The 55,617-nt window shown below is 64.6% G+C and carries 57 protein-coding genes and 1 riboswitch (2 of these 58 cut by a window edge); of the genes, 31 read left to right on the plus strand and 26 right to left on the minus strand.

The features are described from left to right. Both FNA67_RS11945 and FNA67_RS11950 read left to right on the plus strand, forming a co-directional pair. A protein-coding gene (locus FNA67_RS11945) for a helix-turn-helix transcriptional regulator (protein WP_147656170.1) crosses the window boundary here: on the plus strand, positions 1–309 show its end. 375 nt of this gene lie to the left of the window's left edge; the window shows 309 of its 684 coding nt (coding positions 376–684); the start codon falls outside the window, past its left edge; its stop codon occupies positions 307–309. A 75-nt stretch (positions 310–384) separates the two neighbouring features. Further along, on the plus strand, positions 385–753 hold the full coding sequence (locus FNA67_RS11950; RefSeq protein ID WP_147656171.1) for a VOC family protein: 369 nt from the start codon (positions 385–387) through the stop codon (positions 751–753). A 6-nt stretch (positions 754–759) separates the two neighbouring features. On the opposite strand, the gene FNA67_RS11955 is transcribed toward FNA67_RS11950, so the two are convergent. Next, the gene (locus FNA67_RS11955; RefSeq protein WP_147656172.1) at positions 760–1,911 is read right to left on the minus strand and encodes a pyridoxal phosphate-dependent aminotransferase; all 1,152 of its coding nucleotides are present in this window, start codon (positions 1,909–1,911) and stop codon (positions 760–762) included. A gap of 190 nt (positions 1,912–2,101) precedes the next feature. Between FNA67_RS11955 and FNA67_RS11960 the strand changes: the two genes are divergently transcribed. The 5 genes from FNA67_RS11960 to aat all read left to right on the plus strand — a co-directional run bounded on the left by FNA67_RS11960 (position 2,102) and on the right by aat (position 6,164). Beyond that, a complete protein-coding gene (locus FNA67_RS11960; RefSeq protein WP_147656173.1) occupies positions 2,102–2,959 on the plus strand; it encodes a DsbA family protein in 858 nt (285 codons plus the stop codon). An 84-nt stretch (positions 2,960–3,043) separates the two neighbouring features. Beyond that, positions 3,044–3,484: a type II 3-dehydroquinate dehydratase gene (gene aroQ / locus FNA67_RS11965; protein WP_049705388.1), complete on the plus strand. Its 441-nt coding sequence runs from the start codon at positions 3,044–3,046 to the stop codon at positions 3,482–3,484. Positions 3,485–3,509: 25 nt separating this feature from the next. Continuing rightward, entirely contained in the window at positions 3,510–4,007 is a 498-nt protein-coding gene (gene accB / locus FNA67_RS11970) for an acetyl-CoA carboxylase biotin carboxyl carrier protein (RefSeq protein ID WP_049705389.1), read from the plus strand. A gap of 19 nt (positions 4,008–4,026) precedes the next feature. Then, positions 4,027–5,367: an acetyl-CoA carboxylase biotin carboxylase subunit gene (gene accC / locus FNA67_RS11975; RefSeq protein ID WP_049705390.1), complete on the plus strand. Its 1,341-nt coding sequence runs from the start codon at positions 4,027–4,029 to the stop codon at positions 5,365–5,367. A gap of 155 nt (positions 5,368–5,522) precedes the next feature. After that, entirely contained in the window at positions 5,523–6,164 is a 642-nt protein-coding gene (aat, locus tag FNA67_RS11980; RefSeq protein ID WP_147656174.1) for a leucyl/phenylalanyl-tRNA--protein transferase, read from the plus strand. Here the strand turns inward: aat and FNA67_RS11985 are convergent. The 3 genes from FNA67_RS11985 to FNA67_RS11995 form a co-directional block, all read right to left on the minus strand. Beyond that, positions 6,161–6,655: a GyrI-like domain-containing protein gene (locus FNA67_RS11985; RefSeq protein WP_147656175.1), complete on the minus strand. Its 495-nt coding sequence runs from the start codon at positions 6,653–6,655 to the stop codon at positions 6,161–6,163. The two genes, aat and FNA67_RS11985, sit on opposite strands and share 4 nt — an antisense overlap. A gap of 11 nt (positions 6,656–6,666) precedes the next feature. Next, a complete protein-coding gene (locus FNA67_RS11990; RefSeq protein ID WP_280176960.1) occupies positions 6,667–7,008 on the minus strand; it encodes an SRPBCC family protein in 342 nt (113 codons plus the stop codon). A gap of 111 nt (positions 7,009–7,119) precedes the next feature. Then, positions 7,120–7,467, minus strand: coding sequence for an ArsR/SmtB family transcription factor (locus tag FNA67_RS11995; RefSeq protein WP_049705394.1), 348 nt, complete (start codon positions 7,465–7,467; stop codon positions 7,120–7,122). A gap of 131 nt (positions 7,468–7,598) precedes the next feature. Between FNA67_RS11995 and FNA67_RS12000 the strand changes: the two genes are divergently transcribed. Beyond that, complete coding sequence (locus tag FNA67_RS12000; protein ID WP_049705395.1) at positions 7,599–7,928, plus strand: hypothetical protein; 330 nt, start codon at positions 7,599–7,601, stop codon at positions 7,926–7,928. Here the strand turns inward: FNA67_RS12000 and FNA67_RS12005 are convergent. Together FNA67_RS12005 and FNA67_RS12010 are read right to left on the minus strand one after the other, a co-directional pair. Continuing rightward, entirely contained in the window at positions 7,925–8,320 is a 396-nt protein-coding gene (locus FNA67_RS12005; protein WP_049705396.1) for a DUF2155 domain-containing protein, read from the minus strand. The two genes, FNA67_RS12000 and FNA67_RS12005, sit on opposite strands and share 4 nt — an antisense overlap. A 19-nt stretch (positions 8,321–8,339) precedes the next feature. Beyond that, positions 8,340–8,723 (minus strand): NADH:ubiquinone oxidoreductase subunit NDUFA12, encoded by a 384-nt coding sequence (locus tag FNA67_RS12010; protein ID WP_049705397.1) that lies wholly within the window; start codon positions 8,721–8,723, stop codon positions 8,340–8,342. A gap of 668 nt (positions 8,724–9,391) precedes the next feature. Here FNA67_RS12010 and FNA67_RS12015 point away from each other — a divergent pair. Further along, positions 9,392–13,105, plus strand: coding sequence for a vitamin B12-dependent ribonucleotide reductase (locus FNA67_RS12015; RefSeq protein WP_147656177.1), 3,714 nt, complete (start codon positions 9,392–9,394; stop codon positions 13,103–13,105). A gap of 108 nt (positions 13,106–13,213) precedes the next feature. On the opposite strand, the gene FNA67_RS12020 is transcribed toward FNA67_RS12015, so the two are convergent. Beyond that, on the minus strand, positions 13,214–14,473 hold the full coding sequence (locus tag FNA67_RS12020) for a DUF2254 domain-containing protein (protein WP_147656178.1): 1,260 nt from the start codon (positions 14,471–14,473) through the stop codon (positions 13,214–13,216). A 250-nt stretch (positions 14,474–14,723) separates the two neighbouring features. Here FNA67_RS12020 and FNA67_RS12025 point away from each other — a divergent pair, with 250 nt between their 5' ends. From FNA67_RS12025 to nrdF, 5 genes are all read left to right on the plus strand, one after another. Then, positions 14,724–15,038 carry an I78 family peptidase inhibitor gene (locus tag FNA67_RS12025; RefSeq protein ID WP_049705401.1) on the plus strand — a complete coding sequence of 105 codons (315 nt, stop codon included), beginning with the start codon at positions 14,724–14,726 and terminating at the stop codon, positions 15,036–15,038. 196 nt (positions 15,039–15,234) lie between these two features. Further along, positions 15,235–15,450: riboswitch (cobalamin riboswitch) on the plus strand. Between the two features lie 94 nt (positions 15,451–15,544). Continuing rightward, positions 15,545–15,766, plus strand: coding sequence for a glutaredoxin-like protein NrdH (gene nrdH / locus FNA67_RS12030; RefSeq protein ID WP_147656180.1), 222 nt, complete (start codon positions 15,545–15,547; stop codon positions 15,764–15,766). Between the two features lie 30 nt (positions 15,767–15,796). Then, positions 15,797–16,201 (plus strand): class Ib ribonucleoside-diphosphate reductase assembly flavoprotein NrdI, encoded by a 405-nt coding sequence (gene nrdI / locus FNA67_RS12035; RefSeq protein WP_147656181.1) that lies wholly within the window; start codon positions 15,797–15,799, stop codon positions 16,199–16,201. Further along, positions 16,189–18,336, plus strand: coding sequence for a class 1b ribonucleoside-diphosphate reductase subunit alpha (gene nrdE, locus FNA67_RS12040; protein WP_174851679.1), 2,148 nt, complete (start codon positions 16,189–16,191; stop codon positions 18,334–18,336). The genes nrdI and nrdE overlap by 13 nt, the downstream gene beginning before the upstream one ends. Before the next feature lie 19 nt (positions 18,337–18,355). Then, complete coding sequence (gene nrdF / locus FNA67_RS12045) at positions 18,356–19,330, plus strand: class 1b ribonucleoside-diphosphate reductase subunit beta (RefSeq protein WP_147656183.1); 975 nt, start codon at positions 18,356–18,358, stop codon at positions 19,328–19,330. On the opposite strand, the gene FNA67_RS12050 is transcribed toward nrdF, so the two are convergent. Further along, entirely contained in the window at positions 19,327–19,878 is a 552-nt protein-coding gene (locus FNA67_RS12050) for a P-loop NTPase family protein (protein WP_147656184.1), read from the minus strand. The two genes, nrdF and FNA67_RS12050, sit on opposite strands and share 4 nt — an antisense overlap. Positions 19,879–20,052: 174 nt before the next feature. Between FNA67_RS12050 and FNA67_RS12055 the strand changes: the two genes are divergently transcribed. Both FNA67_RS12055 and FNA67_RS12060 read left to right on the plus strand, forming a co-directional pair. After that, positions 20,053–20,418: an ArsR/SmtB family transcription factor gene (locus FNA67_RS12055; protein WP_049705406.1), complete on the plus strand. Its 366-nt coding sequence runs from the start codon at positions 20,053–20,055 to the stop codon at positions 20,416–20,418. After that, entirely contained in the window at positions 20,396–20,908 is a 513-nt protein-coding gene (locus FNA67_RS12060) for an SRPBCC family protein (RefSeq protein ID WP_147656185.1), read from the plus strand. The genes FNA67_RS12055 and FNA67_RS12060 overlap by 23 nt, the downstream gene beginning before the upstream one ends. 28 nt (positions 20,909–20,936) lie before the next feature. On the opposite strand, the gene FNA67_RS12065 is transcribed toward FNA67_RS12060, so the two are convergent. After that, positions 20,937–22,067, minus strand: a complete 1,131-nt coding sequence (locus FNA67_RS12065; RefSeq protein ID WP_147656186.1) for a TIGR03032 family protein — start codon at positions 22,065–22,067, stop codon at positions 20,937–20,939. Between the two features lie 348 nt (positions 22,068–22,415). On the opposite strand from FNA67_RS12065, the gene FNA67_RS12070 reads away from it, so the two are divergent. Beyond that, positions 22,416–25,313: an autotransporter outer membrane beta-barrel domain-containing protein gene (locus FNA67_RS12070; protein ID WP_170267300.1), complete on the plus strand. Its 2,898-nt coding sequence runs from the start codon at positions 22,416–22,418 to the stop codon at positions 25,311–25,313. A gap of 13 nt (positions 25,314–25,326) precedes the next feature. Here the strand turns inward: FNA67_RS12070 and FNA67_RS12075 are convergent, their stop codons facing one another. The 16 genes from FNA67_RS12075 to FNA67_RS12150 form a co-directional block, all read right to left on the minus strand. After that, positions 25,327–25,698 (minus strand): VOC family protein, encoded by a 372-nt coding sequence (locus tag FNA67_RS12075; RefSeq protein ID WP_147656188.1) that lies wholly within the window; start codon positions 25,696–25,698, stop codon positions 25,327–25,329. 47 nt (positions 25,699–25,745) lie between these two features. Further along, positions 25,746–26,633: a MurR/RpiR family transcriptional regulator gene (locus tag FNA67_RS12080; protein WP_147656189.1), complete on the minus strand. Its 888-nt coding sequence runs from the start codon at positions 26,631–26,633 to the stop codon at positions 25,746–25,748. A 23-nt stretch (positions 26,634–26,656) separates the two neighbouring features. Further along, positions 26,657–27,694, minus strand: coding sequence for an ABC transporter ATP-binding protein (locus FNA67_RS12085; protein WP_147656190.1), 1,038 nt, complete (start codon positions 27,692–27,694; stop codon positions 26,657–26,659). Further along, entirely contained in the window at positions 27,691–28,440 is a 750-nt protein-coding gene (locus FNA67_RS12090; RefSeq protein ID WP_147656191.1) for a glycerophosphodiester phosphodiesterase family protein, read from the minus strand. Before FNA67_RS12090 ends, FNA67_RS12085 begins: the two co-directional genes overlap by 4 nt. 14 nt (positions 28,441–28,454) lie before the next feature. Further along, positions 28,455–29,264 (minus strand): carbohydrate ABC transporter permease, encoded by an 810-nt coding sequence (locus FNA67_RS12095; protein ID WP_147656192.1) that lies wholly within the window; start codon positions 29,262–29,264, stop codon positions 28,455–28,457. After that, on the minus strand, positions 29,254–30,123 hold the full coding sequence (locus FNA67_RS12100; protein ID WP_049705413.1) for a carbohydrate ABC transporter permease: 870 nt from the start codon (positions 30,121–30,123) through the stop codon (positions 29,254–29,256). Before FNA67_RS12100 ends, FNA67_RS12095 begins: the two co-directional genes overlap by 11 nt. A 61-nt stretch (positions 30,124–30,184) precedes the next feature. Next, positions 30,185–31,435, minus strand: a complete 1,251-nt coding sequence (locus tag FNA67_RS12105; RefSeq protein ID WP_147656193.1) for an ABC transporter substrate-binding protein — start codon at positions 31,433–31,435, stop codon at positions 30,185–30,187. A gap of 101 nt (positions 31,436–31,536) precedes the next feature. Continuing rightward, positions 31,537–33,474: an acetoacetate--CoA ligase gene (locus tag FNA67_RS12110; RefSeq protein ID WP_147656194.1), complete on the minus strand. Its 1,938-nt coding sequence runs from the start codon at positions 33,472–33,474 to the stop codon at positions 31,537–31,539. Further along, on the minus strand, positions 33,467–34,648 hold the full coding sequence (locus FNA67_RS12115; RefSeq protein WP_147656195.1) for an acetyl-CoA C-acetyltransferase: 1,182 nt from the start codon (positions 34,646–34,648) through the stop codon (positions 33,467–33,469). The genes FNA67_RS12110 and FNA67_RS12115 overlap by 8 nt, the downstream gene beginning before the upstream one ends. A 5-nt stretch (positions 34,649–34,653) precedes the next feature. Continuing rightward, on the minus strand, positions 34,654–35,631 hold the full coding sequence (locus FNA67_RS12120) for a branched-chain amino acid ABC transporter permease (protein ID WP_147658191.1): 978 nt from the start codon (positions 35,629–35,631) through the stop codon (positions 34,654–34,656). Continuing rightward, positions 35,631–36,515 carry a branched-chain amino acid ABC transporter permease gene (locus FNA67_RS12125; protein ID WP_147656196.1) on the minus strand — a complete coding sequence of 295 codons (885 nt, stop codon included), beginning with the start codon at positions 36,513–36,515 and terminating at the stop codon, positions 35,631–35,633. The genes FNA67_RS12120 and FNA67_RS12125 overlap by 1 nt, the downstream gene beginning before the upstream one ends. A 74-nt stretch (positions 36,516–36,589) precedes the next feature. Continuing rightward, a complete protein-coding gene (locus tag FNA67_RS12130) occupies positions 36,590–37,786 on the minus strand; it encodes an ABC transporter substrate-binding protein (protein ID WP_049705419.1) in 1,197 nt (398 codons plus the stop codon). A 45-nt stretch (positions 37,787–37,831) separates the two neighbouring features. Next, positions 37,832–38,572 carry an ABC transporter ATP-binding protein gene (locus FNA67_RS12135; protein ID WP_147656197.1) on the minus strand — a complete coding sequence of 247 codons (741 nt, stop codon included), beginning with the start codon at positions 38,570–38,572 and terminating at the stop codon, positions 37,832–37,834. Continuing rightward, positions 38,565–39,332, minus strand: a complete 768-nt coding sequence (locus tag FNA67_RS12140) for an ABC transporter ATP-binding protein (protein ID WP_147656198.1) — start codon at positions 39,330–39,332, stop codon at positions 38,565–38,567. Before FNA67_RS12140 ends, FNA67_RS12135 begins: the two co-directional genes overlap by 8 nt. Continuing rightward, positions 39,329–40,114, minus strand: coding sequence for a 3-hydroxybutyrate dehydrogenase (locus tag FNA67_RS12145; protein WP_147656199.1), 786 nt, complete (start codon positions 40,112–40,114; stop codon positions 39,329–39,331). Before FNA67_RS12145 ends, FNA67_RS12140 begins: the two co-directional genes overlap by 4 nt. 161 nt (positions 40,115–40,275) lie before the next feature. After that, a complete protein-coding gene (locus FNA67_RS12150) occupies positions 40,276–41,691 on the minus strand; it encodes a sigma-54 interaction domain-containing protein (protein WP_053167890.1) in 1,416 nt (471 codons plus the stop codon). Between the two features lie 203 nt (positions 41,692–41,894). Here FNA67_RS12150 and FNA67_RS12155 point away from each other — a divergent pair, with 203 nt between their 5' ends. The 6 genes from FNA67_RS12155 to FNA67_RS12180 all read left to right on the plus strand — a co-directional run bounded on the left by FNA67_RS12155 (position 41,895) and on the right by FNA67_RS12180 (position 47,464). After that, positions 41,895–43,073 (plus strand): low temperature requirement protein A, encoded by a 1,179-nt coding sequence (locus tag FNA67_RS12155; protein ID WP_147656201.1) that lies wholly within the window; start codon positions 41,895–41,897, stop codon positions 43,071–43,073. Continuing rightward, positions 43,073–43,735 carry a potassium channel family protein gene (locus tag FNA67_RS12160; RefSeq protein ID WP_145976742.1) on the plus strand — a complete coding sequence of 221 codons (663 nt, stop codon included), beginning with the start codon at positions 43,073–43,075 and terminating at the stop codon, positions 43,733–43,735. Before FNA67_RS12155 ends, FNA67_RS12160 begins: the two co-directional genes overlap by 1 nt. Positions 43,736–43,801: 66 nt before the next feature. Continuing rightward, positions 43,802–44,461, plus strand: a complete 660-nt coding sequence (locus tag FNA67_RS12165) for a TetR/AcrR family transcriptional regulator (RefSeq protein ID WP_244616337.1) — start codon at positions 43,802–43,804, stop codon at positions 44,459–44,461. Positions 44,462–44,506: 45 nt separating this feature from the next. Further along, on the plus strand, positions 44,507–45,361 hold the full coding sequence (locus tag FNA67_RS12170) for a metallophosphoesterase (RefSeq protein ID WP_147656202.1): 855 nt from the start codon (positions 44,507–44,509) through the stop codon (positions 45,359–45,361). 28 nt (positions 45,362–45,389) lie between these two features. Next, on the plus strand, positions 45,390–46,688 hold the full coding sequence (locus tag FNA67_RS12175; RefSeq protein ID WP_147656203.1) for an ABC transporter substrate-binding protein: 1,299 nt from the start codon (positions 45,390–45,392) through the stop codon (positions 46,686–46,688). A 56-nt stretch (positions 46,689–46,744) separates the two neighbouring features. Then, positions 46,745–47,464 (plus strand): tyrosine-protein phosphatase, encoded by a 720-nt coding sequence (locus FNA67_RS12180; protein ID WP_147656204.1) that lies wholly within the window; start codon positions 46,745–46,747, stop codon positions 47,462–47,464. 5 nt (positions 47,465–47,469) lie between these two features. Here FNA67_RS12180 and FNA67_RS12185 read toward each other — a convergent pair whose 3' ends face one another. Then, positions 47,470–48,039 (minus strand): TetR/AcrR family transcriptional regulator, encoded by a 570-nt coding sequence (locus FNA67_RS12185; RefSeq protein ID WP_147656205.1) that lies wholly within the window; start codon positions 48,037–48,039, stop codon positions 47,470–47,472. Between the two features lie 149 nt (positions 48,040–48,188). Between FNA67_RS12185 and FNA67_RS12190 the strand changes: the two genes are divergently transcribed. From FNA67_RS12190 to atpD, 8 genes are all read left to right on the plus strand, one after another. Then, positions 48,189–49,055 carry a metallophosphoesterase gene (locus FNA67_RS12190; RefSeq protein ID WP_147656206.1) on the plus strand — a complete coding sequence of 289 codons (867 nt, stop codon included), beginning with the start codon at positions 48,189–48,191 and terminating at the stop codon, positions 49,053–49,055. Between the two features lie 14 nt (positions 49,056–49,069). Further along, positions 49,070–50,359 (plus strand): ABC transporter substrate-binding protein, encoded by a 1,290-nt coding sequence (locus tag FNA67_RS12195; protein WP_147656207.1) that lies wholly within the window; start codon positions 49,070–49,072, stop codon positions 50,357–50,359. Between the two features lie 58 nt (positions 50,360–50,417). Next, positions 50,418–51,338 carry a carbohydrate ABC transporter permease gene (locus FNA67_RS12200; RefSeq protein WP_049705431.1) on the plus strand — a complete coding sequence of 307 codons (921 nt, stop codon included), beginning with the start codon at positions 50,418–50,420 and terminating at the stop codon, positions 51,336–51,338. Further along, positions 51,328–52,203, plus strand: coding sequence for a carbohydrate ABC transporter permease (locus FNA67_RS12205; RefSeq protein WP_053167893.1), 876 nt, complete (start codon positions 51,328–51,330; stop codon positions 52,201–52,203). Before FNA67_RS12200 ends, FNA67_RS12205 begins: the two co-directional genes overlap by 11 nt. Then, entirely contained in the window at positions 52,203–52,940 is a 738-nt protein-coding gene (locus FNA67_RS12210) for a tyrosine-protein phosphatase (protein WP_147656208.1), read from the plus strand. The genes FNA67_RS12205 and FNA67_RS12210 overlap by 1 nt, the downstream gene beginning before the upstream one ends. Continuing rightward, complete coding sequence (locus FNA67_RS12215) at positions 52,940–54,052, plus strand: ABC transporter ATP-binding protein (RefSeq protein ID WP_049705433.1); 1,113 nt, start codon at positions 52,940–52,942, stop codon at positions 54,050–54,052. Before FNA67_RS12210 ends, FNA67_RS12215 begins: the two co-directional genes overlap by 1 nt. A gap of 78 nt (positions 54,053–54,130) precedes the next feature. After that, complete coding sequence (locus FNA67_RS12220) at positions 54,131–55,246, plus strand: acetate/propionate family kinase (protein ID WP_049705434.1); 1,116 nt, start codon at positions 54,131–54,133, stop codon at positions 55,244–55,246. A gap of 117 nt (positions 55,247–55,363) precedes the next feature. Then, on the plus strand, positions 55,364–55,617 hold the 5' end (the start) of the coding sequence (atpD, locus tag FNA67_RS12225; protein ID WP_147656209.1) for a F0F1 ATP synthase subunit beta. Its footprint extends 1,153 nt past the window's final position; 254 of the gene's 1,407 nt are visible here — the first part of the coding sequence; the start codon lies at positions 55,364–55,366; its stop codon lies beyond the right edge, outside the window.

Here is a 55,617-nt window from a genome sequence, read left to right on the forward strand (position 1 = left end):
GTGGGACCGCGCACCCAGCCGGTCGACCTGGTCGATGCCCGCCTGATCCGCGACGCCATCCGCCAGGAACACAAGCTGGCCATCACCTATGGCGAGACGGCCCGCACCATCTGGCCCTTCGCCATAGGCTTCTTCGACCATGTACGGATCGTGGTGGCCTGGTGCGAGTTGCGAAACGACTTCCGCCACTTCCGCACCGACCGCATCACCGCCATCAAGGCGGTGGACGAGCGCTATCCGCGCCGACGCGCCGCGCTGCTCAAGGAATGGCGCCAGACCCAGGGCATCCCGCCTGATAGCGGTCCGTGACCGTGCCGCCACTGCCGGAAACTGTCAGCGCCCGCCCCTAGGCTTCTCCCATCAACACGATGACGGAGAGAACAGATGTCCACCCTCGACTACATCCTTCTGGCGGTAAAGGACCCGCGCGAAAGCGCCAAGGTCTATGACCGCATCCTAGGCGTCTCGCCCGTGGAGAACTCGGAGACGTTCGTTCTCTATGTGCTGGCCAACGGCTTCAAGGTCGGCCTCTGGCAGGCAACTGAAATGGAACCCGCCCCCAAGCCAGCCGGCGGCAGCGAGCTCTCGTTCTCGCTGGCGGATAAGGCTTCTGTCACAAAGACTTACGATGACTGGAAGACTCTCGGCCTCAAGATCGAACAGACCCCGACCGAGATGGATTTCGGCTTCACCTTCGTCGCCAGCGATGCCGACGGGCACCGCCTGCGGCCCTTCGCGCCGAACCCGCGCTGAACCAGCTCAGCGCCCGATGAGGAACATCTGCATCCGCGCCAATGCCTCTTCGATCGTCTGGCGCGAGCCGGCATAGGAGAAACGCACGAAGCGGTTGCCGTTGACGCGATCGAAGTCGATGCCCGGCGTGGCGGCCACGGCCGCCACGTTGAGCAGTTCCTTGCTGAACGCCAGGGAATCGTTGGTGAAGCGCCCCACGTCGGCATAGGCATAGAAGGCCCCTTCGGCCACCTGCCCCGTGCCGAGCCCGAGGCTCGCCAGCCCATCGTTGAGCAGATGCCGGTTGGCGGCATAACGCGCCTTCTGCTCTTCCGAATAGTCGCGCTCGCCAAGGGCGACCGTAGCCGCCACCTGGCTCAGGGTGGGAGCCGAGATGAAGAAGTTCTGCTGGAGCATTTCTGCGCGACGCACCAAATCGTCCGGCAGCACCATCCAGCCGACGCGCCAGCCGGTCATGCAATAGTATTTGGAGAAGCTGTTGATGACGATGGCGTCGCGCGTCAGCTCGAGCGCGCTGACCGAGGGGCCCCGATAATCGAGCCCGTGATAGATCTCGTCGGAAATGAAACGCACACCCAGCCGGGCGCAGGCGGCAACGATCTCTGCCAACCCGGCCCGATCGACCGCGGCGCCGGTGGGGTTTGCGGGGCTGGCAAAGAGCAGTCCCTCGAAGGGTTCGGCCGCATGCGCCGCTTCGATATCGGCGGCGGTCAGGCGCCAGCCCGAAGAGGCGCTCACCGGGATTTCGACGGCGCGGAAGCCGAGGCCATCGAGCGTATTGAGATAGGCCGGATAGCCCGGCCGCGTCACCGCGATCTTCGCCCCCGGACGGAAGGCGGCATGGAAAGCCAGGATGAAGCCGGCCGACGAGCCCATCGTTACCATGATGGATTGAGGATCAGCGCTAACCCCATGCTGGGACTCGTAATAGTGCACCAGCGCTTCGCGCAACTCGATCAATCCTTTGGAGGCCGTATAGCGTTGCGGCTGCGGCAAGGCGGCGCGCACGGCCTCGAGCACGCGGGGCGCCGGCGGCGCGGCGGGTTCGCCCACTTCGAGATGACACACGGTGCGCCCCTTGGCCTCGATCTCCTGGGCGAGGGTCACCATCTCCATGGCGTGGAAGGGCTTGAGGCCGATATCAGGTGCGGTGGTCATGGGCTTATCCGTTTGAGCCCCCGGTCTGCCTGAGGATTGCAGCCGGATCAAGCGTCCGGATCGCCGCGCGCCCACAACCGGACGGCTCAACAAGAGTTGATTGCTTCCGTGCGGGCGCGAATGCGCGCGGGTGCCCGCGCGTCGACAAACCTGCTATCTGTCGGCTCGCTTACGATTCACGGAGTTGTCCATGTCCCGCCTGACCATCGCTCTCGTTGCCCTAGCCGGCATTCTGGCAGGTGGACTGGCGGTGTCGCTTTACAAGCAACCCCAGGCGCTCGATACCGCCCAGGTGCGCTCGGTGGTCGAGGACGTGCTCAAGGAGCGCGCCGACGCCGCGCCGGTTCCGGTCGAGACGGCAGCGATCGACCAGGACAAGCTTAACCCGATGATCGAGAGCTACCTGCTCGGCAATCCGCGAATCCTCCAGCGCGTCTCGGAGGCATTGGACACCCAGCTCCGCGCCGAACAGCGCGACAAGGCCAAGAGCCTGATCGCCCAGATGAGCGACGCCATCTACAACGACCCGGACCACGTGGTCCTGGGCAACCCCAATGGCGACGTCACGCTGGTCGAGATGTTCGACTACAATTGCGGCTACTGCCGCAACGCCCTGCCCGACCTGGCGACGCTCCTGGCGGAAGATCCCAACCTCAAGGTGATCCTCAAGGAATTCCCCATCCTCTCCAAGGAATCGGTGGATGCGGCGCGCGTGGCGGTGCTGGTGGGCAAGGACAAGGACGTGGACTACTGGACTTTCCACCAGGCCCTCTTCACCTCGCGCGGCAAGGTGACCGCCGAAACGGCGCTCGACGAGGCGCAGAAGCTGGGCATGAGCAAGGTCGACCTCGCCCTCAAAATGGGCAGCGAGGAAGTGAGCACGGCCATCGAGAATACCTATCGGCTGGCCAAGGCGCTCAACATCACCGGCACCCCGACCTACATCATCGGCAACGAGCTGATCCCGGGCGCCATCGGGCTGGACGAGCTGCGCGGACGCATCTCCAACGTGCGCGCGTGCGGTGAGACGGTGTGCACGAGCGGCTGAAGCCCCTAGTGGCTTTGCGTTTTCCGTGCATTTCGTATAGTGCAGCTTGCGTCAGCACGGGCGACAAGGCAAAACCCGAAGATCATGGCCAAACGCATACTCGTCCTCAACGGGCCGAACCTTAATCTCCTGGGCACCCGTGAGCCGGGCACCTATGGTTCGCAGACCCTCGCCGATATCGAAAAGCTCTGCAAGGAAGACGCCAATTCCCTGGGGCTGAAGCTGGATTTCCGCCAGTCAAACCACGAGGGCGAACTGGTCAGCTGGATTCAGGACGCCCGCAAGACGGCCGACGGCATCGTCATCAATCCTGCCGCCTACTCGCACACCTCGGTGGCGATCCACGATGCGCTGCGCGCCGTGGGCCTGCCCACCATCGAGGTTCACTTAACCAACATCCACACGCGTGAGCCTTTTCGCCATCATTCGTACGTATCGTCTGTGGCATTAGGGGTCATCTGCGGTCTGGGTGCTGCCGGCTACCGGTATGCGCTCGCCGCGCTGGCCGAAAAGCTTTCAGATTAGCGCGTTGCCGAAGGAGAACAATAACATGACCAAGGCATCCCAGGTGGACCAGGATCTGATCCGCGCCATTGCCGAACTGCTCAACAAGGAAAATCTCGCCGAGATCGAGATCGAGCAGGACGATTTCCGCGTCCGCGTGACGCGCTCCTTCGCCAAGGAAGTGGTGCAGGTCGCCGCGCCCGCCTACGCCCAGGCCCCCGCCGCCGCTCCGGCGCCGCAGGCAGCCGTGCCCGCAGGCTCGGTCCCCGCAGCCTCGGCAGCCGCCGTGGTCGAGGACCTCGCCTCCAACCCGGGCACCCTCACCTCCCCGATGGTCGGCACCGCCTACCGTGCCCCCGAGCCCAGCGCAGCACCCTTCGTGGAAGTCGGCGCGCGCGTGACCGAGGGCCAGACGGTGGTCATCATCGAAGCGATGAAGACCATGAACCAGATCCCGGCGCACCGCTCCGGCACCGTGACGCGCATCTTGGTCGAAGACGCCCAGCCTGTCGAATATGGCCAGCCGCTGATCGTTATCGAATAAGGCGGAGGGGCTAGACGCAATGTTCTCCAAGGTCCTGATTGCCAATCGCGGCGAAATCGCCCTGCGCATCCTGCGCGCCTGCAAGGAACTGGGCATCCAGACTGTTGCGGTTCACTCGACCGCCGACGCCAATGCCATGCATGTGCGCCTGGCCGACGAAAGCGTCTGCATCGGCCCGCCCCCGGCCCGCGACAGCTACCTGAACATCCCCCAGATCATGGCCGCCTGCGAGATCACCGGCGCAGACGCCGTGCATCCGGGCTACGGCTTCCTCTCCGAGAACGCGCGCTTCGCCCAGATTCTCAACGAGCACAAGATCACCTTCATCGGCCCCTCGGCGCACCATATCGAGATCATGGGCGACAAGATCACCGCCAAGAAGACGGCGGTCGAACTGGGCATCCCGGTGGTCCCCGGCTCGGACGGCGAGATCAAGACCGAGGCCGAGGCCAAGGCTCTCGCCACCAAGATCGGCTACCCGGTCCTGATCAAGGCCACCGCCGGCGGCGGCGGACGCGGCATGAAGGTTGCCCATACCGAACTCGATATCGGCATAGCCCTCTCGACCGCCCGCTCGGAAGCCAAGGCCGCCTTCGGCAACGACTCGGTCTACATCGAAAAGTACCTGGGCAAGCCCCGCCACATCGAAGTGCAGGTGATGGGCGACGGCCAGGGCAACGCGGTGCACCTGGGCACGCGCGACTGCTCGCTGCAGCGCCGCCACCAGAAGGTCTGGGAAGAAGCCAGCGCCCCCACCGTTCCGCCCGAGAAGCGCGAGGAAATCGGCGAGATCTGCGCCGCCGCAATGCGCAAGCTCAAGTACTCGGGCGCCGGCACCATCGAGTTCCTCTACGAGAACGGCGAGTTCTATTTCATCGAAATGAACACGCGCCTGCAGGTGGAGCACCCGGTGACCGAACGCATCACCGGCATCGACATCGTCTATGAACAGATCCGCGTCGCGTCGGGCGAGAAGCTCTCGCTCAAGCAGAAGGACATCCAGTTCTACGGCCACGCCATCGAAGTGCGCATCAATGCGGAAGACCCGCAGACCTTCACGCCTTCGCCCGGCAAGATCAGCTTCTACCACCCTGCCGGCGGCGTCGGCGTGCGCGTGGATTCGGCCGTCTATCAGGGCTATTCGATCCCGCCCTACTACGACAGCCTGATCGGCAAGCTCATCGTCTATGGCCGCACGCGCCACGAATGCCTGCAGCGCCTGAGCCGCTCGATCGACGAGTTCGTGGTGGACGGCGTCAAGACCACGCTGCCGCTCTTCCAGCGCCTGATCCGCGAACCCGATATCATCGCGGGCAACTACGACATCCACTGGCTGGAAAACTATCTCGGCAAGAAGTGAGCCGGACGAAGTCCGCTTCCATTGCCCAACGTCTCTTCTTCCCCGGCCGCGCTGCCGGGGAAGTCGTTTGAGGCCCCTCGCGCGCCCATCACGAAGGCGCGCACGCGATGGGCATGGCGACCAGTTCTGCTAGACTGCAAGGGCGCGAGTCGACCATGTCCAAGAAACCCGACCCCTTCGATATCGAGCTGACCCCCGAACTGATCGTCCGGGCCTATCAGGCCGGCATCTTTCCCATGGCCGAGGATGCGGACGACCCGGACCTCTTCTGGGTCTCGCCCGAGATGCGTGGCATTATCCCGCTCGACGGATTCAAGATCTCAACAAGCCTGCGCAAGACGCTGAAAAAGCACCCGTTTCAGGTGAAGGTCGATACGGACCTCGAAGCGGTGTTCGACGGCTGCGCCGAGCCGGCGCCCGAGCGCGAGACCACCTGGATCAATTCCACCATCCGGCGCCTTTATGGCGAACTCTACCGCCGCGGGCTGGTCCACACCGTGGAAGTCTGGGACGGCAAGGAACTGGTGGGCGGGCTCTACGGGCTGGCGCTCGGCTCCGCCTTCTTCGGGGAATCGATGTTCCATCGCCGAACCGACGCAAGCAAGATCGCGCTGGCGCACCTGGTCGAACGCCTCACCGCGGGAGGCTTCCGGCTACTGGACACCCAGTTCCTCACCGCCCACCTGAAGTCGCTTGGGGGCATCGAGATCCCGCGCGAAATCTACGAACTACGCCTGGCCGATGCCCTCTCCCACGCCGGGGATTTCTACGCCTGGGACCGGCGCCCCCTCGATTAATCCGCGATGCGGATCACCACGTCGGTAAGCCATTTGCTCGAATCGGGCTCCTGGCCCGGATCGGTGCGATAGATTTCGAGCCGGCATCCGAAGCGATCGCCCTTTGGGGTTTCCTCCATGTCCCACCGGATGCCCTCCCGGCGCGCCCAATCGATGAGTGCCCCGTTGGCGTCGATCAGCTTGTCATAGCCACCCTGCCAGGTGATGGAGCCGAAACGGCCACCCGGCAGCACCCCCGCGATCACCCGGCCATCGCCCTCCACCGCGCTCGCCACCGGGGCGCCGAACTCGAGCTCGAGTTCGCCGTCCATGTCGATGAGATTGTACTTGATAATCGGCGCATCGGCGGGCGCGACGCCGTGGCGGGCCAACCAGGCGAAGAACTCAGGGTAGACCCGGTCGACGACCTGGCCGAAAGGCATGGTCACCGTCTCGCGAATGGCGAGATAGGGTTGTGGCGGGCGTTCGATGATCTTCGGTTCGCTGAGCATGCTCAGTATCCTCACTGTTGCGCCTGGGGCGTGGCAAGATAGGTATCGAGCATTTCGAACGTCGAACTCCAGCCGAAGCGGTGGCCGTCGCGCTCGGCGACGTTCAGGAACTCGCTCTGCCTGAATCGCATCTCGGTCTCCTCGCCAAGACCGATGAACTCGATTTCGACCAGCATGCTATGGCCGTCGGCATCGTTGATATAGGTGAAGCTCAGGCGCTCCGGCGGCGCAATCTCCTGGTAGGTGCCGTGGATCCAGTGGTCACGGCCCGGCCGCGACATGCAGAACCGCCAGTTGCCGCCGACACGAAAATCCATCTGGCAATGGGAGAGCCGAAACCCCTCAGGCCCCACCAGCGCACAGTATGCTCGGGCCGCGACCAGACCTTGAACAGCAGCTCGCGCGGAGCCGCGAAGACGCGCGTGATCTACAGGACCAGATCGTCATTTACGGCTTGCGCCGCCTCAGTTGATGCCGTCATCGGATTTTCCCTCCTGTATCTCTGCCAGATAGTCGTCCAGCCTGTCGAAGCTGCCTTCCCAGTACTTCCGGTAGGGCTCGATCCAGCCCGCGATGGCCTTGATGGGTTCGGGTGCGAGCCGGCATGGGCGCCATTGCGCCTCGCGGCCGCGGGTAATGAGCCCTGCCCGCTCCAAGACCTTGAGGTGCTTGGAAACCGCTGGCAGCGTCATCTGGAAGGGCTCGGCCAGTTCGAGCACGCTCGCCTGCCCGTGGGTCAGTCGCGCCAGGATGGCGCGTCGCGTCGGATCGGCCAGAGCCGAAAAGGCCAGATTGAGCTGTTCTTCGTGCATCGTTATTGCACCATTCGGTTAAATAACTCATCAGTTAAATACAGCTGGGGACCCGGTGGCGTCAAGCCATACCTCCTCTTGGATTTCGGGCCGCGATTTCCCATATCCAGTGCGCACAAAGGGAGGGGCCGTTGCCCGACAAGAAGTATATCCGCATCCAGCGCTTGTTCGACGAACTCGAGCGCAAGCTGCCATCGGGCGTAGGCCGGCCGGTCGGCTGGATTCGCCAGCCCAAGGCGCGCGCGGCGCGCATTCCGGTGGGCGTGCTGATGGTGCTGGGCGGGGTCTTCAGCTTCCTGCCCGTTCTCGGCATCTGGATGCTGCCGTTCGGCCTGCTGCTGTTGGCGGTGGATGTACCCCCGCTACAGGGCCCCGTGGGGAGCGCCGTGGTCAACGGCCGGCGAAAGTGGTCCGTCTGGCGGCGCGTCCGCGCCGCGCGCAAGGCGGCCAAACAGCCCTAGGGCTTGGGCGGCGGCACGTCCGAGCTCTGCTTGCAGTCGCTCAGCCACACGTCATAGACGGGATGATCCACCGCGTTGAGCGCGGGCGCATCGGCAAACATCCAGCCGGTGAAGATGCGCTTGACCGTGCCCTGCAGGCTCACCTGGTCAACTTCGACGAACACCGATGTCCGCTGGATCTCGGTCGAGGGCCTCGTGTAGCAGACGCGCGGCGTCACCTGCAGCGCGCCGAACTGCACGGTCTCGTTCATGTAGACGTCGAAAGTGGTGATCCGCGCCGTGATCTTGTCGAGCCCGGTAAAGGTCGCCACCGGGTTTGAAATGGTCGCTGCCAGCGCAGGCGCCGCGGACAAAGCCGCGAGCATGGCCAGCGCTGCCGCAAAGCGCTTCATGATCAGCCTGGGCGTGGACTTATTCGGGCGACCAGGCGTCGTAGTCGCCCGTAACACGCGGGCGTTCACCCTTGTTGAGCAGGCTCCCATCGGGGCGATAGGCTGCCGCGGTGCCGGTGAGGTTCGGCTGGGCCGGCTTTTCCCAGGGGCGAGCGTTGTAGTGCTCGGCGCTCGGCGGCGTATCGGTGCGGTGATGCATCCAGCCATGCCAGCCGGGCGGAATCGAAGAGGCGTCGGCATACCCGTTATAGGTCACCCAGCGGCGGTCGCGCTTCTTGTCCTCGTAGTAGCGATTCCCGAACTCATCGCTGCCCACGTATTTGAAGAACCGCTTCAAATACAGGCGCGTGCCCCAGGTTTGTCCCTGCCACCAGACGAAGATTTCCGAGAGAAGCGCTTTCATGCCCGAACCCGTTCGTGAAGTCGCCCTGCATTAGCACGGTGCTCCCCCCTCGCCTAGGCCCGGCTTGCTCAAATTCGCGCAGGGTTGGCCCCACCGTCGAACACCACATCTAGTGCCTGCCTGTTGGCAGAGCCCCTAAAATAATCGCCTTGACAGCCCCGAGCGATTCCCCGCCCCGCGCCGCCAGGGGTGAACCCGGCTTTCTCCATACGCAATTGTGGCTGAAAAGAGTCAGGCAAAAGGCCCACTTAGCCGCCGTTTCGGCCACGGGCTCGCAAATATGAACAGCGCAAACGAGGCCTCGGATGAGCCCGATCACGATGCGCTCGCGCCCTTGAGACTTATCCCCGCTGTTCACATATTATATACTAGATTTAGCGCTACACAGGCAAACCAGCACAAGGTGTAGACAAAGATGCGACCAAACGCAGTTGACGCGGATTTTGAATCGGCGCAGTTTTTTAAGGCTGAGCGGACGGAATTGAACGGCCCGCCGGCAACCGCCCGAAATCAAGGACCGGCATCGCGATCGGTTCACATTGCGGGCACGGGGCAAGGTTTTGGCGACCCGTTGCGGCGGATCGCGGTTGGACGCGTCAAAACAGGTTTGGGTTTGAAGCCGTTGGCAGGCTTACGGACAGTCGTGTCCGGTTACTACGGGGATTTTTATGCGCATTGAACGTCGGTTTACCAAGGCCAACCAGTCGGCCTACGAGGGTATCGAGTTCCGGAACGCGACCAGCGAGATCCGCAATCCCGATGGCTCTGTCGTCTTCAAGCTCGAGAACATCGCCATTCCCGCGGCCTGGAGCCAGGTCGCGTCCGACATCATCGCCCAGAAGTATTTCCGCAAGGCCGGCGTCGCCAAGGTCCTGAAGAAGGTCGAGGAGAACGCGGTTCCCTCCTGGCTCTGGCGCTCGATCCCCGACGAAGCCGCCCTCGCCGCCCTGCCCGAAAAGGAGCGCTATGGCTCCGAGCTCGACAGCCGCCAGGTCTTCGATCGCCTTGCCGGCACCTGGACCTACTGGGGCTGGAAGGGCAAGTATTTCGAAACCGAGGAAGACGCCCAGGCGTTCTTCGACGAGCTGCGCTACATGCTGGCGACCCAGAAGGTGGCGCCGAACTCCCCGCAATGGTTCAACACCGGCCTGCATTGGGCCTATGGCATCGACGGCCCCGGCCAGGGCCACTTCTATGTCGACCCCTTCACCCACAAGCTCGTGCAGTCCAAATCCGCCTACGAGCACCCGCAGCCCCATGCCTGCTTCATCCAGTCCGTCGATGACGACCTGGTCAACGAAGGCGGCATCATGGACCTCTGGGTCCGCGAGGCGCGCCTCTTCAAGTACGGCTCGGGCACCGGCTCCAACTTCTCGCGTCTGCGTGGCGAAGGCGAAAAGCTCTCGGGCGGCGGCAAGTCCTCGGGCCTGATGAGCTTCCTCAAGATCGGCGACCGCGCTGCAGGCGCCATCAAGTCGGGCGGCACCACCCGCCGCGCCGCCAAGATGGTCGTGGTCGACATCGACCACCCCGATATCGAGACCTACATCAACTGGAAGGTGAAGGAAGAGCAGAAGGTTGCCGCTCTCGTCACCGGCTCCAAGGTCGTCTCCAGGCACCTCAAGGCGATCCTCAAGGCCGCCGTCAACTGCGACGGCGCGGGCGACGATTGCTTTGACGTGACCAAGAACCCGGCGTTGAAGCGCGAAGTGCGCGCCGCCAAGAAGGCCCTGGTGCCGGAGAACTACATCTACCGCGTCATCCAGTTCGCCAAGCAGGGCTATACGGACATCGAATTCCCGATCTACGACACCGATTGGGACAGCGAGGCGTACCTGACCGTTTCCGGCCAGAACTCGAACAATTCCGTCCGCGTCACCGACGACTACCTCAAGGCCGTCGAGACCGATGGCGACTGGAACCTGATGGGCCGCATCACCGGCAAGGTCACCAAGACCCTCAAAGCCCGGGACCTGTGGGAATCCATCGGCTACGCCGCCTGGGCCTCGGCCGATCCGGGCATCCAGTACCACACCACCATCAACGATTGGCACACCAGCCCCGAGGCCGGCCCGATCATCGCGTCCAATCCGTGCTCGGAATATATGTTCCTGGACGACACGGCCTGTAACCTCGCCTCGATCAACCTGCTGCCCTACCGCAAGGCAGACGGCTCGTTCGACGTGGCCGCCTACGAGCACACCATTCGCCTGTGGACGATCGTGCTCGAAGTCTCGGTGATGATGGCCCAGTTCCCGTCCAAGGCCATTGCCGAGCGCTCCTTCAAGTACCGTACGCTGGGCCTGGGCTACGCCAATATCGGCGGCCTGCTGATGACCTCCGGCATTCCCTATGACTCGGTGGAAGGCCGCGCCTATGCCGGCGCCCTCACCGCCATCATGACCGGCGTCGCCTATGCCACCTCGGCCGAAATGGCCAAGGAACTGGGCGCGTTCGACGACTACAAGCGCAACGCCAAGCACATGCTGCGCGTCATCCGCAACCACCGCAACGCGGCCCTCGGCAATGCCGATGGCTACGAGAAGCTCTCGATCAACCCGGTGCCGCTCGACGTCGCCAACGTGCCCTATGCCGAACTCACCGAGCGCGCCAAGGTGGCTTGGGACAACGCTCTCGCCCTCGGCGAGAAGCACGGCTACCGCAATGCCCAGGTTTCGGTGATCGCCCCGACCGGCACCATCGGCCTGGTCATGGATTGCGACACCACCGGCATCGAGCCCGACTTCGCGCTGGTCAAGTTCAAGAAGCTCGCCGGCGGCGGCTACTTCAAGATCATCAACCGCGCCGTGCCCCCGGCCCTGCGCACGCTCGGCTACTCGGAAAGCCAGATCGCCGAGATCGAGGCCTATGCCGTCGGCCATGGCAACATCAACCAGGCCCCGGGCATCAACCCCGGCACCCTGCGCGCCAAGGGCTTTGACGACGCCAAGATCGAAGCGCTGAACAAAGCCCTGGCCTCGGCCTTCGACGTCAAGTTCGCCTTCAACAAGTGGACGCTGGGCGAGGACTTCCTCAAGTCACTCGGCATCACCGACGAGCAGCTCAACGACTTCACCTTCGAACTGCTGCCGGCGCTTGGCTTCTCCAAGAAGGACATCGAGGCGGCGAACCTGCACGTCTGCGGCGCGATGACCCTGGAAGGCGCTCCGCACCTCAAGGCCGAGCACCTGCCGGTGTTCGATTGCGCCAGCCCCTGCGGCAAGATCGGCAAGCGCTACCTCTCGATCGAGAGCCACATCCTGATGATGGCTGCCGCGCAGCCCTTCATCTCGGGCGCAATCTCCAAGACCATCAACATGCCCAACGACGCCACCGTCGAGGACTGCAAGGAAGCCTACATGCTCTCCTGGCGCCTGGCGCTCAAGGCCAACGCGCTCTATCGCGACGGCTCCAAGCTCAGCCAGCCGCTCAACGCCGCCCTCCTCGCCGATGACGACGAGGAAGAGGACGATGCGGTCGAGGCCCTGGTGGCCCAGAACGCGGCGGCCCGCGTGCCGGTGGTTGCCGAAAAGATCGTCGAGCGCATCATCGAGCGCACCGTGCGCGAGCGCGAGAAGATGCCCGACCGCCGCAAGGGTTACACCCAGAAGGCAGTCGTGGGCGGCCACAAGGTCTATGTCCGTACCGGCGAATACGACGACGGGCGCCTGGGCGAGATCTTCATCGACATGCACAAGGAAGGCGCCGCCTTCCGTGCGATGATGAACAACTTCGCCATCGCCATCTCTCTCGGCCTCCAGTACGGCGTGCCGCTGGACGAATACGTGGAAGCCTTCACCTTCACCCGGTTCGAGCCCGCCGGCATGGTCATGGGCAACGACCGCATCAAGAACGCCACCTCGATCCTGGATTACGTGTTCCGCGAACTCGCCGTCTCCTATCTCGACCGCGACGACCTGGCCCACGTTAACCCCGAGGGCCCGACCTCGCTCGGCAAGGGCGTAGCCGAGGAAAAGAGCGCCCGTGGCAACACGGCCGCGCCTGCCCCGGTGCCCGCCGAGCGCTTTGTATCCCGCGGCATGACCCGCGGCCGCGTGGCCAACTCCTCGCTGATGCTGGTGCCCACGGCCCAGGTTTCGGCAACGGCGGCTCCGGCCATGCAGACCTCCACGGTCACCGCGCTGCGCACGGCCACGGCCCTCAAGGCCGAGCCCGCCCTCGCCCCTGCGGCCTTCCCGGCCGCCGAGCTGAGCCCCATCCCGAGCCCCCCGCCCAGCAAGGACGCGGGCCTGCTCCGGGCCGAGGCCCAGATGAAGGGCTACACCGGCGACCAGTGCACCGAGTGCCACAACTTCACCATGGTGCGTAACGGCACGTGCCTGAAGTGCGACACCTGCGGCACGACCACGGGTTGCAGCTGAGGGTAGTTGGGGAACAACAACCAAAGCTAATAAGTCATGTTTGGGCGCTCGGCTGAAAAGCCGGGCGCCTTGCTGTTTTGTCTGGCTCTGGTCAAGCGCCTCGGTCGACTAGTGCCCGGTCTGCAGCACCATCTGGGCGGCCTGGCGCACGCGCACCTTGTCGGCTTCTATCGGCAAGGCCGATTCTGAACGCTCGAGTGCTTCGGCGGCATGCCGGAGGGCTTGGGGGCGGAGCCGGCCTTCTCCGAGCCGGGAAAGCGTCAGGAAGGCCTTTTGCAGGCGGAGCCCGATCTCGACTACGGGCGCGCCGTCCCGGGCGATGGGCATGAAGAGGTCGTCAAACAGGTCGGCCAGCGCCAAGGGTGGCACGTAGACCTCTGGGTAGTCGGCCTCGTCAAACTCGTCCGGCTCAGACCAGATGGACAATATGCGAACCGCTCGCCCGATGACGTCGATCGCCGTCCCGGGGTCGTTGATGCCGGGCGACAGGGCGCGTGACGCGATTTCGGCGAGGACCGATGCGCCAAACCGCGGGTCCTGGTCGAACGAGCGCGTATCGGCGATGGAAAAGCAGTCGCGAACGGCCTTCTCGACCGCTTCGCCCTCGACGCGGGAGGTCCAGGCCAGCGTCTGCGTAGGATCGACGAACTTGCCCGGAATCGCGTTGAGATAGATGGCGCCACCTTCATCGGGAATGAGCTCGGCAAGCGCTCCGATATCAACGTGCTGCACGTATCCGATCTTGCTGCTCGGCACGGCGCGAGCGTCTGGCGGCAGGCCCGCCGGATCGTCAAAGGGTCGCCCACCCATATATGGATTTTGATGTCGGGCCCGCATGGCCTTGGCCGCCGCTTGCTCAACGCTGTCGGTCGTTTCGGTAACCCGGCCGAGCCGGGCCAGGTGGTCAATCCAGCGCAACAAGGTGACCACGATCAGGATAATGACGATGATCGTTGCGGCGAACAGGACGACCCTGCCCTGGGCTCCATAGGCTCCGGTGCTCAATACGATTATGCCGACCAGACTGAACAGGAAGGAGCCGACGAACGTGGACAGCACGTTCTTGGTGGTCGAGTCCTCGATAACCAGCTTCGTGGCACGGGGCGTGACATTGGTCGTGGCCGCCGAATAGGCCGAGACCATGATGCTGAGCGAAAAGGTCGTAACGGTCAGCATGCTCGAGGCGATGATGCTCAGGATATGGTCGACCGCATTGGCACCCACCTTGGCCGGCAGGTCGCTCGGAATGTACGGGTCCAGTGCGATACCCAGGAGCGCGACCAGAACCGCAACGACCGAAAAAATGCTGGCGCGAAACCAGATGCGGCGTGTGACCTGGATGGTAAGCCAAAGCCAGCGGGACGTCATGGCATCGTCCCTGTGGGTTCGTCCGAGCCGCGTTGCTGACCAGCCATGTTCAATCTCCTGTCCTGGCATCGCGAGGGGCGATGATCGAGAGACTTAACAAATGACGGGAAGTAAGGATGCCTTTCTACCGGCTCCTGCCCTCGCCGCCTTGTTGTCTTTCGGGCGGCTCGACGCGCGGCACGGAAAGGTGTTCTTCTTGTTGTCGCAGAGAACCGTTGTGGTCGCGCTGCCCGAACGAGGAGATATGCCGATGTTCAAGAGCTTGCCTGCGGGAATTGCCATTCTGGCGACCATCATCGCCTGCACCGCCCCTGCCCGGGCAGACGGGCCGGCGACCGAACCGGCCACGCCCGATTGCGGGGCGGCAGCGCTCGAGGCGAGCATCGGCAAGGCGGTGGTCGGCACGACGGCCGAAGACGTGACGGTCGGCGGCGCGCCGGTGCAGTCCAAAGGCGTGGTGCGCGTCATCATGCCGGGCGACATGGTCACCCAGGACTTCAGCGAGGACCGACTCAACCTGGAAGTCGACGAAGCCGGAAACCTGGCTCGGGCGACCTGCGGCTGAACGCACGCAGCGGCCCTCCACGTGCAGCGGCGGCTGTGAAGGCCGATGCCTTCGGCCGCTGCGCGCCAGACTTCCGGACGAGACCGGAGGCCGTTTCCCGCCCTCGTGATTCCCACGCACCATCGCGGGGAAGTTTCAACCCGATTCATCGCCCCTCACCTACCCCATATCCATTGACGCCAAAGAAGATGCGCATACTATATGTAGCGTTCTAGGTTCTTCCGGTTACCAAAGCCGGGAGCTAAGACGGGAACTCGGTGCGCTCCCTATGGGAGCAATGCCGAGGCTGCCCCCGCAACTGTAAGCGGCGAGTATCTGTTCGTTTTCGGCCACTGGACCCACCGGTTCGGGAAGGCGGAACAGAAGACGCTGACCCGCGAGCCAGGAGACCTGCCTCGAACAAGTTACGTCCACCGGCGGGGTGCCGGAGGCGAGCGGGTGCGCATGGGTCTTCCATTCGGCCGCCGTCCTCTATCCCTGCCCAGCTAACAGATGCGAGGGATCAGATGACCATCACCGTTTACAGCAAGCCCGCCTGCGTTCAATGCACCGCCACTACCCGCGCGCTCGACCGCAAGGGTATCGACTATACGCTCGTCGACATCTCAGAAGACGCCGAAGCCTATGCGCGCGTCCAGGGCATGGGCTACCGCCAGATCCCGGTCGTCGTCGCCGGCGAGCAGCATTGGGCCGGCTTCCGTCCCGACATGATCGGCGCCCTCTCCTGACGCCCGGACCGACGCGGACGCCATGCGGCCATGGGCAACATCGTCTACTATTCGAGCAGCTCGGAAAACACGCACCGCTTCGTCCGGAAGCTGGGCTTTGAAAGCCTGCGCCTGCCGGTCGAGGCCGGCGGGGAGCCCCCCGTCATCGAAGCACCCTATGTGCTGGTCCTCCCCACCTATGGCGGCGGAGGGGGCAAGGGCGCGGTTCCCAAGCCGGTTATCCAGTTCCTCAACAATCCTGCCAACCGCAGCCTGATCCGCGGCGTGATCGCCGCGGGCAACACCAATTTCGGGCCGGCCTACGCGATCGCGGGCGATATCGTCTCGCGCAAATGCGCCGTGCCCCTCCTCTACCGGTTCGAACTTCTCGGGACCGCGGAGGACGTCGAAAATGTCAGACAAGGACTCGTACGGTTTTGGACATGCTCACACTAGAACGCCCCGCAAAGGCCCCGGACCAGACGCTGGATTTCCACGCGCTCAACGCGATGCTGAACCTCTACGACAGCGAGGGCCGCATCCAGTTCGACAAGGACCGCCTGGCGGCACGGCAGTATTTCCTGCAGCACGTGAACCAGAACACGGTCTTCTTCCATAACCTGCGCGAGAAGCTCGATTACCTCGTGACCGAGGGCTATTACGAGCAGGAAGTGCTCGACCAGTACGCGTTCAACTTCGTCCGCGACCTGGTCGACCACGCCTATGGCAAGAAGTTCCGCTTTCCCACGTTCCTGGGCGCGTTCAAGTACTATACGAGCTATACGCTCAAGACCTTCGACGGCAAGCGCTACCTCGAGCGCTACGAGGACCGGGTCTGCATGGTCGCCCTGACGCTGGCGCGCGGCGACGAACAGCTCGCACGCAACCTCGTGGACGAGATCATTTCCGGGCGCTTCCAGCCGGCCACCCCGACCTTCCTCAATGCCGGCAAGAAACAGCGCGGTGAACTCGTCTCGTGCTTCCTGCTGCGCGTGGAAGACAACATGGAGAGCATCGGGCGCGCCATCAACTCGGCGCTCCAGCTCTCCAAGCGCGGCGGCGGCGTGGCTCTCAGCCTCACCAACATCCGCGAGATGGGCGCACCCATCAAGCAGATCGAGAACCAGTCCTCGGGCGTGCTGCCGGTGATGAAGCTCCTGGAGGATTCGTTCTCCTATGCCAACCAGCTGGGGGCGCGGCAGGGCGCGGGAGCGGTTTACCTGCACGCCCACCACCCCGACATCATGCGCTTCCTCGACACCAAGCGCGAAAATGCCGACGAGAAGATCCGCATCAAGACGCTGTCGCTGGGCGTGGTGATCCCCGACATCACGTTCGAACTGGCCAGGAACAACGAGGACATGTACCTGTTCTCGCCCTACGACGTGGAGCGGGTCTACGGCGTGCCCTTCACCGAAATCTCGGTGAGCGAAAAGTACCGCGAGATGGTGGCCGACAGCCGCATCCGCAAGAAGAAGATCAAGGCGCGCGAATTCTTCCAGGTCATCGCCGAGATCCAGTTCGAGAGCGGCTATCCCTACATCATGTTCGAGGACACGGTGAACCGGGCCAACCCGATTGCCGGCCGCGTGACCATGAGCAATCTCTGCTCGGAAATCCTGCAGGTCAGCGAGCCCAGCGTTTTCAACGACGACCTTTCCTATAGCCACATGGGCAAGGATATCTCGTGCAACCTGGGTTCGCTCAACATCGCCGCGGCGATGGATTCGGTCGATTTCGGCAGGACCATCGAGACCTCGATCCGCGCGCTGACCGCCGTGTCGGAGATGAGCGACATCGCCTCCGTCCCCTCGGTGGCCAAGGGCAATGCCGATAGCCACGCCATCGGACTCGGGCAGATGAATCTGCACGGCTACCTGGCCCGCGAGCGCATCTTCTACGGGTCCGAGGAAGGCGTCGACTTCACTAATATCTATTTCTACACCGTGGCTTACCACGCCGTCCGCACCTCGAACCTCATCGCCGCCGAGCGCGGCCGGAGCTTCAAGGGCTTCGAGAACTCGAAATATGCGAGCGGCGCTTACTTCGACAAATATACCGAGCAGGAATGGAAGCCCGCCACCGAAAAGGTCGAGGCGCTGTTCGAGAAGGCCGGCATCCACATTCCGACCCAGGAGGACTGGCGCGAACTCAAGGCCAGGGTGATGAAGACCGGCCTCTACAACCAGAACCTCCAGGCCGTGCCGCCGACCGGCTCGATCTCCTACATCAACCACTCGACCTCCTCGATCCACCCGATCGTCTCCAAGATCGAGATCCGCAAGGAAGGTAAGATCGGCCGCGTCTACTATCCCGCGTCCTTCATGACCAACGACAACCTGGAATACTACCAGGATGCCTATGAGATCGGGCCCGAGAAGATCATCGACACCTACGCGGCGGCGACCCAGCATGTCGACCAGGGCCTGTCTCTGACGCTGTTCTTCCGCGACACCGCCACGACCCGCGATATCAACCGCGCCCAGATCTACGCGTGGAAGAAGGGCATCAAGACCATCTACTACATCCGACTGCGCCAGATGGCGCTCGAGGGCACGGAGGTGCAGGGCTGCGTTTCCTGCACGCTCTGAGATGAAGGCTGACAGCAAGATGAACGTTCAATTCCGCCCCGCCGCCCGCGTGCGCGCCATCAACTGGAACCGCGTCCAGGACGACAAGGACCTGGAGGTCTGGAACCGCCTGACCAGCAATTTCTGGCTGCCCGAGAAGGTGCCGCTTTCCAACGATATCCCATCCTGGGCAACGCTGACCGCCGCCGAGCAGCAGCTCACCATACGGGTCTTTACCGGTCTCACCCTGCTCGACACCATCCAGAACGGGGTGGGCGCGGTGCGCCTGATGGCCGACGCGGCCACCCCGCACGAGGAAGCGGTGCTCTCGAACATCTCCTTCATGGAGGCGGTGCACGCCCGCTCCTATTCCTCGATCTTCTCCACGCTCTGCCTCACCCCGGACGTGGACGACGCCTATCGCTGGAGCGAGGAAAACGCCTTCCTGCAGCAGAAGGCGGCGCTGGTCATGGAGCAATACGAGAGCGGCGATCCGCTCAAGAAGAAGATCGCCTCGGTCTTCCTTGAAAGCTTCATGTTCTATTCGGGCTTCTACCTGCCCATGTACTGGTCCTCGCGCGCCAAGCTGACCAACACTGCCGATCTCATCCGTCTCATCATCCGCGACGAGGCGGTGCACGGCTATTACATCGGCTACAAATACCAGCGCGAACTCGACCGGCTCCCTGAGGAGCGCAGGCAGGAACTGAAGGACTTCGCCTTTGACCTGCTCCTCGAGCTCTATGACGCCGAAACCCGCTATACCGAGGAACTCTACGACGCGGTCGGCCTGTCCGAGGACGTCAAGAAGTTCCAGCACTACAACGCCAACAAGGCGCTGATGAACCTGGGTTATGAGGCGCTGTTCCCGCCCGAGGCCTGCGCGGTCAATCCGGCGATCCTCTCCGCTCTTTCCCCCAATGCAGACGAGAACCACGACTTCTTCTCGGGGTCCGGATCGTCCTACGTCATCGGCAAGGCCATCGCCACCGAGGACGAAGACTGGGACTTCTAGGCTGGCTGCGTCGCGTCCACCAACAGCTGCAATCGCGCGTCGCGGGTGCCGAAAACCTCGAGCACCCGCGGCGAACCATCGAGAAGGCCAAGATCGTCCTGCCGGATGATGGCCTTGAGGCGTCTGTCCACCCTGGCGCGCAGCTTGGGCAGCTCGATGGTGACGGTGATGTCGTCCGGCTGCCTGATCGGAATGAACACGATGAGGTCAAGCGCCGCCAGGGCCTTCTCGACCTGGCGCAACTGTCGCCCCGTCGGCGACCACTCGCCGCCTTCCATCGCGCTGACGACATCGAGATAGCCGAGAAAATCGAGCGGGCAGCGCTCGAAGATGAGATTGGTGCTGGCCTCGTCCGAGAGGATCAGCGAGCAGCTGCGCTCCAGCTGCGTTTCGAGATCGGCTATCGAAATGCCATCGCCAAAGGCAAGCCCGTCGTCCTCCAGCCAATAGGGCTCCGGCACGCTTTCGTAGCCGCGACTGGCAGAGACAAAGTCATCGATCAGCGTCGACTTGCCCACCCCGTGGGTGCCGGTGACTGCAATGCGCATGCTTGTGCTCTCTGCGTTCTGGTGCGCGAGTTCTCCATATTCCCGCTTACGCTCCTTACGCCGTCGCCACCAATTCTGCCAGTTCGGCCAAGGCAATCGGGAGTGGCCTTCAAGCAGCATGGCGGGACTGCCTCCCCCCTTGCGTGGCCAGGTCCATCCTCTATACTGAACTTTATGGTTCAGTATTCTCAAACCCGCTTCGATGCCTCGTTCTCCGCGCTTTCGGATGCGACGCGGCGCGGCATTCTCGAACAGCTCGGGCGCTCGGACGCCTCGATCTCGGACCTCGCCGAACGATTCCACATGACCCTTACGGGCATGAAGAAGCATGTGAGCGTCCTCGAGCAGGCGGGGCTCGTCACGACCGAGAAAATCGGGCGCGTGCGCACCTGCCGGCTCGGCCTGAGCCGGCTGGAGGAAGAGGCCGCCTGGATAGAAGGGTACCGCCAGCTATGGGCGGAGCGCTTTGACGAGTTGGACAAAGTCGTCGAACAATTGCAACAGAAGGAGAGAGACGATGGACGAGCAGAGCGTGAGTGAGCCCGCCCCCTTGACGAACAACACGAGCGTGGACCGTCAGTCCGAGCGCGAACTCGTCGTTACGAGGACCTTTAACGGCCCGGTGCGCTTCGTGTTCGAAGCCTGGACCACGCCCGAACTCCTCATGCGCTGGTGGGCGCCGAAATCGTTCGGAATTACCTTGCTCTCGTGCGAGGCCGACGTCCGCACGGGCGGCACCTATCGCTTCGTCTTCGGTGTCCCCGGCTCCGACCAGCCCGTGGCGTTCTTCGGCAGGTATATCGAGGTCATTCCCAATCAGCGCCTCGTGTGGACGAACGAGGAAGGCGATGATGGAGCTGTGACCACGGTCAGCTTCGAGGAAAAGGACGGTAAAACGCAGCTGGTCCTGCGAGACCTCTATCCCTCCAAGGAAGCGCTCGACGAGGCAATCGCTTCGGGAAGCACCGGCGGATGGCCCGAGCAGTTCGAGAACCTCGACACGCTGCTCCTCACCGAGGGCGCGCGCTAAGCGCTCCCTTCGGACACGGGACGAAAGGTCACTCCGCCGCGAGGCGCGGCCTTTCGCCCGACCTGTCCGGGCCCACGGCGATGAACCGGCTGATCTCTTCGCCTTCGAGGCCGACGAGCAGCGGTTGCCTGGTACCCGCGAGCACGGCGGTGTCGTAGATTTCTTCGACGCCCCCGGTGATCGTGAGCGTATGGCAGATCTCGCCATCGCTCAGGCGCATGACATAGACCGCGCATTCCGGCTCGCGCCCGCGCCGCGCCAGTTCGCCGTCGAGCGGCAGCCCTGAGAATATGTGGTTTCGCGGCTTGGAAAGACCGATCACGGCATAGTCGCCGTGAAAGCACAGGCCCCGCAGGAAGCCGGGCAGCCACTTGAGACGCTCGAAGCGCCGCGCCTGGCGATCGATGCGCCCGAACCAGCCGGACCCCGCTTCGAGCACATAGAGCTCGCCCTGGTGCATGCGCGGCGTATGGGGCATGGAGAGGCCGGAGGCCACCACGCTGTCATCGCGCATGTCGATCACCATGCCTCCGTCGGCGCGCCGGGTCCGCCAGCCATCGGCCACGTTGCTGGCCGCCACGACGCTGGCGTAGGCAGGCTCCCCGTTCTCGAGGCAGAAGCCATTGAAATGGCAGCGGTCCTCATTGGTGATTTCGCTGATGAACGCTGGCCGCCAGAGCGGCGAGAAGCTGCCCCTGCCGTCGAGTTCGGCCAGGCAGTTGTAAAGCGTGACGGCGACCAGGAGCCGCCCGTCCCTATCGACCTGGACATCGTGGATATCCACGCCCCCCGTCACATCCGACCGCCGGGGCATGTAGATGCTGTCCCAGTTGCCGAGCCGGCATCCGGGCTCGAGCCCGTTCTCGAAACGCCACACCTGATGTTCGGTGGAGAGATAGAGCCCGGAGCCGGTGGCACGCAGCGCCATGGCACGCCCGAAATTGCGTTCGCTCACAGCGATGTTGCCATCAAGGCCCGGACCGATGAGCACGGTCTTGCCGGCCGTGTAGGTGGTGAAGGCCAGCGAGATGCCGTTGTGGGCCATCCAGGGCGCGAACTGGCCCGAATAGGTGATGTGGAACGGATTGTCGTCCTTCACGCCTACGCCGTCACCGGCAACAATCGGCCCCCTCCCACCGGTCAGATCGGATTCGCCCATGCCACGCCTCACTCAGTCACTTTGACGCTGGTTTATCAGGTCTTGGGCTGCGTTACGCGCATCCACTTGTCAGTCCGTGCAATTGGATTGTCATGGGGTGCAATTCTGGCCCCTCCCTGTCGAACTGCCGCGCAACTCCGGCTAGAGCCAAGTGATTGTCGTGCAAGCCAAGCTGCCCGGATCGCGCCCTTCGAGCGCGCGCAGTTTCAAGCCCGACGCCAGTGATTCATTTGGGCCATCCGCACGATTATGCAGAAAACTCCTTCCTCTCGATCGCTTTCAAACGGACAAGCCGCCCCTCGCCATGGCGGCGCCTCCGTCAGCGGCCAGCGGCCGCCGATGCGGATCATGCTCGCGGCGTTGATGACCTCCACCGCGCTGGTCGGTTTCGCATCGGCGGCCCTGGCCGCCGACAAGCTCATCGATGGCAGTGACGAGCAGTTCACCACACTAGAGAGTTTCGAGAAAATCACGGTCGGCGATGTCGCCACCGGCTCACTGACCATCAGCAACGGTGGCCAGGTGGCCGCGAGCGACCTGGTGGCGGTCGGCTGGCAGGCCGGCTCGAAGGGCACCATCACCGTGTCGGGCGCCGGCTCCAGCCTGACACAGACTACCGTCGATTTCACCGATCTGGTTATCGGCGCCGCCGGCACCGGTGCCCTCTATGTTCTCGACGGCGCCCAGGTCGTGACCAACCAGAGGCTCATCGTCTCGCGCTACGCCGGCTCGGGTGGCAGCGTTACGATCTCGGGTGGGGGCTCCAAGTTCACCTCGGCCAAGAATGTCTATATCGCCAACGGCGAGGCCAGCGCCACGCTGTCGGTACTGGCAGGTGGCGAGTTCCACACCGACGGCAGGCTCCAGGTCGCCGAATCCACCGATTCACGCGGAACCATCACCGTTTCCGGCGCCGGATCGAAACTGACGGCGGTCGCGGGCATCAACCTTGGCGATGGCGGCACCGGCATTATGGAGGTCTCGGACGGCGGTCTCGTCCAGTCCAGCGGCAGAATCTCCATCGGTCGTTTCAGGACCGGCATCGCGACGGTAACGGGCACCGGTTCCAGGCTCACGGGCAAAAGCCTCGTCGTCGGCGACACCAGTTCGTCCACCGTCAAAGGCACCGTCAACGTCGTTGCCGGCGGCCAGGTGGACATCGCCACCACGATTGCACTCGGTCAGGACAGCACCGCCAATGGGACGCTGACCATTTCGGGCGCCGGCTCCAAGGTCAGCGCGGGGTCTGGCACATCTGTCGGCGTAGCCGGCAAGGGCACCCTGACCATTTCGGACGCCGGTGAACTCAGCAGCGGCGGAACAGTCGCCTTCGGCGCCGATGCCTCCTCAGAGGGCATCGGGACCATTACCGGAGCCGGCTCCACGCTTTCAGCCCAGAACGTGGTGGTGGCCAAGAGCGGCGACGGCTCGCTGACCGTCAGCAAGGGTGGCACGCTCAAGGCGGACACCCTCGATATCGCCCAGACCTTCGCCACCCACGGCGCACTCAACATCGGCGCCGCCTCCGGCGAGTCCGCCGCCGAGGCAGGCACGATCGCAACTCGCAACGGTACGCCCACCGAGATCACCTTCGGGATCGGGAATGGCAAGATCGTCTTCAACCACACCGAAACCGCCTACGATTTCGATGCCGATGTCTCCGGCGACGGCACGATTTCCCAGGAGGCCGGCTACACGACCCTGACGGGCGACTATTCGGGTTTCACCGGCTTCGGCTCGGTCAGCGGCGGCACGCTCGATGTCGCCACCGCCTTCGTGGGCGCAATGAACGTCCTCAGCGGCGGCACGCTCACCGGCTCGGACTCGGTGGGAGCGCTGAATTTCGCGTCCGGCTCGACCTATCGCGTCGATGCGGGCAGCGGCCAGACGCTGACCAGCACCGGCACCATCACGCTCGATGCCGGCTCCGCGCTCGCCGTGGAGTTCAGCAAGGCGTCGGGTGTCTGGCAGCCGATCACGCTGCTGTCGGGCGCTTCGCTCGCCGGCACGTTCGATACGACGAACCAGGACGATTTCACGTTCCTCAATTTCAGCCTCGACTATAGCGCCACCAGCGTTCTCCTCAACGTGGCGCGCAACGGCGTGGCATTCTCGAGCGTGGCGATAACGCCGAACCAGAAATCGGTGGCCGGCGCCGTGGACGCCCTGGGCACCGACAACGCCATTTACGACGCCTTTGCGCTGCTCCAATCCGAGGATGACGCGCGCGACGCGCTCGATCAATTGTCCGGCGACGCCCACGCCTCACTGCAGGGCACCACGATCCTCAACGCGGGCTTTGCCCGCGACATCGTCGGCAGCCGGCTCGATGCGGGCGACACCAGCAATACCGGCGTGCTTTCCGAGGTCGATATCGGCGACGGCAGCCCTCCGATCGTGTTGCCGACCGCGACGGGCACGGGCATGTGGGCCCAGACCTATGGCGCCTTCGGCAAGGTCCAGGGGGACGCGACCTCCGCCGGGCAGGAGACGCTTTCGGGTGGTCTCTTCCTCGGAGCTGAAACCGACGATTTCCATGGCTTCAAGGCCGGTGTTCTGGCCGGCTATGGCCGGACGCACACCACGGCCGATGCCCGCAATGCTTCGGCCGACGTCGACAGCTACACGCTGGGCGCCTACGCGGGCCGGTATTTCGGACCGGTGCACACCAAGTTCGCCGCCACCTATGCCGTCAATGCCGTCGGCAGCCAACGCGACATCGCCTTTGGTGTTTTCTCGGACACGGTGAAGGCCAACTACCTCTCCAGGACTTTCCAGGTGCTGGGCGAAGTCGGCTACCGCTTCGGCGATGACAAGGCCTGGCAGGAGCCGTTCATCGGCGCCGAAATCCTCAACCTGCAGACCGATGGCTTTACCGAATCCGGCGGAGCCGCCGCGCTCAGCGTGGGCAGCGCCTCCCAGACGCTCGGCGTCACCACGGTGGGCGTGCGCGCCGGCGGCGAGATCGGCACCACGGAAGACGGCACAACGATTTCCTATAACGCCGCGCTCGGCTGGCGCCATGCGTTCGGCGAACTGGCCTCCCAGACCACGTCGGCGTTTGCCTCGGGCGGCCCCTCGTTCTCAGTGGCCGGAACACCCATCGCCCAGGACACGGCGTTGATCGAGGCCGGCCTCGACTTCGACCTCTCGGGCCCAGCCGACCTCAGCCTCACCTATCGCGGCGAGTTCAGCCAGCGGGCGCTGAGCAACGGGTTGAGCGCGCGCCTTTCAGGCAAGTTCTAAGGGAGAAGCCGCTTCAGGAAGGAATGCGGCCGAGACCGATCTCGTTGCCGTCCGGGTCGTAATACATGACCTTGCGCACGTTTTCGGCCGGCCGCTCCTCCTTCGAGAAGGTAATACCCCGATCGGCTGCCGCCTCGATCGCGGCCTCGAGATCCTTGCACATTATGGTCTGGATCGAGCCGCCCGCCCGCTGTGGCTCGACAATGATGTAGAGCCAGCGCTGCTCGCCCAGCGCCCAGACCGCCTCCCTGTCGTTGGGAAAGAACGCCGGCGCGCAACCGAAGAGTCGCTGGTACCAATCCATCGCGATCCTGAAGTCGCTGACCGGCACGCCCGCGAAGACGTCGTTCGCCCCTGCCCCGAACACCAGGCCATAGTCTGCCATCGTACCTCCTTGCGCTGCGCCTGCTTCGCGAAAAGGTCGCGAGCCGACTAGAGCAGCGACTTCGAAAGGCCCGATGTTGCGCGAAACGTCTTGAAGCTTTCAAGGGCCTGGATCGAACGGCCATTGTCGATGGCGGCGAGATCCAGGATCACGGCATTGGCGATGGTCATTGGCACCACCAGCGACTGAGACTCGCCGGCCGCCCCGCGCGACACCGAAATCTGGTGTTCGGGCGCCGGATCCAGGCCGGCGGCATGCAGGTCCGTCAGTGCCAAAGTCTTGGCGCCCCTGGCGGCGGCGATGCCGCGCACTTCGTGCACCAGTTGGGAAATCCTGCGAAATGCCAGAAGCCAGACGACGTCGCGGTCGCAAAGGGTCGCGAAGGCCTCGGGCAACTGATGCATCTGCTGGCCAAGATCGACCGCATCATATCCGGATCGGTTGAGCCGGAGCGCAATCAATGAGGAGAGAGAGGCCGAATGGCCGCGCCCGAACACGAAGATGCGCCGGCAATCGCGCAGGCTCTGCGAGAAGGCGCGGATGTCGCCATCGGAGGTGCAGTTGCGGACCTGCTGGAGCGCGGCGATCTCGCTATCGAGCACCGAAGCGAGCAGTCCGCCATCCTCGGCACGGACCAGGCGCGCGGCCATGCGGGCGGCGGGGCTTTCGAAGTCGCCCTCCCCCTCGATGAGGCTGGCCTGGATGAAACCGCGGAATTCGGGGTAGCCGGCAAACCCAAGCCGGCGCGCCAGCCGCACCGCCGAGGCCGGATGCACCCCGGCGCGGCTCGAAACGGCGGTGCCGTTTTCCATGGCGGCGCGCACCGGGTCCTGCAGAACCACGTCGAGGAGCCGCGTATCCGCCGGCGTCAGCCGGTTGGAATTGGCGGAAATGAGGTCGCCGAGGACCTGCGGAACCGGATTACGCGCTGCCATCACTTTGCCCTCGATGCGCCCGATCAACCGACCTGGGCGAGTTCGACCCTACGCCCGCTGCCATTGTCAAAGAATAGGGCCTGGTCGAGCTCGTAGGAAACCCAGAGGCTCCCGGTGTCGGACGGCATGTCCTTGCGAGCGCAGTTGAGGCTGAGCTTTCCGGCCGGGCTGTCGCAGTGCAGCACGAGCGAAGACCCGGTCATCTCCGAGAGCGTCACCCGGATGGGAAGGCCGTGCCCATCGGGTTCGGTTGCCTCCACGCGCATGCTTTCGGGACGCAGCCCCACCGTCAGCCCCACCGGGCCATCCCAGCCGGGAAGCCGCTCGGCCGGCAGGAAGTTGATCTGCGGCACGCCCAGGAACCCGGCGACGAACCGGTGCGCCGGGCGGTCATAGATCGCCTCGGGCGTATCGAATTGCAGCAGGTCGCCATCCTTCATCACCGCAATGCGGTCAGCCAGCGACAGCGCCTCGGTCTGGTCGTGGGTGACGTAGACGATGGTGGCGCCCAGGTCGCGATGCAATTGCTTGATCTCGGTCCGCATCGCGATGCGCAGGGCGTTGTCGAGATTGGAGAGCGGCTCGTCCATGAGGAAGGTCGAGGTGTTGCGCGCCATGGCCCGCCCCATGGCGACGCGCTGCCGCTGACCGCCCGAAAGCGCCCCCGGCTTGCGGTCGAGATAGGGATCGAGCTGGAGGGTTCGCGCCACCTGCTCGGCCCGCGCATTTCGCTCGGCCTTGGGCATGCCCCGCAGTTCGAGACCGAACGCGATGTTCTCGCGCACGCTCATATGCGGGTAGAGCGCGTAGTTCTGGAAGATCATGGCGATGTCGCGATCCTGCGGCGGCAGGTCGTTGGCCCGCCGCCCACCGATCTCGATCTCACCCTGATCGCAGGTTTCGAGCCCGGCGATCAGCCGCAAAAGCGTGGACTTGCCGCAGCCGGACGGGCCGACGATGACGATGAACTCGCCCGAGGTGATATCGAGCGACACCCCATGCAGGATCTCGGGGCCGCTAGCGTAGGACTTGCGGATATCGCGCAGACTGATCGCACTCATGCCGTCTGCTCCCCGCTCCGGGCCTTGCGGATCGCGATGGCGAGGCTGGGCCTGTCGGTTGTGAAGACCTTTACGCCAAGGTCGAGGGCCTTGCCGATCTGGTCGGCCGTATGCGCCGCCCAGCAGCCGAAATCGAGCCCGGCCGCCTCGAATGCCGCCTTGAGCGCGCCATCGGCACAATCGATATGGACGCCGATCTCGGGCACCGCATGGAGCCGGGCGAGTTCGATGACACCGTCCCTCCCCACTTCCCGCAGGACGGCTGGGCTCACCAGCCAGAGCCGGGGGCGATCGGTGACGCCTGCCAGTTCATCGAGGTTTTCGAGGAGGAACGAGGAGAAGGTTGTCCGCCCGATCATGCCGTTGCCAGTCAGTTCCCGGACGACACGCGGCACGAAATCCGCATAGGCGCGCCCGTCGGCGCCCGGCTTGATCTCGCAACGGAAATCCACCGTGCTGCCGCGATAGATGGCGCAGAGTTCGCCAAGCGAGATCGGATGCCCGCCAGCGCCGTAGTTGATCGTCGCGGCCCGCACCTCCGCTTCGCTCAGCAAAGCGATGGCGCCGGAGCGGTCCGTCGTACGGTCGAGCGTCGCGTCGTGATGCACCATGATGGCGCCGTCGGCAGTGGGGTGCACGTCGAACTCGACTTCCTCGAGCGGCAGCGCTGCGCTGGCCCTGAACCCCGCGGGCGTGCTGTCGCCGAACTCCAGGGTGCCGCCGCGGTGCGAGGCAATGCGTGTCATCTTGATATCCTTTGTCATTTGACGGCGCCCATCGTTATGCCGCGCACAAGGTGCCGCTCGACGAACATGAAGCCCAGGAGCACCGGCAGGATGGTGATCGTGGAGGCAGCCATCACGAGCGGCCAGTCGATAAGCCCCTCGCCCGGATTGATGCTGTAGAGCCGGGCCAGTCCGAGCTGGAGAGTGTAGAGATCCTCGTTGCCGACAGCGACCAGCGGCCAGATGTAGTTGTTCCATTCCGTGAGGAAGATGAACAATCCCATCGAGAAGATGGCTGGCCGCGAGATCGGCACGATGACCCGCCAGAGAACCTGGAGCGGGTTGGCGCCATCCATATAGGCGGCCTCGTCCAGCGCCCGCGGAATGCCGCGGATGTACTGACGCAGGAAGAACGCGGCGAAGCCGTTCGAAATGGCCGGCAGGATCAACCCCGCGTAACTATCGAGCAGGCCGGCATTGGCGAGCGTCAGGTAGTTGGGAATGAGCGTGATGTGGCTCGGGATCATCAGCGTCGCCACCGTGACGCCGAACAACAGGTCCCTGCCCCGGAAATCGAACCGCGCGAAGGCGAAAGCCGCCATGGTGGAGACCGTCAGGCCGATGATCGTCACCATTCCCGACACGAGCACGCTGTTGAACATGTAGCGGGCGAAATTGTACTGCCCGATCGCATGGCCGTAGTTGTCGAGCGTGAACTCGATGCGCCCGGTGTAATAGGCCTGGGCCGTCTGGAATGACATCCAGATCGAATAGAGCACCGGCGAGAGGAAGATGAGGCCGCCCACCAGCGCCAGGCCGGCAAGCAGCTTGTTCTCACGATTCATAATGGACCCTCCTTCCGATGACGCGCGACTTGATGAGGGCGAGCGCGATGAGGAGAACGAAGAGCAGCACCGCCAGGGCCGAACCCGTACCGATGTCGAACAGCACGAAGCCGGTGCGGTAGAGCAGATGCACCAGCATGTCGGTGGCGCCTGCCGGCCCGCCATGGGTCATGACGTTGATGATGGTGAAGACCTGAAACGCCTCGATGACCGAGATCACCAGCAGGAAATAAGTGGTGGGCATGATGAGGGGCACGGTGACGCGCCGGAAGACCTGGAAGCGCTTGCCGCCATCCATGGCCGCCGCGTCATAGAGCTCCTGGGGCACTGCCTGCAGGCCCGCGATATAGATGACCACGTCATAGCCGAGCTGCTTCCAGGTGTTGATGAAGATCAGCACGAAGAGAGCCAGCTGCGGATCCTGCATCCAGTGGACCTTGCCCAGGCCGAACCAGCCCAAGACGGCATTGGCCATGCCGTAGTCGGTCGAAAACACCCAGGAGAAGACAACCGCGATCGAGACCGTGGACGTGACCGAAGGCAGGAACAGCGCGCCGCGCAGCGTGCGCGAACTGAGCGCCTCACGCTTGAGATAGCTGGCAATCAGCAACGCCAGGACGAGCCGGATCGGCACGGACACCACCGCGAAGATCGTGGTGACGCGTAGCGAATTCCAGAAATCGGATGATCCGAGCAGGCGCGTGTAGTTCTCAAGGCCCACGAACGGCATGTCGGGGGACATGAAGTTCCACGACCGGAAACTGAGATTGATGCTGGAAACGATCGGCACATAGGTGAAGACCGCGATGAACGCGATCAGCGGCGCGACCAGCAGATAGGGCGTAAACTTGCGAAACATGAAACCAGCCGGGTTGTGACGATGGGCGCCTGGCGGGCCCATCGTCCGGTCGCGATCGCGCTCAGTTCGAGCGGGCTTCTTCCTGGCGGGTCTTGTCGGCGAAGTCCTTCATGGTCTCCTCGACACCGCGCTGGCCGAGGGCCATCGCCTGCCACATCTGGTACTCAGTGGTACGCATCCAGGTGACGACCGGCGTGCGCGCCCGGCCATGGGCGTAGGGCAGCGAGTTGATCGCCACGTCGATCCCCGGCTGGCTCGCCAGCGCATCCTTGGCGACCTGCTGGTCGGCGGCATGCTTGTTGATCGGCAGGTAGCCGGTTGCAGCGAACCAGATGGCGTTGGATTCGGCCGAGGCGGCATAGGAGATGAACTTGTAGGCCGCGTCCTGCACTTCCTTGGGAGAGGAAGCCAGGATGCCGATGCCGGCGCCGCCGATCGGCACCGAGCACGTCTCGTTGCACGGCATGGGCAGCACGCCCAGATTGTCGCCGAGGGCTTTCTTTGAGCCGACATAGTTGCCGGTCGAATTCATCATGATGCCGACCTTGCCGGCGAGGAAGGCGTCGCGACCGTTGTCCTCTTCGGTCACGCCATCGACCGAGGCAACCTTCTGGTCCAGGAGCGAAGCCATCCACTGGTAGGCAGCCACGGTCTTGGGCGCATCGAGCAGAATCTCGCCCGACATCGAGTCGATGAGGTCGCTGCCATTGGCCATGACCAGGCCCCAGCGGGCGAACTGGCCCGGCGCCGCGATGCCTGTGATGCCTTCCGAACCGAGCTTGTCGGTGATCGTCTTGGAAGCTTCAAGAATTTCGTCGAAAGTCTTGAGCGAGGGATCGGTGAGCCCCGCGCGCGCGAAAATATCCTTGTTGTAGTAGAGCACCGGCGTCGAGGAGTTGAACGGGACGATGTAATTCTTGTCCCCGATCACGCCCACTTCGCGGGCAAAATCGTAAAGCTCGTCCTTGAGCGGGTCGGCGTTGAAGTAGGGTGTGAGATCGGTGAGCACGCCGCCATCGGCGAACAGGCCATAACGCGTCACCTCGAGGATAACCGCATCGGGGGCGCGACGGGCCGGAATCGCCGCCTGAAGTTTGGCGACGATGTCGTTGTAATTGCCGATGTATTCGCCCTCGATCTTGATATCGGGGTTGGCGGCTTCGAAGTTGGCGATGATCTTGTTGAGGGCTTCGCCGTTGTCCTTGTTGAAGCTGTGCCAGAACTTGACCGTCGTCTCAGCCTGAGCGCCGGCAGTGGAAGCGACCAGAGCGAGGGCACTGGCAGTGATGAATTTCTGCAATTTCCATGACATGATCTGTCTCCCTGCAATTTTGATTGCAATGCAGGGTGTCGTTTAGCCGCCCGGTCGAACGGTTTGTTGAAGGTTCCAAGAAGGTTCGATGACAGCAGGCGCTATTGCGCGAGCGCCGGCAGGTTCCGATAGGCAGCCAAGCATTCGGGATTGGCCAGCGCCGCGTCGTTATCGATCGGCCGGCCGTTGATGGTGTCGCGCACCGCGATCTCGGAAATCTTGCCCGATCGCGTCCGCGGTATCTCGGCGACCGCCACGATGCGCGCCGGCACATGGCGCGGCGTCGTCCCTGCCCGGATACGCGCGCGGATCTCTGCCTGGAGACTGTCGCTCAGCTCCGTGCCCGGGCGCAGCCGCACGAAGAGCACGATGCGCTGGTCCCCCTGCCAGTCCTGGCCCACGCAGACGGCTTCAAGAACCTGGGGTATCTCCTCGACCTGCCGATAGATCTCGGCGGTTCCGATGCGCACCCCGCCCGGATTGAGCGTGGTGTCGGACCGGCCATGGATGACGAAACCGCCAGAGGGACGCTTCTCGACGAAATCGCCGTGCGCCCAGACGCCGGGAAAGCGGCTGAAATAGGCAGCCTCGTAGCGGCTGCCGTCGCTGTCACCCCAGAAGCCGACTGGCATGGAAAGGTGGGCGTTGCGGCACACGAGCTCGCCTGGCCGGCCGAAAACTTCATGTCCTTCGCTATCGAAAGCGGCGACATCCATGGCGAGCATGGCGCCCTGCAACTCGCCGCGCCGCACGGCGAGCGTCGGCACGCCGCCGAGAAAGCAGGCGCAGATATCGGTGCCCCCGGAAATGGAAGCGAGATGCAGGTCCCGCTTCCAGTCGCGATAGATGTAGTCGAAGTTCTGCGACAGCAGCGGAGAACCGGTCGAAAGCACCGCCTTGAGGCTCGCGAGCGAATGCGTACCCACCGGCGCCACGCCGGCCTTGGCGGTCGCATCGATGTATTTGGCAGAGGTCCCGAAGATGGTGATCGCTTCGCTGTCGATGAGATCGGGCAGCCGGTTCGCGGAAGGATACGCGGGATTGCCGTCATAGGTGACGAGCGTCGCCCCGGCAGCCAATCCCGTGACCAGCCAGTTCCACATCATCCAGCCGCAGGTCGTATAGTAGAAGAGCCGCTCACCGGGCTTGAGGTCGCAATGGAGGACCTGCTCTTTCAGGTGCTGCAGCAACAGCCCGCCGGCACTGTGGACGATGCACTTGGGCTTGCCGGTCGTGCCGGATGAAAACAGGATCGCCAGCGGCGCGTTGAAAGCCTGCCGGTGATAAGCGATGGGTCCCGGAGAAAAGGGTTCGAGCCAGTCGTCGAGCGTCGCGTGGGGCTTGGCATAGGCCGTCGGCACGTTCGGCTCGCCCAGCAGGATGACGCTGCGCACCGAAGGCGCGGCGGCAACCGCGTCGATGCTGGGACGGGTGTCGATCCACTTGCCGGCATAGCTGTACCCCGGCACCGCGAAGAGGATCTTGGGCATGACCTGGTTGAGCCGGTCGGCGGCACCGGCGGGCCCGAAATCGGGCGAGCACGATGCCCATATCGCCCCGATCGCGGCCGAAGCCAGATAGAGCGCGATGGACTCGACGTCGTTGGTGACGATGCCCGCAATGCGGTCCCCCGGGCCGATGTCGTTGGCGCGCAGGGCCTGGACCATGCACGAGACCAGGTCGTGCAGCCGCTTGCGCGTGAGCGCGCGGCGCGTTCCGTCGTCGCGATGGGCGATGAGGGCCAGCCGCTCGTCCGGGTCGACCAGCAGGTTTTCGGCATAGTTGACCCGCGCCTCCGGGAAGAACCGGGTCTTGCGCATGTCGCGATCCAGGGCGACGGCCCGCCCGCCCTTTTCTCCGATGATGGCGAGAAAATCCCAGAGCAGCCCGTGAAAGGCCTCGGGCTCGGCGACCGACCAGGCGTGGAGGCCCGCATAGTCCTCTGGTTCGAACCCCGCCAGCCGTGCGAAGCGCGCCAGGTTGGTCTGTTCGATGCGCCCTGCGTCGGGTGTCCAGAGGATCTCGCCGGTCTCAGACATGCTCGACCGCCATGGCGATGCCCATGCCGCCTCCGATGCACAGGGTCGCAACGCCGCGCTTCGACTGGCGCCGGCGCATTTCGTGAACGAGCGTAGTGAGGATGCGGGCGCCCGACGCCCCGATGGGGTGACCCAGAGCGATGGCCCCGCCGTTGACGTTCACCCGCTCCGGATCGATCTCGAGGTCGGCGAGCACCGCAAGGCTTTGCGCCGCGAACGCCTCGTTCACCTCCCAGAGGTCCACGTCGGTGATGTCCCAGCCGGCACGCTCGAGCGCGCGGCGGCTGGCGGGGACTGGCCCTATGCCCATGACCTGGGGATCGACACCGGCGTGTGCCCACGAGGCTATGCGCGCCAGCGACTCCAGCCCCCGCCTCCGCGCCTCATCCTCGCTCATGAGGACCAGCGCCGCCGCGCCGTCGTTGATACCCGAGGCATTGCCGGCGGTGACCGTTCCGTCCTCGCGGAAGGCCGGCCGCAGCTTTTCCATGATCTCGATACTGGCGTCGTGCCGGATGTGCTCGTCGGCCCGCACCTCGACCGCGCCCTTGCGGGCGGGCACTTCGACCGGGACGATCTCCTCATCGAAACGGCCGGACGTCGAAGCCGCGGAGGCCTTGTGCTGGGACGCGAGGGCAAAGGCGTCCTGCCGGTCGCGGCTGATCTGGTAGCGCATGGCGACGTTCTCGGCAGTCGAGCCCATAGGATAGCCGTAGAAGGCGTCGGAGAGCCCATCGCTCATCACGGTGTCGCGCAGAGTCATGTCGCCGAGCTTGGTCCCCTTGCGCAGCGACACCACGTGCGGCGCGCAACTCATGCTCTCCTGCCCGCCGGTGACGACGATCCGCGCGGCGCCGGTTGCTATCTGCTGGCTGGCCATTGCCACCGCCCGCAGCCCCGACCCGCAGACCTGGTTGACGAGCGCGGCGGGCGCCGCATCGGGCAGGCCCGCCTTGCGGGCAGCCTGCCGGGCCGGGTTCATACCGGCGCCGGCCGTCAGCACCTGGCCAAGGATGGTCTCGTCGATCGCGTCCGCCTCCACGCGCGCATCGGCAAGTGCGGCTCGAATGGCGACCGCGCCCAACTCATGCGCGGGTAGCGGCGAAAGCACGCCTCCCAGCGACCCGATGGGTGTGCGGCGAGCGGAGACGATTACGACGGAGGGCAGCGACATGACGATCAGAGGGGTTTCTTTATCCAGCGGGAAACGACGCCCACGATGCCTTCGCGGAAGGCAAGCACGGCGATGACGAAAATGACGCCCTGAATGACCGTCACCCAGGAGCCGAAACCGGCGAAATAATTCTGGATCGCCACGAGGACCGTGGCGCCCACGAAGGGCCCGAAGATCGTGCCCATACCGCCCAGCAGGGTCATGAGCACCACCTCGCCCGACATGCTCCAATGCGCGTCGGTAAGCGAGGCGAGCTGGAAGACGATGGCCTTGGTGGCGCCTGCCAGGCCGGCCAGCGTGGCCGACAGCACGAACACGGCGAGCTTATAGCGATTGACCCGATAGCCCAGCGAAATGGCGCGCGATTCATTATCGCGGATGGCCTTGAGCACCTGCCCGAAAGGCGAATGGATGATCCGGAAGATCGCGACGAGCCCGAAGAACACGATCGCCAGGACGACGAAATAGAGGGCCAGGTCGTTGGTGAGGTCGAAAAGCCCGAAAAGCCGGCCACGCGGCACGGCCTGGATGCCGTTCTCACCGCCCGTGAACGGCGCCTGCAGGGCGACGAAATAGACCATCTGCGCGAAGGCCAGCGTGACCATGGCGAAATAGATGCCCTGCCGACGGATGGAAAGCGCTCCGATGATTGCGCCCAGCACGCACGCGGCAGCCGTCCCCGAAAGGATCGCCAGCTCGGGCGTCAGCTGCCATTCCTTGGCGGCATAGGCCGAGACGTAGCTCGCCGTGCCGAAAAACGCGGCATGGCCGAACGAAAGCAGCCCGTTATATCCCAGCAGCAGGTTCAGCGCCGAAGCGAACAGCGCAAAGCACAGCACGTTCATCAGAAAGACGGGATAGAGCCCGAACGGGGCGATGCAGAGCACCACGAACAGCCCCGCGAAGAGATAGGGATAGGTTCGCGACGTCCCGATGTTCGCGGACGGCTCGATGAGGGCATCGGTCTGGGTTCTGGCGACCATCACGCGGCCTTTCCGAAAAGGCCGGCCGGCTTGACGAGAAGCACGATGGCCATGATGACGAAGATGACGGTCGAGGAGGCCTCGGGGTAGAAGGCCTTGGTCAGTCCCTCCACGACGCCGAGCCCGAAGCCGGTGATGATGGCGCCCAGGATCGACCCCATGCCCCCGATCACGACGACGGCGAAGACCACGATGATCAGATCCGAGCCCATGCTCGGATTGACCGAATAGATCGGCGCGGCCAGCACGCCCGCCAGCGCCGCGAGCGCCACGCCAAACCCATAGGTCAACGTGATCAGGCGCGGCACGTTGATGCCGAAGGCGCCGACCAGCACCGGGTTCTCGGTGGCGGCGCGCAGATAGGCGCCGAGCCGCGTCTTCTCGATGGCGAGCCAGGTGGCCAGGCACACCACGAGCGAGGCGACGATCACCCACGCGCGATAGTTGGGCAGGAACATGAAGCCCAGGTTCTGCCCCCCACTCAGCACGGGCGGAATGGTATAGGGCAGCCCCGAGGAGCCGTAATAGTTGCGGAACAGCCCCTGGATGATGAGGGCGAGGCCGAAGGTCAGCAGCAGCCCATAGAGATGATCGAGCTGGTAAAGCCGCGAGATCATCAGCCGCTCTATGACGACGCCCGTCGCACCGACGACGAGCGGCACCAGGATCAGCGACCACCAGTAATCGATACCCAGGTAGTTCAGGCCCATCCAGGCCAGGAACGCCCCCATCATGTACTGGGCGCCATGGGCGAAGTTGATGACGTTGAGCATGCCGAAGATGACGGCGAGCCCCAGGCTGAGCAGCGCATAGAAGGAGCCGTTGATCAGCCCCAGGAGGAGCTGCCCGAACAGGACCTGAACCGGAATATCGAACATCTGCATGGCGGCCGAGCCGTCCTCTTGAGGATGCGCCAGCCTGCGCCGGCGCACCCCAGGTGGTTAGTGGGAAGGTACGCCTATTTCACCAGCTCGCACCCGCCCTGATCCATCGGGCGGAAGGCCTGATCGGCAGGGATGGTCGCGACAAGCTTGTAATAGTCCCACGGCCCGCTCGATTCCGACGGAGCCTTGACCTGGTAGAGATACATGTCGTGCAGCACGCGGCCGTCGGCGCGGATCGAACCCTTGCCGAAGAGCGGATCGTCCGTCGGGTTGGCCTTCATCCAGTCGATGACCGCCTTGGAGTCCTTGCCGCCGGTGGCCTCTACCGCCTTGAGGTAGTCCAGTACGCCTGCATAGACGCCGGCCTGCACCATGGTCGGCATCTTGCCGCCGTTCTCCTTGGCGAACCGCTCCGAGAAGGCTCGGGTCTGATCATCCTTGTCCCAGTAGAAGGCGCTGGTGACGAGAAGCCCCTGGGCAGTATCCAGCCCCATGGCGTTGACATCGGTGATGAAGACCAGCAAGGCCGCCAGCGACTGGCCGCCCTGGGTGATGCCGAACTCGGCAGCCTGCTTCATGGTGTTGACCGTGTCGCCGCCGGCATTGGCCAGGCCGATGACGTTGGCGCCCGAGGCCTGGGCCTGTAGCAGGTAGGACGAGAAATCCGAGCCCGGGAACGGATACTTCGCGCTGCCCAGCACCGAGCCTCCCAGCCCTTCCACGATGGCCGAGGTATCGCGCTCCAGCGCCTGGCCGAAGGCATAGTCGGCGGTGATGAAGAACCAGCTCTTCTTGCCCTGATCGAGCATGGTGCGCGCCGTGCCGTTGGCCAGCGCGTAGGTGTCGTAGGTCCAGTGGATGGTATTGGGCGAACACTGGGCGCCCGTCAGGTCGGTCGAGCCGGCGCCCGAATCCACGAACACCTTGTTCTTCTCGCGGGTGACCTGGGAAACGGCAAGCGCGGCCGAAGACGTCGGCACGTCGAAAATGGCATCGACGCCATCCTGGTCATACCATTGGCGGGCGATGTTGGAAGCGATGTCGGGCTTGTTCTGGTGGTCGGCCGAGACGATCTCGACATTGATGCCCTTGTCGCCCGCCTTGAAATCCTCCACCGCCATGCGCGCGGCGATGACGGAACCCTCCCCGCTCAGGTCGGCATAGACGCCTGACCGGTCGTTGAGAACACCAAGCTTGACGTCCACGGCCAGAGCCGGAGCGGCGCTCAGCAGGACCGCCGCGGCGGTCGCCATGATGAACTTGAAACGCATTGTTATTCCTCCCCTTTTTGCCTGACAGACCAGGCTCGTCCGATGTCACACGCCCAGATAGCCGTGCAGTTTGTCGATGTTTTCCTCTAGTGCCGCATTGGAGATTTCGTCGATCACGCGGCCCTGTTCGACGAAGTAGTGCCGGTCCGCGACTTCGGCCGCGAAACGGAAGTTCTGCTCAACAAGGATGATGGTGAAACCCTGCTGCTTGAGATCGCGCAGCGTGCGTCCGATCTGCTGGACGATGACCGGGGCCAGTCCCTCGGTCGGCTCGTCGAGCAAAAGGAATTTGGCGCCGGTTCGCAAAATCCGGCCGATGGCCAGCATCTGCTGCTCGCCACCCGAGAGCTTCGTGCCCTGGCTTGCGAGCCGCTCGCGCAGGTTCGGGAACATGGCCAGCACCTGATCGCGGCTGAGGCCTCCGGGCCGTACGGCGGGCGGCAGCATCAGGTTCTCGTCCACCGTGAGCGACGCAAAGATGCCGCGCTCCTCCGGGCAATACGCGATGCCGGCGCGGGCGATCGCCCTAGCGGGGGCTCCGATCAGTTCCTCGCCCCTGAACTGCACCGAGCCGGTGCGCTTGGAGAGGATTCCCATGATCGCACGCAGCGTCGTGGTCTTGCCCGCCCCGTTGCGGCCGAGGAGCGTCACCACTTCGCCCTCGCGCACATCGAACGCCATGCCCTGAAGCACATGGCTCTCGTCGTACCAGGCGTTGAGGTCGCGCACCGCAAGCAGCGAGCCGGTCCGCAATGCCGGGGCTTCGGGGGAAAGTGTCTCAGCCATGGCCAACCCCGATATAGGCGTCGATCACGCGAGGGTCCTTCGACACCTCGTCATAACTGCCCTCGGCGAGCACCTGCCCGCGCGCCAGCACGGTGATGCGGTCGGACAACTCGGCGACGACCGAGAGATTGTGCTCGACCATCAGGATGGTGCGACCCGCCGATAACGAGCGGATCAGAGCGGAAATGCGCCCGACGTCCTCGTGCGCCATGCCCGCCATCGGCTCATCGAGCAGCAGCATCTGCGGATCGAGCGCCAGGGTCGTGGCGATCTCGAGGGCACGCTTGCGCCCATAGGGAAGCTCCCCGGCGGGCACGTGCGCGTAATCGGAGAGCCCAACTTCGGAAAGCCTCTCCCACGCCTCAAGGTCGTAGGCGTGGAGCGATCGCTCCGATCGCCAGAAGTCGAAACTGTCCCCTCGCTGGCGACGCTGAATGGCGACGCGCACGTTTTCGAGTACCGTCAGGCGCGGGAACACCGCCGAAATCTGGAACGAGCGCACGAGCCCGAGTTGGGCGATTTCGGCGGCCGGCAGGCGCGTGATGTCCCGGCCATCAAAGACGATGGTGCCGCTGGTCGGCTGCAGGAACTTGGTGAGGAGATTGAAGCACGTCGTTTTGCCGGCGCCGTTCGGCCCGATCAAGGCATGAATGGAGCCCCGGCGCACCTTGAGGTCGACCCCGGTTACCGCGGCGAAGCCGCCGAACCGCTTGGACAGCTTGTCCACATTGAGAATGATGTCGTCGCGATTGCTGCTCACTTCGCCGTCCACCCCCCGTCGATCGAGATCGTGGTGCCCGTGATCGAGCGAGCCATGTCCCCGCTCAGATAGGCGGCGAGTTCGGCGATCTCTTCGGGCTGGACGAATGCCTTGGTCGGCTGCGGACCGAGGAATATCTCGCGCACGACCTGCTCCTCGCTCAACCCGTGGATTCTCGCCTGGTCGGCAACCTGCCTGGCCACGAGCGGCGTCCACACATAGCCCGGGCAGATGGCATTGGCCGTGACGCCCTTCTCGGCAAGTTCGAGCGCAACGGTCTTGGTCAGGCCGACGACGCCGTGCTTGGTCGCCACATAGGCGGACTTGAACGGGGAAGCGCGCAGCCCGTGAGCGGAAGCAATATTGATGATGCGGCCCCAACCGCGTTCGACCATGCCGGGCACGGCGGCGCGGATGGTGTGAAAGGCGGAGTCGAGGCTCACCGCCAGGATGCGATCCCAATCGGCAGGCGGGAAGTCTTCGACGGGGGCGACCTTCTGGATGCCGGCATTGTTGACCAGCACGTCGAGCCGGCCGAATTCGGCTATCACCGCGCCCACCAGTTCGAAACTCTGCACGGGGTCGGCCAGATCCGCCCGAAAATAGCGCACCGCTCCGCTCGCTACCGCAGAGACCGATGCCAGGGCCTCCCCGACGTCCTCCTCAGGCTCGAAGCTGTTCACGGCTACATCGTAACCGAGCTCGGCGAACCGCCTGGCAATGGCCAGACCGATCCCGCTCGACGAACCTGTAACGAGTACAGTGCGTTTGACGCCTTGCACTTCTCTCCCACCTTCGTTGCCGGCTTGGCCGGTTCTCGTTTGCCAAAGGAAGTATCAAGTTCCGTGCCAAGCCGGGAAAGCGCGCAGAGACGGGGGATTTTCGGATTGGTGCGCACGGAGATGTCCGGATATCCGGACACCAGTCCCGCAGACTCGACACTTCAACCTGCGATGCCGTAGCGCTTGAGCTTCTCGTAGAACTGGGAGCGGGAAATGCCGAGGGTCTTGGCCGCGGCCTGCTTCTGGCCACCACAGGCCTCTAGCGCCTCCAGTATCGCATCCCGTTCGGCATCGGCCAGGCGCGTCGAAAGCGCGGCCGCACTCGTGCCGGGTCGGGCGCCCGGCGACACCCCATGGCGGGCCGGCAACGCCGACCGGATGAGCTCGGCGCCGATGATCTCGCTTGGCGCCATGGCAGCGGCGCGCTCGAGCACGTTCGCCAGTTCGCGGACGTTTCCGGGCCAGTCATGGTGCTGGAGCAGCGCCACGGCCTCCGGCTCGATCACCCAGCCGCGCTGATCGCTCGCGCGCGGTGTCTTTTCGAGCAGCGCATCGCAGAGCACCTGGATGTCCTCGAGCCGATCACGGAGCGGCGGCACGGCAATGGTCAGCACGGCGATGCGATAGTAGAGGTCGGCGCGGAAGCTGCGGTCGTCGACCTTGGCGACCAGGTCCTGCGAGGTGGCCGCGATGATGCGCACATCGACCTTCTTGACCGCATTCGAGCCCAACGCCTCGATCTCGCCCTCCTGCAGGACGCGCAGCAGCTTTGCCTGGATGGCGATGGGCATGTCCCCGATTTCGTCCAGGAACAGGGTGCCGCCATGCGCAAGCTCGAACTTGCCCTTGCGCGCCTTGCGGTCGGCTCCCGTATAGGCCCCCGGCGCCACGCCGAAGAACTCGGCCTCGAGAAGCGCCTCGGGCACGGCTGCCATGTTGACCGCCACGAACGGCCCGTCGGCGCGGTCCGATTGCTGGTGGATGGCGTGAGCCAGGAGCTCCTTGCCGGTGCCGGTTTCGCCCGACAGCAACGCCGCGCCGTCGCGCAGCGCGAAACGGCGCACCTGCGCCTTGAGGTCGCGAACCGCATCGCTCGTACCCACGAAGCTTTGCAGCGAATACTTGGTGGCGCGCTCGCGGGTCAGCGCCGCCTGCGCCCGGCTCAACTGCTTGCGCAGGTGCTCGAACTTCTCGAGGATGGGCGCGAGGTAATCCACCCGGTCGTAGAAGACGAAGCCGATGGCGCCATTGACCGAGCCGGCGTTGTCCTTGAGCGGGATGCGGCAAACGACGAGCTGGCGCTCGTCGAACTCCATGATGTCCACCAGGATCGGCCGCCCGGTTTCGACCACCCGCCGCATGAGCGAATGCGGTATGACCTGTTCCACCGGAAGCCCGTAGCAATCGAAATCGTCGGGCAAGCCGAGCAGCTCGCGGTAGCGCTGGTCGATCCAGGTGATCCGCGCCCGGTCATCGACGATCAGCGCCCCCTGGAAATACTCGCGCAAAAGGCTGAAGGCACCAAGCGCCTGCTCGACGTTCGGCTGCGCGGGATGGCTCGTTTCTTTGTTGTCCATGACGGCTTTCCGGATTTCTGGACGAAGCCTCACGCTACGGGTCCGGGAAGCCGGATGGCAATCGAAAACTTGAGCCCCTCCGACGGTGGGGCTGCGCCCTGCCCGCTCCGATTTCCGCATTGCCACGAAAGACTTGGCCGCGCTAACTCTTTGAAGGAGACTCGCAGGTCTCGCTTCAGCCAGCACCCGGACAACGCTCCTACATGAACCAGCCCTTTCTCCAGAGACTAGCCCCGACGTCGGCCCTTCGCACGCTGGCGCCCGGCGCAAACCCGCGCGTGACCAATGTCGAGCTGTTTTTCGACCTGGTTTACGTGTTCACCATCATCCAGCTCTCGCACTTCCTCTTGGAGCACACCTCCTGGCTCGGCGCGCTGGAGGCGGTGACGCTCTTCGCGGCCGTGTGGTGGGCCTGGAACTACACTTCCTGGGCCACGAACTGGCTGAACCCGGATCATCCGAGCGGACGGGTGCTGATGGTGGTCCTGATGGGCTGCGCCCTGCTGATGGCCATTGCCATGCCCGAGGCCTTCTCGTCGCGCGCGGGGCTGTTCGTGGGCGCCTATGTGGCCATGGGGGTGATCCGCGCCGGATACATGGCCATCGTCTTCCGCGGCCAGACCATGGGGCGCAACTACGCCCAGCTTTGCGCATGGAGCGCGATTTCGGGCCTCTTCTGGATCGCCGGCGCGCTGCTGCCGGAGACGCGCCTGCCGCTCTGGATCGTGGCGGTGCTGATCGATTACGCCGCCCCCTATGTCGGCTTCTGGCTGCCGGGCCTGGGTGCAACGCCGATGTCGACCTGGCCGCTGCGCGGACTGCACCTGCTGGAACGAAATCAGCAGGTCTTCATCATCGCCCTGGGTGAATCGATCCTGCTGCTCGGCGGGCTGCTGGTCGGCCACGAGCTCAGCGCGGAAATCGCCACGGCGGCCGCCATCGGCTTCCTGCTGATCGTGACGCTCTGGTGGATCTACTTCGTCCATCTCGCCGAAATGGGCGAACACCGCTTCGCCCATGCCGGCGATCACACCCGCTTTGCTCGCGCCGGCCTGGCCTACGCACACGGCATCATGGTCGGCGGAACGATCGTGGTGGCGGTCGCCATCGAGTTGATCGTGGCTCATCCGACCGAGGCGATTCATGCCCCGGTGGCGCTCATCGCGGCGGCCGGACCGGCGATCTTCCTCCTGGGCGCCGTACTCTTCCAGCGCATCATGGCCGACACCATTCCACTCGCCTACCCTGCCACTATCGTGGCGGTGGCGATCTGGAGCTGGCTCGCCTACACCCTGCACCTTTCCGGCCTCTGGCTCGGTGCCGGCATCCTGATCATCATGATGGTGCTGGCCGCCTTCAGCCGCGGACACGAGGCAGCGTGATGACGGCGCCATTGGCTCAGACGCGCGGGGTTCAGGTCAACGTCGCCCTCCTCGTCGGTATCCTGCTGCACAATCTGACCTACCCCCTCTCCAATGCAGGGGGTGTCTGGCCGGCGCTGTTCTATCTCTTTTACGCAGCGATCTTCGTGGTGGCCACATGGGCGCTCACCGCCGACATCAGGCTGCGAAGCCTCGTCGGACTGACCGGATTGCTCGTGCTGGTAGCGGGGCTCGCCAACTCCTATGCGCCGAGCAACTTCGCTGCCCTGGCGGTGTTCGTCACCTCGATCGCCTATCTGGGGTCGATGTGCCTCGTCCTGGCCCTCTATACTTTCGGCGCCAAGACCGTGATGGGCGATGTGGTTCTCGCCGCGACTTCGCTCTACCTCATGATCGGGCTGACGTTCGCGGCCGTGCTGGCGCTGATCGAATGGCTGGCCCCCGGCTCTTTCGTGGCCAATTCGGGCGCGCCGCTCACCTGGCAGCAATCGGTCTATTTCAGCTACGTGACGCTGACCACGCTGGGGTATGGCGACATCACCCCGGTCGGGTTCTACGCACAGTCCTTCGTCTCCTTCGAGGCGGTGCTCGGGGTGCTCTATACGGTCATCCTGCTCTCGCGCCTCGTCGGGCTGCACGCCTCGGGCGGCAAGGCGCAGTAGCGTCGCGGGCCTCGTTCACGCAGGCGTCACATCGCGGGCGCAAAGCTCGACGTCATGACGTCGAGCTTGACCCAGGAAAGACTGCGCACGGCCTGCGAGGACCTGCTCCGCGATGCACGCCACCCCGAAGAGGTGACCGTCCGCTCGATCACGCAGCGCGCCGGCACCAATGTGGGAGCGGTCAACTATCACTTCGGCAGCCTCGAGCAACTGATCCTGTCGGTTGGCGAGCGCGTCTACCTGCGGCTCAATGCCGAGCGGCTGGCGCTGCTGCAGGAGGCCATCCGGCGGGCACATCCGGAGCCGGCGAGCGTCGACGACCTCATCGTGGCCCTGGTCGGCCCCTCGATCCGCTGGAGCCTCGATCCGCGCTCGGCCTATAGCGTGCTGCGCCACATGACCGCGATTGCGCAATCGAGCGGGCACCCGGAGGTGTTTCGCCCCATGGTCGAAGATATCGACCACCACCTGCAGTTCATTCCGCATTTTCGTCGGATTGCTCCCTGGCTCAGCGAAATCGACGTGGGGTTCCGGATTTCATGCCTGCTCGGCGTGCGCTCGCAGATGACGCGCAACCGGCAGCGCACGGCGGAACTGACGGGCCACGAACTCGACCTCGGCGACCCGAACGTGGTGATCGCCCAGGTCGTGGCGGCAACCGCCCCGATGTTCACGACGCCGCCTTTTCCACATTCAAACACTGTTCCAAACTCGTCACGCCACTGAAGCGATGGCGCACTAGGTCTCTCCCCGACACAGGGAGCATGACCCATGGGCGAAACCGTCTTCATACATCTGACAGACCTGCACGTCGGCAATCCGGCGGTGCCAGACGATCACCTTTTCAGCGACACAGCGGCAACGCTTGCCCGCGTGCTCGCCCTTATCGCCACGATGGACCAGAAGCCCAGCTTCATCGTCGCGAGCGGCGACCTCACCAATCGCGGCGACGCGGCGAGCTATCGGCAGCTCAAGGCCATCATGGCCGCGACCGACCTGCCCGTCGTCTACGCCCTGGGCAACCACGATACGCGCCCGGGCTTCTACGAAGGCATGCTCGGCCGCCTCACCGACCCGGAAGCGCCCTACGATCATGCCCAGGTGGTCGAGGGCGTCCACGTCATCACGCTCGATACCACCACGCCCGGCCATATCGGCGGCAGCATCGAGCCCGACCAGTTCGCCTGGCTGGAAAACCAACTCGATGAACACGCCGACCTGCCCAAGCTGATCGTGGCGCACCACCCGCCCGCGCTCGGCGACGCACCACCATGGGATCACTGGCGCACCATCCAGTTCGACCAGTCGCGCAAGCTGGCCGCGCTGCTCGAAGGGCGCAACATCCTGGCCATCCTCTCCGGCCACGTCCACCACGATCGTTTCTCGGTCTGGCACGGCATTCCCGTGATCGTCGGCATGGGCCAGCACGCCGCCACCGATATCCTGACCCAGGATGTCCTGCGCATGGTGGAAGGCTCCTCCTTCGGCATCGGCACCGTCCGCAAATCCGGGCTCACCATGGCCCTGGTGCCGCTGCCGCAGACCCGCTCCGAACTCAACCGCTACGACCTCTCGCTCCTGCGCCAGAAGCAGGAAGCGGCGCTGGCCGAAGCGACCGCAGGCTGATCTCCCTCTCCCAAGGACCTTTTGTACAATGCTCAAGCACAGACTTTTCAGGACTCTCGTCGCCGCCGCCCTCGGCGCGACCGCGCTCGCCGGCACCGCCGCCGCGCAGATGGCCGATGCCATCACTGAGCCGGTGACCATCACCTTCTACAATTACAACCTTGCCACCGCGAGCGCGGGTGCCGACGCAACGCGCGAACTGATCGCCGCGTTCGAAGCCGAGAATCCCAACATCAAGGTCGAGCCGATCGGCGTTCCCTCCAACGAGATCATCACGCGCCTTCAGGCAGACATGGCCGCCGGCCAGCAGCCCGACGTGGCGCAGTTAGTGTTCCGCGACCTCATCTATATCGCCAGCGACCTGGGCGGTAACGCGCTCGAAGACATGGCCGGGCCGGAGAACTATGCCGCGCTCGTCGACGGCATGATCCCGCGTGGTGTCGAGCTGGGCAAGGTCGACGGCAAGACCTACGGCTTGGCCTACACGTTCTCCACGCCCATCCTTTACTACAATGCCGACCTCTTCCGCGCTGCCGGCCTTGACCCGGACAAGCCGCCGCGGACCTGGGATAAAGTGAAGGCCGCGGGCGAGGCCATTGCCACCAAGACCGATGCCGCCGGTTTCTTCCCCGGCGCCTACGGTCCCGCCGACGGCACCTTCGTCTACCAGGCAATCCTGATGTCGAACGGCGGCAAGGTCCGCGACGGCAACACGCTGACCTTCGCCAACCCGGAAGGGATCGAGGCCGTGCAGATGCTGCGCGACATGGTCAAGAGCGGCGCCCATGCCGATCTAGATGCCAGCAACCCCACCGAGATCATGGCTTCGGGCAAGCTCGGCATGTTCCTCTACACCAGCGCCGTGCAGAACAGCTTGTCGAAGGCCTCCGCCGGCAAGTGGGACCTGCGCGTCGCCGCCATGCCGGCCTTCGGGGACAAGCCGACCGCGCCGACCAATTCGGGCAGCGCCCTCTTCAGCTTCTCCAAGGATCCGGTCAAGCAGCGCGCCTCCTACGAGTTGATGAAGTTCCTGACCTCCAAGTTTGGCTACACCATCATCACCAGCAAGATCGGCTACCTGCCGCTCCGTCTCGATATCGTGGATGACCCGCAGTACCTGGGCGCCTGGACCGCGGCGCACCCGCTGATCCGCCCGAACCTGGAGCAGCTCGACCGCCTCACGCCCAATGTCGCTTTCCCCGGCCCGAACTACCGCCAGGCGGAGGCCATGATGAAAGAGGCAGTGGTCGAGGCCGTGCTCGGCGATGGCGACGTCGCCCAGGTCCTCACCACGGCCCAGGAAAACGCACAGAGCCTGATGCCCTGATCTTCCCCGGGGCGCGGGACCAAGGCCCGCGCCCCTCTCCCTTCCAGAGAGCGACCATGCGGCACTGGCACCTTCCCGATACTCACAACGTGCGCGACCTCGGCGGCTATGCGAGAGCCAATGCCGCCCCGACGCAATGGCGCCGGATTTTCCGCGCCGACAACCTTCACCACCTCGACGCCGCCAGCCGTCAAGCGCTGAGAGAAGCCGGCCTGAGCCTGGTCGTGGACCTGCGCAACGCGCGCGAAACCGAGGCCGAGCCCAATCCCTTCGCCGACGCGCCCGGTACTGCCTATCGCAACGTTTCGCTTTTCGAAGCGCTGGCCCCCATAGCCATGCTCGGCAGCCCGTTCGACATGGGGCAGCGCTATCGCGATGCCCTCGACCGGTGCGGCCAACCCATCGTCGAAGTGCTGACGGCATTGGCCGAAGCGCCCGAAGGCATCGTGGTCTTCCACTGTACGGCCGGAAAGGACCGCACCGGCATCATTGCGGCACTGGTCCTCGCGCTGGCCGGGGTCAGTGACGACGACATCGCGGCCGACTATGCCATGACCGCCCAGGCCACCCCGCTGCTGGCGCGACTGCGTGCCCGCTCGATGGTCCTGGGAGCCGATCCCGAACATGTGGAGCGGGTGTTGGCGAGCGATGCCGGCACGATGGCCAGCACGCTGCGCCATCTGCGCGACCGTCACGGCGGGGCAGCGGCCTACCTGGCGCGCAACGGGCTCTCCGCCACAACCGCCGCGCGGCTGGTCGAGCGGCTCTGTCGATGAGCAGCCTAAGCCGCCAGCGCCGACCAGCACATGGCGGCGATGAGATCACGCTCCTCCCCGGTCAGCGGCGCCGGATCGGTGCGGCGGCGCTTGAGCGTGTTGCGGATGGCGCCACGCATGAAGCTCGCGAGAAGCGTTGGCGGGCCCTGCCGCACCGCACCCGCCGCCTGCGCCTCCGCGATCATCGCGATGGCATGATCGACCAGGGGACCGAAGATCTTGCCGGCATCCTCCATGGCGATAAGCGGGGTATTGTCGAGATAGTCGAACAGCCGGGCCCGCACCGGATCGACCCAGATGAAGTCGATGTAGAGGGCGATGTAGCTGCGCACCCGCGCCTCGGGCGACTGACCGGGCTCGGCGGGCGTGGAGAGGCTCTCGGTCATTTCCTCGGCCACGCGGCCATAGACCCCGCGCACCAGCGCTTCCTTGGAGTCGAAGTAGTTGTAGAGCGAGCCGGTCGCGACGCCGGCCTCCTCGGCAATCGCGGCCATCGAGCATTGCAGGCCATCGCGAACGATCAACTGCGAGGCTGCCTGCAGGATGCGCTCATGCTTGTCGGGGACGGAGTCCATAAACTGAATGAACCGTCATTCACTTGTCATGCAGCGAAGCTACCTAGGCGATCGTTCCGGTGCAAGAGCCAAAAATCACGGCCCGCCCCGGCGAGACTTTCGACTGGATCCGGCGCCCCGCGCGCCGGTCGCTGCCACAGGAGGGCGCCATGTCCGACCCCGTTACCTTCGTCCATCTGACCGATCTGCATGTGGGCAATCCCGCAGTCGCGGACGACCATCTCTATTCCGATACCTCGGCCACGCTTGAGGCCATTCTGGCCGACGTGAAGAAGCTGGTGCCGCAGCCGAGCTTCATCGTCGCGAGCGGCGACCTGACCAATCGGGGCGACGAGGCGAGCTACAACGAGCTCAAGCGCATCCTCGCCGATGCCGAACTCGGCATGCCGGTGCTCTTCGCCCTGGGCAACCACGACCGCCGCGACGGCTTCTACCCGGCCATGCTGGCGCGCACCGAGGGTGTCGACGCGCCCTATGATCATGCCCAGGTGATCGACGGCATCCACGTCATCGTCATCGACTCGAGCGTCCCCAACAAGATCGGCGGCAGCTTCGAGCCGGGCCAGCTCGATTGGCTCAAGGCCGAGCTCGACCGTCACGCCGACCTGCCCAAGCTCCTGGTGATGCACCACGCCCCGGCCCTCGACGCCAATCCGGACATGGAATGGGAATCGCTCTCGATCGCCGACACCGAGGCGTTGCGCCAGGCCATCCAGGGCAAGAACGTGATCGGCATCCTTTCGGGCCACATCCACTTCGACCGCGTCAGCAACTGGCATGGCGTTCCCGTCGTGGTCGGCATCGGCCAGCATGCGGCCACCGACGTGCTCTGGCTTCATGAAGGCCTGCGCATGCTCGAAGGCGCCTCCTTCGCCATCGGCACGCTGCGCCCCTCCGGCCTCTCCATCACCTTTGCCCCCCGCCCCGCGACCCGCCAAGAGCTCCACAGCTTCACCTTCAAGGGCATGGCCGAGGTGCTCAAGAAATACGAAGCCGGCAACGTGGCCGCCGAGTGAACGGAACCCGCACGATGAACCGCAAATCCTTCCTCCTTGGCGCCCTGGCGCTCACCCTCGCCGGCCCGGCCCTGGCCCAGACCATGGCGCCCAGCGTCGACCAGCCGGTGACGATCACCTTCTACAACTACAACCTGGGCAGCGCCGGCATCGGCGCCGAGGCCACCAAGAAACTCCTCAACGAGTTCATGGCCGAGCATCCCAACATCACCGTCGAGGGCGTGCCCTATTCGAGCGCCGATGGCAGCCGCATCCAGGCGGACCTCGCCGCCGGCCTGCCCGTGGACATGGTGCAGACCGTGTTCAGCGACCTCGACTTCGCCGTTCATAATTGGGGTGCCAAGGCGCTCGAGGACATCGCTCCCGCCGACGAGATGGCCGCCCATTTCGAGGGCATGAGCCCGAACGGCCTCAAGCTCGGCGTCCTCGACGGCAAGACCTACGGCCTCGCTTACACCTTCTCAACGCCCATCCTTTTCTACAACGCCGACCTCTTCCGCCAGGCAGGCCTCGACCCCGACAGCCCGCCCAAGACCTGGGCCGCCGTCAAGGACGCCGCCATCGCCATCAAGGAAAAGACCGGCAAGGAAGGCTTTGCGGCAGGCATCACCGGCCCCAGCGCCGCCGACTGGCTGTTCCAGGGCGTCGTCCGCTCCAATGGCGGCGAAGTCATCTCGCGCGACCGCAAGACGCTCAAGTTCGGCGAACCCGAAGCGATCGAGGCCGTCGCCATGCTGCGCGACCTCCACGATGCCGGCGTCTACGAGAACCTCGATATCTCGGGCGCCATGGAAGGCATGGCCGCCGGCAATGTCGGCATGTACCTCCAGACCAGCGCCGTCCAGGGTGTGCTGGTGGCCGGCGCCAAGGACAAGTTCGACCTGCGCGCTTCCACCATGCCGAGCTTTGGCGACAAGCCCGTGCGGCCGAACAATTCCGGCTCCGCGCTCACCATCCACACCGCCGACCCGGTCAAGCAGCGCGCGGCCTGGGAACTGATGAAGTTCCTCACCTCCAAGCACGGCTACACCATCATCACCTCCGAGATCGGCTACCTGCCGCTGCGGACCGACATCGTGGACGACCCGCAATACCTGGGTGACTGGGTCAAGAGCCATCCGCTCGTGCAGCCCAATCTCGAGCAGCTCGCCGTGCTCGAGCCGTGGGACCCGATGCCGGGCCCGAACTACCGCCAGATCGTCAAGACCATGATGGACGCCGTGGAAATGTCCGTCTTCGGCGGCGCCGACGTCGCGGCCACCATGGCCGATGCCCAGGCGAACGCCCAGGCGCTCATGCCCTGACCATTCGGCCCGCCGGCAATGTCGGCGGGCCGCACTCCCAAGAGAAAGGAGCGCGACAATGACTATTGCATCCGCCGCACCACCGCGCCTGAGGCGCATGACCCAGTCGCGCTGGGCGCCATGGCTTTACCTCTCGCCTGCCCTCATAACGCTGGTCGTCTGGATCTACTGGCCGCTGGTCGACGCGGTTCGGCTCAGTTTTTACCAGTGGAACATGCTGCCCAACTCGCCCCAGCTCTTTGTCGGCTGGGACAACTACCAGCGCATCTTCGCGCTGCCCAAGTTCTGGCAGGCCCTGCGCAATACCGGCGTCTACATCGCCGGACTGCTGCCCCTGGCGGTACTGATCCCGCTCGCCATCGCCATCTACACCCATGACCTGCCGGCCCGCTCGCGCAACGTCTATCGCGCCATCATCTTCGTTCCGATGATCATCGCGCCCGTCGTCGCCGCGGCGGTATGGCGCTGGCTGCTCGACCCGGGCTACGGCCTCGCCAACCAGGCGATCAAGGGCGTCGGGCTGGAACCGGTCAAGTTCCTCAGCGACCCCAAGGTGGCGATCTGGACGGTGATCCTGATCACCGGCTGGAAGCTGATGGGGTTCTCGACGCTCATCCTGGCTGCCGCCAACGCCAACATCAATCCATCCCTCATCGAGGCTGCCCGCATGGACGGCGCCAGTAAATGGGAAGTGATCCGCGACGTGCGCCTGCCGCTACTCAGTTCCACGGTGCTGTTCCTGGTGGTGATGACCATCCTGCTCGGCGCCCAGTGGAGCTTCACCTACATCAACGTCCTCACAGGCGGCGGCCCGCTCGGCTCAACCACCAACATCTACTACCTGCTCTGGGATTTCGGCTTCTCGACCATGTCGGTTGGCTGGGGCTCGGCGGCGGCGGTGATCCTCTTCCTCGGCTTCGGCGCCCTGGCCTTCGTGCTGTTCCGCCTCATCGACCGGTATTCGTTCCATGACAACTGATGCACTCGCCCAACCGGCCCTCGCTCGCCCCATAACGCTGCGGCGCATTTCGGACAGATCCGGGCTCAACACGGCCGCCGGCCACCTGCTCATGGTGCTGCTGTCGATCTTTTGCCTGTTTCCGGTCTACTGGATGGTGGCGAGCTCCTTCCGCCCCGCCAACGCCATGTTCGAGACCAGCCTTTGGCCGATGACGGGCTCGCTGGACAACTACACCCAGGCGATCGACGCTATCCCGATCGGCCGGATGCTGATCAATACGCTGGTCTTCTCCGCCGTCTCGACCGTCCTGCAACTGCTCACGGGCATCCTTGCCGCCTTTGCGTTCGCACGCTGGAAGTTCCCGTTCGACAAGCTGGTCTATACCGGCGTGGCGCTCACCTGGCTGGTGCCGTTCCAGGTGGTGATGATCCCCAATTACCTGCTTGTGGCGCAGATGGGTCTGCTCGACAATGTCCTCGCTCTGATCCTGCCCAATCTGGCCTCGGCGCTGGCGATCCTGCTGCTCGCGCAGGCCATGCGCGGCTTCCCCAAGGAAGTCGTCGAGGCAGCGCGCATGGATGGCGCCCGCAACTGGCGCATCCTCTGGGAAGTGCTGGTGCCCAACCTGCGCGGAACCATCGCCTCGCTCGCTATCCTCATCTTCATTTCGACCTGGAACGAGTACTTCTGGCCGCTCCTGCTCAGCCGTACGGCGGAGAACAGCGTCGTCCAGATCGGCATCCAGATGTTCATGACCACCGAAGGCAACCAATGGGGACCGCTGATGGCCGCTTCCACTCTGGCGAGCCTGCCGGTCCTGATCATCTACATCGTCCTGCAGCGTCAGGTCGTCCAATCCTTCATGAAATCCGGTATCCGCTGATGCAAACCACCCCCAACCGCCACCTGCCCATCAACGGCACCTTCAACATCCGCGACCTGGGCGGCTACGCCGCTTCCGGTGGAGAAACCCGGTGGCGCCGCCTGCTGCGGGCCGACGCTCTGCACCGGCTCGACGCCCAGGGAGTCGAAGAGCTGCTCGACGCCGGCGTGACAACGGTCATCGACCTGCGTCACGCGGACGAACTGGCACACCAGCCCAACCCGTTCGCCACCCACGACGCCGTGGCCTACCACAATATTTCGCTTCTCGACGGGCTGGCCCCCAGCCTGATGGATGAAGGTGACGTGCTGCTCGAGCTCTATAAACTCGCCCTGGTGCAGCGCCAGGCGGCGCTGGCGCAGGTCCTGCGGATCATCGCCGACGCGCCATCCGGCACGGTGCTGTTTCATTGCACGGCCGGCAAGGATCGCACCGGCATCGTCTCCGCCCTGCTGCTGGGCGTTGCCGGCGTCGATGCAACGCAGATTGTTGAAGACTATGCCCTCACCGCCCAGCTCATCGCTCCCATGGTCCAGGACCTGGTGGCCGGGGCGGTGGCACGCGGGGCGGACCCGGCGGGGTTCCAGCGGCTGCTGGCCTCCGAGCCGGCAACGATGGTCGCCACCCTCGGCTTCATCGAAGCCGAATACGGTTCGCTCACGATCTACCTCGATCGCATCGGGCTGGACGACGCCACCGTCGCACGCCTGCGCAACCGCCTCCTGGGAGAAATCTGATGGCCGATCTCAAGATCACCGACGTCAAGAAGTCCTATGACGGCAAGCCGGTTCTGCACGGCATCGACGTCACCATCCCCGATGGCGACTTCGTGGTCATCGTGGGCCCCTCGGGCTGCGGCAAATCCACCTTGTTGCGCATGATCGCAGGCCTGGAGGACATCACCTCGGGTACCGTCGCCATCGGCGGAACGGTGATGAACGACATCGAGCCCGCCGACCGGGGCTGCGCCATGGTGTTCCAGAACTACGCGCTCTATCCGCACATGACGGTGCGCCAGAACATCGCCTACCCCCTGCGCATTGCGCGACTGCCGGTCGCCGAGCGTGACAAGCGCGTGGAGCAGGCGGCAAAGATCCTCAACCTCACCGACTATCTCGATCGCCGCCCCGCGCAGCTATCGGGCGGGCAACGGCAGCGCGTCGCGATGGGTCGCGCCATCGTCCGCGAGCCGGAGGTCTTCCTCTTCGACGAACCCCTTTCCAACCTCGATGCCTTGCTGCGCGTGCAGATGCGCATCGAGATCAAGCGACTCCACAAGCGCCTCCGGGCCACCTCGATTTTCGTGACCCACGATCAGGTCGAGGCGATGACCCTTGCTGACATGCTGATTGTGATGAATGGCGGCCGGATCGAGCAGATCGGTTCGCCCGCCGAAATCTACCGCAAGCCGGCATCGACCTTCGTGGCCGGCTTCATGGGCGCACCCGCAATGAACCTTATGCCCGCGACGGTCGGAATGGATGGCCAGGTCCTGCTTGATGGCACCGGCGGCCCGATGAACCTCGGCTATGGCACGCTGGCGGAAGGCACGCCGCTGACCGTGGGCATCCGCCCCGAAAGCCTCGTGCTCTCCGAGACTGTCGGACGCGGCATGCCTGCCACGGTCGAACTGGTCGAAGAACTCGGCGGCTCGCGCGTTGCCTACTGCTCGCTGGCCGGACGCGAGATCTCGGTGGTGTTGCCCCCGGGTGACGCCGACCTGGAAGGGAAGACAGTCTCGATCGCCTTCCCCCCAGAAGCCATGCACGTGTTTGACCGCGTCACCGGCAGGCGCGTCGAGACGAGCCTGTCGCTCCAGCCTCGCGTGGAGCGAGAACTGGCGAGCTAACGCCGCAACGACCGTACTATCGGCACTGGCCCTCGTCCCACCTTGCCGTCATGATGACGGACAAAGGGAGGGACGGGCATGACAGGGGCGATACTCACTCTCAACGCCGGCTCGTCCAGCCTCAAGTTCCGCGTGTTCCGGCGTACGGACCTGGCGCTGCTGGCACGAGGCGCCGTGACGCGGATCGGTGGCGACACCGAGCTCAGGGCCAGCCTCGACGACGGCGAGGAAACGGTCGAGGCATTGGCTCAGGGCAGCGACCATGGCGCGGCACTCGAGGCCCTGCTGGCCTATGTCGGCCGCCACGACGACGGCTGGACGGTCGAGGCGGTCGCCCACCGCATCGTCCACGGCGGCACCAAATATCTGCGCGCCACGCTCGTCTCCCCCCAGGTGCTGGCGGACCTGGAAGCCCTGGTGCCGCTGGCGCCGCTCCACCAGCCCCACAACCTCGCCGCCATCGCTGCCTCGCGCCGGTTCATCGGGGACGCTCCAGACATCGCCTGCTTCGACACCGCCTTCCATGCCGGACGCGATCCCCTGTTCACGCATTTCGCCCTGCCCAATGAGTTCTTCGACAAGGGCGTTCGCCGCTACGGCTTCCACGGGCTGTCCTATCAATGGCTCGCGCACGTGCTGCAACACGAGCATCCCCGTATTTTCGCCGGACGCGTGATCGCGGCGCATCTGGGTAATGGCGCGAGCCTTTGCGCCATGCGCGAAGGCCGCAGCGTGGACACCACCATGAGCATGACGGCCGTCGACGGCGTGCCGATGGGAACGCGTTCGGGCGCGGTCGATCCGGGCGCGATCCTGCTTCTCAAGCGCACGTACGGGATGGAACTCGAGGATATCGAGGACCTGATCTACAACCGTGCCGGCTTGCTAGGCCTATCGGGCAAATCGAACGACGTCGCCGCGCTGCTGGCCGACGGAACGGCTCAATCGCGCTTCGCCCTCGATTTCTTCGCCATGCGCTGCGCCCAGGCCGCCGCATCGCTTGCGGTTGCGCTCGGCGGGGTGGATGCAATGGTCTTCACCGGTGGCATTGGCGAGAACGCCGGACCGGTGCGGGAGGCAATCGTGCGCCATCTGGCCCCGCTCGGCACCTTCGAGACCCTCGTCATCCCCGCCAACGAAGAGCGCATGATGGCGATGGAGGCTATCGCCCTGCTCGACGGCTCCGGCGGCTGATCCGGCAAAACCGCATGGCTCGCCATCCGAACTAGCTGTGGCGCTGCAAGACCTTGGTGCTATTCTGCAAACAGGCGCTTCAGGGCGCCCGATGCACCCGAGCGCTCGAGAGGCACCATGCCTGACCGGATTGCGCGTGTAACGGCCGTACGCGGCCCCGTGGTCGAAATGGCCACGGAAGGTGAACCACCTGCCATCCACGATGCCGTCATCGTGGACCCGGATGGTGCGTGCGTAACCTGCGAGGTGCAGTCGCACCTGGATGGCGGACGCTTTCGGGCCATCGCCCTTCAATCCACACAGGGTCTCTCCCGATTGATGCAGGCGCGCCTTACCGGTGCCCCGATCACCGTGCCGGTGGGCGACGCCGT

It is taken from the genome of Youhaiella tibetensis, from assembly GCF_008000755.1.
Lineage (GTDB): Bacteria > Pseudomonadota > Alphaproteobacteria > Rhizobiales > Devosiaceae > Paradevosia > Paradevosia tibetensis.

Coding starts and splice junctions, on each gene's coding strand:
- FNA67_RS11950 (WP_147656171.1), top strand. CDS start 385: ATGTCCACCCTCGACTACATCCTTCTGGCGGTAAAGGACCCGCGCGAA.
- FNA67_RS11955 (WP_147656172.1), bottom strand. CDS start 1,911: ATGACCACCGCACCTGATATCGGCCTCAAGCCCTTCCACGCCATGGAG.
- FNA67_RS11960 (WP_147656173.1), top strand. CDS start 2,102: ATGTCCCGCCTGACCATCGCTCTCGTTGCCCTAGCCGGCATTCTGGCA.
- aroQ (WP_049705388.1), top strand. CDS start 3,044: ATGGCCAAACGCATACTCGTCCTCAACGGGCCGAACCTTAATCTCCTG.
- accB (WP_049705389.1), top strand. CDS start 3,510: ATGACCAAGGCATCCCAGGTGGACCAGGATCTGATCCGCGCCATTGCC.
- accC (WP_049705390.1), top strand. CDS start 4,027: ATGTTCTCCAAGGTCCTGATTGCCAATCGCGGCGAAATCGCCCTGCGC.
- aat (WP_147656174.1), top strand. CDS start 5,523: ATGTCCAAGAAACCCGACCCCTTCGATATCGAGCTGACCCCCGAACTG.
- FNA67_RS11985 (WP_147656175.1), bottom strand. CDS start 6,655: ATGCTCAGCGAACCGAAGATCATCGAACGCCCGCCACAACCCTATCTC.
- FNA67_RS11995 (WP_049705394.1), bottom strand. CDS start 7,467: ATGCACGAAGAACAGCTCAATCTGGCCTTTTCGGCTCTGGCCGATCCG.
- FNA67_RS12005 (WP_049705396.1), bottom strand. CDS start 8,320: ATGAAGCGCTTTGCGGCAGCGCTGGCCATGCTCGCGGCTTTGTCCGCG.
- FNA67_RS12010 (WP_049705397.1), bottom strand. CDS start 8,723: ATGAAAGCGCTTCTCTCGGAAATCTTCGTCTGGTGGCAGGGACAAACC.
- FNA67_RS12015 (WP_147656177.1), top strand. CDS start 9,392: ATGCGCATTGAACGTCGGTTTACCAAGGCCAACCAGTCGGCCTACGAG.
- FNA67_RS12020 (WP_147656178.1), bottom strand. CDS start 14,473: ATGACGTCCCGCTGGCTTTGGCTTACCATCCAGGTCACACGCCGCATC.
- FNA67_RS12025 (WP_049705401.1), top strand. CDS start 14,724: ATGTTCAAGAGCTTGCCTGCGGGAATTGCCATTCTGGCGACCATCATC.
- nrdH (WP_147656180.1), top strand. CDS start 15,545: ATGACCATCACCGTTTACAGCAAGCCCGCCTGCGTTCAATGCACCGCC.
- nrdI (WP_147656181.1), top strand. CDS start 15,797: ATGGGCAACATCGTCTACTATTCGAGCAGCTCGGAAAACACGCACCGC.
- nrdE (WP_174851679.1), top strand. CDS start 16,189: ATGCTCACACTAGAACGCCCCGCAAAGGCCCCGGACCAGACGCTGGAT.
- nrdF (WP_147656183.1), top strand. CDS start 18,356: ATGAACGTTCAATTCCGCCCCGCCGCCCGCGTGCGCGCCATCAACTGG.
- FNA67_RS12050 (WP_147656184.1), bottom strand. CDS start 19,878: ATGCGCATTGCAGTCACCGGCACCCACGGGGTGGGCAAGTCGACGCTG.
- FNA67_RS12055 (WP_049705406.1), top strand. CDS start 20,053: ATGGTTCAGTATTCTCAAACCCGCTTCGATGCCTCGTTCTCCGCGCTT.
- FNA67_RS12060 (WP_147656185.1), top strand. CDS start 20,396: ATGGACGAGCAGAGCGTGAGTGAGCCCGCCCCCTTGACGAACAACACG.
- FNA67_RS12065 (WP_147656186.1), bottom strand. CDS start 22,067: ATGGGCGAATCCGATCTGACCGGTGGGAGGGGGCCGATTGTTGCCGGT.
- FNA67_RS12070 (WP_170267300.1), top strand. CDS start 22,416: ATGCTCGCGGCGTTGATGACCTCCACCGCGCTGGTCGGTTTCGCATCG.
- FNA67_RS12075 (WP_147656188.1), bottom strand. CDS start 25,698: ATGGCAGACTATGGCCTGGTGTTCGGGGCAGGGGCGAACGACGTCTTC.
- FNA67_RS12080 (WP_147656189.1), bottom strand. CDS start 26,633: ATGGCAGCGCGTAATCCGGTTCCGCAGGTCCTCGGCGACCTCATTTCC.
- FNA67_RS12085 (WP_147656190.1), bottom strand. CDS start 27,694: ATGAGTGCGATCAGTCTGCGCGATATCCGCAAGTCCTACGCTAGCGGC.
- FNA67_RS12090 (WP_147656191.1), bottom strand. CDS start 28,440: ATGACACGCATTGCCTCGCACCGCGGCGGCACCCTGGAGTTCGGCGAC.
- FNA67_RS12095 (WP_147656192.1), bottom strand. CDS start 29,264: ATGAATCGTGAGAACAAGCTGCTTGCCGGCCTGGCGCTGGTGGGCGGC.
- FNA67_RS12100 (WP_049705413.1), bottom strand. CDS start 30,123: ATGTTTCGCAAGTTTACGCCCTATCTGCTGGTCGCGCCGCTGATCGCG.
- FNA67_RS12105 (WP_147656193.1), bottom strand. CDS start 31,435: ATGTCATGGAAATTGCAGAAATTCATCACTGCCAGTGCCCTCGCTCTG.
- FNA67_RS12110 (WP_147656194.1), bottom strand. CDS start 33,474: ATGTCTGAGACCGGCGAGATCCTCTGGACACCCGACGCAGGGCGCATC.
- FNA67_RS12115 (WP_147656195.1), bottom strand. CDS start 34,648: ATGTCGCTGCCCTCCGTCGTAATCGTCTCCGCTCGCCGCACACCCATC.
- FNA67_RS12120 (WP_147658191.1), bottom strand. CDS start 35,631: ATGGTCGCCAGAACCCAGACCGATGCCCTCATCGAGCCGTCCGCGAAC.
- FNA67_RS12125 (WP_147656196.1), bottom strand. CDS start 36,515: ATGCAGATGTTCGATATTCCGGTTCAGGTCCTGTTCGGGCAGCTCCTC.
- FNA67_RS12130 (WP_049705419.1), bottom strand. CDS start 37,786: ATGCGTTTCAAGTTCATCATGGCGACCGCCGCGGCGGTCCTGCTGAGC.
- FNA67_RS12135 (WP_147656197.1), bottom strand. CDS start 38,572: ATGGCTGAGACACTTTCCCCCGAAGCCCCGGCATTGCGGACCGGCTCG.
- FNA67_RS12150 (WP_053167890.1), bottom strand. CDS start 41,691: ATGGACAACAAAGAAACGAGCCATCCCGCGCAGCCGAACGTCGAGCAG.
- FNA67_RS12155 (WP_147656201.1), top strand. CDS start 41,895: ATGAACCAGCCCTTTCTCCAGAGACTAGCCCCGACGTCGGCCCTTCGC.
- FNA67_RS12160 (WP_145976742.1), top strand. CDS start 43,073: ATGACGGCGCCATTGGCTCAGACGCGCGGGGTTCAGGTCAACGTCGCC.
- FNA67_RS12170 (WP_147656202.1), top strand. CDS start 44,507: ATGGGCGAAACCGTCTTCATACATCTGACAGACCTGCACGTCGGCAAT.
- FNA67_RS12175 (WP_147656203.1), top strand. CDS start 45,390: ATGCTCAAGCACAGACTTTTCAGGACTCTCGTCGCCGCCGCCCTCGGC.
- FNA67_RS12180 (WP_147656204.1), top strand. CDS start 46,745: ATGCGGCACTGGCACCTTCCCGATACTCACAACGTGCGCGACCTCGGC.
- FNA67_RS12185 (WP_147656205.1), bottom strand. CDS start 48,039: ATGGACTCCGTCCCCGACAAGCATGAGCGCATCCTGCAGGCAGCCTCG.
- FNA67_RS12190 (WP_147656206.1), top strand. CDS start 48,189: ATGTCCGACCCCGTTACCTTCGTCCATCTGACCGATCTGCATGTGGGC.
- FNA67_RS12195 (WP_147656207.1), top strand. CDS start 49,070: ATGAACCGCAAATCCTTCCTCCTTGGCGCCCTGGCGCTCACCCTCGCC.
- FNA67_RS12200 (WP_049705431.1), top strand. CDS start 50,418: ATGACTATTGCATCCGCCGCACCACCGCGCCTGAGGCGCATGACCCAG.
- FNA67_RS12205 (WP_053167893.1), top strand. CDS start 51,328: ATGACAACTGATGCACTCGCCCAACCGGCCCTCGCTCGCCCCATAACG.
- FNA67_RS12210 (WP_147656208.1), top strand. CDS start 52,203: ATGCAAACCACCCCCAACCGCCACCTGCCCATCAACGGCACCTTCAAC.
- FNA67_RS12215 (WP_049705433.1), top strand. CDS start 52,940: ATGGCCGATCTCAAGATCACCGACGTCAAGAAGTCCTATGACGGCAAG.
- FNA67_RS12220 (WP_049705434.1), top strand. CDS start 54,131: ATGACAGGGGCGATACTCACTCTCAACGCCGGCTCGTCCAGCCTCAAG.